The 57,671-nt window shown below is 66.3% G+C and carries 46 protein-coding genes (2 of these 46 cut by a window edge); 25 read left to right on the top strand and 21 right to left on the bottom strand.

Going from position 1 to position 57,671, the window contains the following annotated elements; translation table 11 throughout:
- The 3 genes from ACLKOZ_RS08160 to ACLKOZ_RS08150 form a co-directional block, all read left to right on the top strand.
- Positions 1-449, top strand: the 3' portion of a protein-coding gene (locus ACLKOZ_RS08160) for a Gmad2 immunoglobulin-like domain-containing protein (protein WP_436474183.1). Its footprint begins 49 nt before the window's first position; the window shows 449 of its 498 coding nt (coding positions 50-498); its start codon lies off the left edge, out of view; the stop codon is at positions 447-449.
- A gap of 210 nt (positions 450-659) precedes the next feature.
- On the top strand, positions 660-1,127 hold the full coding sequence (locus ACLKOZ_RS08155) for a DUF805 domain-containing protein (RefSeq protein WP_436474181.1): 468 nt from the start codon (positions 660-662) through the stop codon (positions 1,125-1,127).
- Positions 1,128-1,414: 287 nt separating this feature from the next.
- Positions 1,415-2,500 (top strand): acyltransferase family protein, encoded by a 1,086-nt coding sequence (locus ACLKOZ_RS08150; RefSeq protein ID WP_436474179.1) that lies wholly within the window; start codon positions 1,415-1,417, stop codon positions 2,498-2,500.
- Here ACLKOZ_RS08150 and ACLKOZ_RS08145 read toward each other — a convergent pair.
- The 6 genes from ACLKOZ_RS08145 to ACLKOZ_RS08120 all read right to left on the bottom strand — a co-directional run bounded on the left by ACLKOZ_RS08145 (position 2,497) and on the right by ACLKOZ_RS08120 (position 11,301).
- Positions 2,497-3,768, bottom strand: a complete 1,272-nt coding sequence (locus ACLKOZ_RS08145; protein WP_436474277.1) for an MFS transporter — start codon at positions 3,766-3,768, stop codon at positions 2,497-2,499. The genes ACLKOZ_RS08150 and ACLKOZ_RS08145 overlap by 4 nt on opposite strands.
- 98 nt (positions 3,769-3,866) lie before the next feature.
- Positions 3,867-5,063: a VWA domain-containing protein gene (locus ACLKOZ_RS08140; protein ID WP_436474177.1), complete on the bottom strand. Its 1,197-nt coding sequence runs from the start codon at positions 5,061-5,063 to the stop codon at positions 3,867-3,869.
- Positions 5,060-7,408: a DUF5682 family protein gene (locus tag ACLKOZ_RS08135; RefSeq protein WP_436474175.1), complete on the bottom strand. Its 2,349-nt coding sequence runs from the start codon at positions 7,406-7,408 to the stop codon at positions 5,060-5,062. The genes ACLKOZ_RS08140 and ACLKOZ_RS08135 overlap by 4 nt, the downstream gene beginning before the upstream one ends.
- Before the next feature lie 43 nt (positions 7,409-7,451).
- Positions 7,452-8,558 carry an ATP-binding protein gene (locus ACLKOZ_RS08130; protein ID WP_436474173.1) on the bottom strand — a complete coding sequence of 369 codons (1,107 nt, stop codon included), beginning with the start codon at positions 8,556-8,558 and terminating at the stop codon, positions 7,452-7,454.
- Complete coding sequence (locus ACLKOZ_RS08125; protein ID WP_436474171.1) at positions 8,555-10,006, bottom strand: DUF5691 domain-containing protein; 1,452 nt, start codon at positions 10,004-10,006, stop codon at positions 8,555-8,557. Before ACLKOZ_RS08125 ends, ACLKOZ_RS08130 begins: the two co-directional genes overlap by 4 nt.
- Positions 10,003-11,301 (bottom strand): SWIM zinc finger family protein, encoded by a 1,299-nt coding sequence (locus tag ACLKOZ_RS08120; RefSeq protein WP_436474169.1) that lies wholly within the window; start codon positions 11,299-11,301, stop codon positions 10,003-10,005. The genes ACLKOZ_RS08125 and ACLKOZ_RS08120 overlap by 4 nt, the downstream gene beginning before the upstream one ends.
- 578 nt (positions 11,302-11,879) lie before the next feature.
- Between ACLKOZ_RS08120 and ACLKOZ_RS08115 the strand changes: the two genes are divergently transcribed.
- Positions 11,880-12,128, top strand: a complete 249-nt coding sequence (locus tag ACLKOZ_RS08115; protein ID WP_376047368.1) for a hypothetical protein — start codon at positions 11,880-11,882, stop codon at positions 12,126-12,128.
- Positions 12,129-12,159: 31 nt separating this feature from the next.
- A complete protein-coding gene (locus ACLKOZ_RS08110) occupies positions 12,160-13,095 on the top strand; it encodes a 5'-3' exonuclease (protein ID WP_436474167.1) in 936 nt (311 codons plus the stop codon).
- Between the two features lie 13 nt (positions 13,096-13,108).
- Here ACLKOZ_RS08110 and ACLKOZ_RS08105 read toward each other — a convergent pair whose 3' ends face one another.
- Positions 13,109-14,563 carry a DUF222 domain-containing protein gene (locus ACLKOZ_RS08105; RefSeq protein WP_436474165.1) on the bottom strand — a complete coding sequence of 485 codons (1,455 nt, stop codon included), beginning with the start codon at positions 14,561-14,563 and terminating at the stop codon, positions 13,109-13,111.
- Between the two features lie 367 nt (positions 14,564-14,930).
- Here ACLKOZ_RS08105 and ACLKOZ_RS08100 point away from each other — a divergent pair, with 367 nt between their 5' ends.
- Positions 14,931-16,052, top strand: coding sequence for a zinc-dependent alcohol dehydrogenase (locus ACLKOZ_RS08100; protein ID WP_436474163.1), 1,122 nt, complete (start codon positions 14,931-14,933; stop codon positions 16,050-16,052).
- A gap of 39 nt (positions 16,053-16,091) precedes the next feature.
- Here ACLKOZ_RS08100 and ACLKOZ_RS08095 read toward each other — a convergent pair whose 3' ends face one another.
- The gene (locus tag ACLKOZ_RS08095; RefSeq protein ID WP_436474161.1) at positions 16,092-16,505 is read right to left on the bottom strand and encodes a hypothetical protein; all 414 of its coding nucleotides are present in this window, start codon (positions 16,503-16,505) and stop codon (positions 16,092-16,094) included.
- Positions 16,506-16,593: 88 nt separating this feature from the next.
- On the opposite strand from ACLKOZ_RS08095, the gene ACLKOZ_RS08090 reads away from it, so the two are divergent.
- Entirely contained in the window at positions 16,594-17,316 is a 723-nt protein-coding gene (locus ACLKOZ_RS08090) for a helix-turn-helix transcriptional regulator (protein ID WP_436474159.1), read from the top strand.
- On the opposite strand, the gene ACLKOZ_RS08085 is transcribed toward ACLKOZ_RS08090, so the two are convergent.
- Positions 17,282-17,863 carry a hypothetical protein gene (locus tag ACLKOZ_RS08085; RefSeq protein WP_436474157.1) on the bottom strand — a complete coding sequence of 194 codons (582 nt, stop codon included), beginning with the start codon at positions 17,861-17,863 and terminating at the stop codon, positions 17,282-17,284. The two genes, ACLKOZ_RS08090 and ACLKOZ_RS08085, sit on opposite strands and share 35 nt — an antisense overlap.
- A 159-nt stretch (positions 17,864-18,022) precedes the next feature.
- Here ACLKOZ_RS08085 and ACLKOZ_RS08080 point away from each other — a divergent pair, with 159 nt between their 5' ends.
- From ACLKOZ_RS08080 to ACLKOZ_RS08050, 7 genes are all read left to right on the top strand, one after another.
- Positions 18,023-20,194, top strand: coding sequence for an elongation factor G-like protein EF-G2 (locus tag ACLKOZ_RS08080; RefSeq protein WP_436474155.1), 2,172 nt, complete (start codon positions 18,023-18,025; stop codon positions 20,192-20,194).
- Positions 20,195-20,318: 124 nt separating this feature from the next.
- Entirely contained in the window at positions 20,319-22,184 is a 1,866-nt protein-coding gene (locus ACLKOZ_RS08075) for a gamma-glutamyltransferase family protein (RefSeq protein ID WP_436474153.1), read from the top strand.
- A 105-nt stretch (positions 22,185-22,289) separates the two neighbouring features.
- The gene (locus ACLKOZ_RS08070; RefSeq protein ID WP_436474151.1) at positions 22,290-23,342 is read left to right on the top strand and encodes a hypothetical protein; all 1,053 of its coding nucleotides are present in this window, start codon (positions 22,290-22,292) and stop codon (positions 23,340-23,342) included.
- Positions 23,343-23,370: 28 nt separating this feature from the next.
- On the top strand, positions 23,371-23,724 hold the full coding sequence (locus tag ACLKOZ_RS08065) for a hypothetical protein (RefSeq protein ID WP_436474149.1): 354 nt from the start codon (positions 23,371-23,373) through the stop codon (positions 23,722-23,724).
- Between the two features lie 60 nt (positions 23,725-23,784).
- On the top strand, positions 23,785-25,962 hold the full coding sequence (locus tag ACLKOZ_RS08060) for a hypothetical protein (protein ID WP_436474147.1): 2,178 nt from the start codon (positions 23,785-23,787) through the stop codon (positions 25,960-25,962).
- A 32-nt stretch (positions 25,963-25,994) separates the two neighbouring features.
- Entirely contained in the window at positions 25,995-27,947 is a 1,953-nt protein-coding gene (locus ACLKOZ_RS08055; RefSeq protein WP_436474145.1) for a M20/M25/M40 family metallo-hydrolase, read from the top strand.
- A 22-nt stretch (positions 27,948-27,969) separates the two neighbouring features.
- Positions 27,970-30,009, top strand: a complete 2,040-nt coding sequence (locus ACLKOZ_RS08050) for a M36 family metallopeptidase (RefSeq protein ID WP_436474143.1) — start codon at positions 27,970-27,972, stop codon at positions 30,007-30,009.
- A 13-nt stretch (positions 30,010-30,022) separates the two neighbouring features.
- Here ACLKOZ_RS08050 and ACLKOZ_RS08045 read toward each other — a convergent pair whose 3' ends face one another.
- Positions 30,023-30,850 carry a DNA/RNA non-specific endonuclease gene (locus ACLKOZ_RS08045; RefSeq protein ID WP_436474141.1) on the bottom strand — a complete coding sequence of 276 codons (828 nt, stop codon included), beginning with the start codon at positions 30,848-30,850 and terminating at the stop codon, positions 30,023-30,025.
- Between the two features lie 178 nt (positions 30,851-31,028).
- Here ACLKOZ_RS08045 and ACLKOZ_RS08040 point away from each other — a divergent pair, with 178 nt between their 5' ends.
- Positions 31,029-31,769: an AfsR/SARP family transcriptional regulator gene (locus tag ACLKOZ_RS08040; protein WP_436474139.1), complete on the top strand. Its 741-nt coding sequence runs from the start codon at positions 31,029-31,031 to the stop codon at positions 31,767-31,769.
- Here ACLKOZ_RS08040 and ACLKOZ_RS08035 read toward each other — a convergent pair.
- Positions 31,766-32,050 (bottom strand): hypothetical protein, encoded by a 285-nt coding sequence (locus ACLKOZ_RS08035; RefSeq protein ID WP_436474137.1) that lies wholly within the window; start codon positions 32,048-32,050, stop codon positions 31,766-31,768. The two genes, ACLKOZ_RS08040 and ACLKOZ_RS08035, sit on opposite strands and share 4 nt — an antisense overlap.
- 181 nt (positions 32,051-32,231) lie before the next feature.
- A complete protein-coding gene (locus ACLKOZ_RS08030) occupies positions 32,232-33,260 on the bottom strand; it encodes a M12 family metallopeptidase (RefSeq protein ID WP_337347255.1) in 1,029 nt (342 codons plus the stop codon).
- A 217-nt stretch (positions 33,261-33,477) separates the two neighbouring features.
- On the opposite strand from ACLKOZ_RS08030, the gene ACLKOZ_RS08025 reads away from it, so the two are divergent.
- Genes ACLKOZ_RS08025 through ACLKOZ_RS08015 form a run of 3 tightly spaced genes read left to right on the top strand, consistent with a single transcriptional unit; the run spans position 33,478 to position 43,224 of the window.
- Positions 33,478-35,058, top strand: coding sequence for an esterase/lipase family protein (locus ACLKOZ_RS08025; protein WP_436474134.1), 1,581 nt, complete (start codon positions 33,478-33,480; stop codon positions 35,056-35,058).
- Positions 35,058-38,315 carry a hypothetical protein gene (locus ACLKOZ_RS08020; protein ID WP_436474132.1) on the top strand — a complete coding sequence of 1,086 codons (3,258 nt, stop codon included), beginning with the start codon at positions 35,058-35,060 and terminating at the stop codon, positions 38,313-38,315. Before ACLKOZ_RS08025 ends, ACLKOZ_RS08020 begins: the two co-directional genes overlap by 1 nt.
- 13 nt (positions 38,316-38,328) lie before the next feature.
- Positions 38,329-43,224, top strand: a complete 4,896-nt coding sequence (locus ACLKOZ_RS08015; RefSeq protein WP_436474130.1) for a hypothetical protein — start codon at positions 38,329-38,331, stop codon at positions 43,222-43,224.
- A gap of 70 nt (positions 43,225-43,294) precedes the next feature.
- Here the strand turns inward: ACLKOZ_RS08015 and ACLKOZ_RS08010 are convergent, their stop codons facing one another.
- Entirely contained in the window at positions 43,295-43,771 is a 477-nt protein-coding gene (locus ACLKOZ_RS08010; RefSeq protein WP_436474128.1) for an NUDIX domain-containing protein, read from the bottom strand.
- Between the two features lie 148 nt (positions 43,772-43,919).
- Between ACLKOZ_RS08010 and ACLKOZ_RS08005 the strand changes: the two genes are divergently transcribed.
- Positions 43,920-45,395: an APC family permease gene (locus tag ACLKOZ_RS08005; protein WP_337352517.1), complete on the top strand. Its 1,476-nt coding sequence runs from the start codon at positions 43,920-43,922 to the stop codon at positions 45,393-45,395.
- 33 nt (positions 45,396-45,428) lie between these two features.
- Here ACLKOZ_RS08005 and ACLKOZ_RS08000 read toward each other — a convergent pair whose 3' ends face one another.
- Positions 45,429-45,713 (bottom strand): hypothetical protein, encoded by a 285-nt coding sequence (locus tag ACLKOZ_RS08000; protein ID WP_337352516.1) that lies wholly within the window; start codon positions 45,711-45,713, stop codon positions 45,429-45,431.
- A gap of 100 nt (positions 45,714-45,813) precedes the next feature.
- On the opposite strand from ACLKOZ_RS08000, the gene hrpB reads away from it, so the two are divergent.
- A complete protein-coding gene (gene hrpB, locus ACLKOZ_RS07995; protein ID WP_436474125.1) occupies positions 45,814-48,522 on the top strand; it encodes an ATP-dependent helicase HrpB in 2,709 nt (902 codons plus the stop codon).
- A 154-nt stretch (positions 48,523-48,676) separates the two neighbouring features.
- A complete protein-coding gene (locus ACLKOZ_RS07990; RefSeq protein WP_436474123.1) occupies positions 48,677-48,829 on the top strand; it encodes a hypothetical protein in 153 nt (50 codons plus the stop codon).
- Between the two features lie 8 nt (positions 48,830-48,837).
- Here ACLKOZ_RS07990 and ACLKOZ_RS07985 read toward each other — a convergent pair whose 3' ends face one another.
- Positions 48,838-49,515, bottom strand: a complete 678-nt coding sequence (locus tag ACLKOZ_RS07985) for an alpha/beta hydrolase family protein (RefSeq protein ID WP_436474121.1) — start codon at positions 49,513-49,515, stop codon at positions 48,838-48,840.
- Between the two features lie 90 nt (positions 49,516-49,605).
- Between ACLKOZ_RS07985 and ligD the strand changes: the two genes are divergently transcribed.
- A complete protein-coding gene (gene ligD / locus ACLKOZ_RS07980) occupies positions 49,606-50,628 on the top strand; it encodes a non-homologous end-joining DNA ligase (RefSeq protein ID WP_436474119.1) in 1,023 nt (340 codons plus the stop codon).
- Between the two features lie 107 nt (positions 50,629-50,735).
- Here the strand turns inward: ligD and ACLKOZ_RS07975 are convergent, their stop codons facing one another.
- Both ACLKOZ_RS07975 and ACLKOZ_RS07970 read right to left on the bottom strand, forming a co-directional pair.
- Entirely contained in the window at positions 50,736-51,356 is a 621-nt protein-coding gene (locus ACLKOZ_RS07975) for an L-threonylcarbamoyladenylate synthase (protein ID WP_337347266.1), read from the bottom strand.
- A 317-nt stretch (positions 51,357-51,673) separates the two neighbouring features.
- Entirely contained in the window at positions 51,674-51,844 is a 171-nt protein-coding gene (locus ACLKOZ_RS07970; RefSeq protein WP_436474117.1) for a hypothetical protein, read from the bottom strand.
- A gap of 131 nt (positions 51,845-51,975) precedes the next feature.
- On the opposite strand from ACLKOZ_RS07970, the gene ACLKOZ_RS07965 reads away from it, so the two are divergent.
- Together ACLKOZ_RS07965 and ACLKOZ_RS07960 are read left to right on the top strand one after the other, a co-directional pair.
- Entirely contained in the window at positions 51,976-52,341 is a 366-nt protein-coding gene (locus ACLKOZ_RS07965; protein ID WP_436474115.1) for a DUF1801 domain-containing protein, read from the top strand.
- A 107-nt stretch (positions 52,342-52,448) separates the two neighbouring features.
- Positions 52,449-53,102, top strand: coding sequence for a DNA alkylation repair protein (locus ACLKOZ_RS07960; protein ID WP_436474275.1), 654 nt, complete (start codon positions 52,449-52,451; stop codon positions 53,100-53,102).
- A 36-nt stretch (positions 53,103-53,138) separates the two neighbouring features.
- Here the strand turns inward: ACLKOZ_RS07960 and ACLKOZ_RS07955 are convergent, their stop codons facing one another.
- Together ACLKOZ_RS07955 and ACLKOZ_RS07950 are read right to left on the bottom strand one after the other, a co-directional pair.
- Positions 53,139-53,300, bottom strand: coding sequence for a hypothetical protein (locus ACLKOZ_RS07955; RefSeq protein WP_436474113.1), 162 nt, complete (start codon positions 53,298-53,300; stop codon positions 53,139-53,141).
- A 514-nt stretch (positions 53,301-53,814) separates the two neighbouring features.
- On the bottom strand, positions 53,815-54,087 hold the full coding sequence (locus ACLKOZ_RS07950; protein WP_337347271.1) for a helix-turn-helix domain-containing protein: 273 nt from the start codon (positions 54,085-54,087) through the stop codon (positions 53,815-53,817).
- 52 nt (positions 54,088-54,139) lie between these two features.
- Between ACLKOZ_RS07950 and map the strand changes: the two genes are divergently transcribed.
- Positions 54,140-54,910, top strand: coding sequence for a type I methionyl aminopeptidase (map, locus tag ACLKOZ_RS07945; RefSeq protein ID WP_436474273.1), 771 nt, complete (start codon positions 54,140-54,142; stop codon positions 54,908-54,910).
- Positions 54,911-54,940: 30 nt separating this feature from the next.
- Here map and ACLKOZ_RS07940 read toward each other — a convergent pair whose 3' ends face one another.
- Both ACLKOZ_RS07940 and ACLKOZ_RS07935 read right to left on the bottom strand, forming a co-directional pair.
- Positions 54,941-55,888 carry an alpha/beta fold hydrolase gene (locus ACLKOZ_RS07940; RefSeq protein WP_436474111.1) on the bottom strand — a complete coding sequence of 316 codons (948 nt, stop codon included), beginning with the start codon at positions 55,886-55,888 and terminating at the stop codon, positions 54,941-54,943.
- A gap of 377 nt (positions 55,889-56,265) precedes the next feature.
- Positions 56,266-57,671, bottom strand: the 3' portion of a protein-coding gene (locus ACLKOZ_RS07935) for an amino acid transporter (RefSeq protein WP_436474109.1). Its footprint extends 571 nt past the window's final position; only the last 1,406 of its 1,977 coding nucleotides appear in the window; the start codon falls outside the window, past its right edge — the gene reads right to left on this strand; the stop codon is at positions 56,266-56,268.

Below are 57,671 nucleotides of genomic sequence, written 5' to 3'. Positions count from 1 at the left end.
TTGGCCGGGACTTTACGATCGCCGGCTTCGGCACGGGATTTGAAGCCACTGTGCTGTGGCGGGTGCTCGACGCTGCCGGGCACATCGTCGCCACCGGCAACATCCAGGGCGCGGGGAGCATGGGGGTGATCCGTGACTTTGGGCATCAGGTTTCACTCGGCGGATTCACGGCCCGGGCCACCCACATGATGCTTCAGGTTTTCGGCGAGGACGCCTCCGGTATGAATCCGCCCGGGACCGATCTGAACGTCGTCCCGGTTACGGTATTCACGGGGCTGGAGGGCTTCAGGCTCTACGAAGTAGTTAGCGGTGACAACCTGACAAAGATCGCCCGGGATCAGGGACAAAACACCACGGCCGACGACATTTTCCAAGCCAACAGGGACCGGATCAGCAATCCGAACCTGATTTTTCCCGGCCAAGTCTTCCGCATCCCGCTCCTTGCCTGACGGTTGCCCCGTGGCGTGACGGCATAGGGGATGCAGTCCAGCCGACAGGAATTTTTGACGCAGGACATGAAGGAGAAGCCCGAACACCTTGGGGCCATTGCCACTGCCCTTCGTAAGTTCAGGTAAATTTTGTCCATTGAAATGCCAAACTTCCCCGGGCGGAGTCGTACGATGGCCTCGTCCTATCACTCAAATTTGGGGGAAATCACCATGAGCTATCCGCAATACCCGCAGCAGCAGGCACAGCCGCAGACCTTCCAGGGCGGCGAGCCGCCGCTCTGGGCACCGTACTACGGAGCGCCGTTCCCGGTTGCCGTCAAGCGGTTCTTCAAGAAGTACGCCACCTTCTCCGGCCGGGCCAGCCGGAGCGAGTTCTGGTGGTGGGCTCTTGTGTCATTTGCTGTGAGCATTGTCCTTAACATCATCAGCGGCCCGGCGACGACGGCCGACGGCACTCCAAACTTTGGCGTCGGAAGCATTCTGGCCCTCATCTGGGGGCTGGCCACGATTGTCCCGTCCCTGGCGCTGGTTGTACGTCGTCTCCACGACGGCGGCTTCAGCGGCCTGCTGGCCCTCCTCCTGCTGGTGCCTTTCATCGGCGCCCTGGCGGTGCTGGTCCTGACGATCCTGCCGTCCAAACCGGAAGGCCAGAAGTACGACAGGCCGGCGGGCGTCTAGCTCCCAACTCGGTTAGCCCACGAAGCTGACCCACCATATGCAGAAGGGCCCGTTCGGACGAACGGGCCCTTCTGCATTCCTCTTCAGTCAGCCGCCCACGCGTGCCGGAGGGGGCTCGGCAGTCAGGTTTCATCCAGAAAACTCCGGAAGAGTGGAAGGCTGCGGGCCTTGCGCCCGCGAAATTCAGTCGAGCATCGAGGGTCCAGTTCCTGCCTTGGACCAGCCAAGGCGGGCACTGGCCGGACGAAAGCCCCGGAGGTTATGTGACGTTACTCATTGGTGGACCCGTGAAGACGGCCGCCCCGCAAACTACGGTTCGCCAGAGGCTGGGCGGACTGGATGTTCTACGCGGCGCCGCTGTTGGCGCCGTCCTGCTGGGGCATTCGTGGCCCGGAGTCTTCCAGGGCGCCGGCATCGTCGGTGTCATTGTGTTCTTCGTGCTGAGCGGTTACCTGATCACGGGCGTCCTGATGAGGGATGTCGAGCGGCACCGAAAGGTCCGTTACGGACGCTTCTACGCGCACCGGGCCTTCCGGCTGCTGCCGGCATTGACCGCCTTCCTGGGCGTATACGCCATCGTGGAACTCATGGCCGACGTCCTCGGGGACCGGTCGAAGGGAATCATCGGTTACACACTCCTGGCCGGTTTCGGGTACCTCAAAGACCTGCCGCTGCCGTTCGATGTCAGCATGGCCATCGGGCCGCTTTGGACACTTGCGGTGGAGGAACAGTTCTATCTCATCTGGCCGGCCCTCCTGGTGCTTGCCCTGCGGACGAACCGGCAGGCGCGCCTGATTAGCTGGTCGGCCGCCGTCGTCTATGCATTAATGGCCGCGAGCGTTTTGGGGATGCTGATCCTGGCCCCGCACCTGCACTCCCTGGTCTACGCGCTTCCGACGACGTGGGGCCTCGGGCTGATCATCGGTGCCGCACTGCGCCTGTATCGTGTGCGGTTGTCCGGGTGGTTCTCTGGGCGCAGCACCCGGCGGGCGGCCCTTCTTGGTGCGGCCGCCGTCCTGGGTGCGCTGATGTTCTTTCCCAAGGCCAACGAGTCCCCGGCGTTCTTTTTCGCCGGCGGCCCCCTGGCCATGGTTGCCGCCGCCGTCTTGGTGGTCCTGGCCTCTTCCACTCAGCGCCAAATGCCTCAATGGTCCCGGCCATTGCAGTTGCTGGGCACGGTGTCCTATGCGGCGTACCTCTGGAACTATCCGGTTATTCTGTGGCTCAACCACGGATCAACGGCCAACCTTCCGCCGCTCGTGGCAGTGCTGGCCATCGTGCTGACCCTGCTCGTGGCGGTGATCAGCTGGCACACGGTGGAAAGGCTTGGCCGCATAGGACGCGTACGGTTCGACAAGCGCTACGGCACCTAGGGGCTGGTCTCCTCGGTCGATGGCGTCGTCGAAGCTTTGGCCACATCGGCGGGGGAGCCCTGCCGGCGGCTCGCCAGCACGAACGGGACCACAAAGAGCTGGATCACACCGGCCATGGCAAGGGATGCGGGGTAGCCGAATACGTCGGCACCCCGGCCGAGCGCCGGCTGGACCACTACGCCACCGCTCGATCCCATCAGTGAAGCAAAGCTGAGTACTGTGGCCCGCTGCTTGGACGGGATCATGTCGTTGACGTAGGCCTGCCGCACGGGCATTGCCGCGGAGTCGACCACAGCCCACAGCGTCAGCAGGGCAAGCGCAACCCAGAACACCTGGGTAAACCCGAGCACCAGGAGAAGCAGCGCGCTGATACAGGCGCTAAGGATCAACACGGACGTGCGTTTGCGGAACAGGCCCCGGATATGAGGGGCGAGCCAGCCGCCCACTACTTCCGCGCCGGCCACGATTGCCGCCGCCAAGCCGGCCACTGAGTACGCCCGCGGGTCCCCGAAGAGCTCCAACAGGTACGGCTGCAGGGCATAGAAGACGTAGAACCCGACGCCGGTACTGAAGGGGGCAGCCAGCATCACGTACCGCACGGGCGGGATTTTCAGGCCGTTGTCGATCGAAGCGGACAGCACAGCCCGCGTCGCACGCAAGGGGTGCGCTGACCGCTCAGGGGTGAATCCGACGTCGTGCATGAGCCAAAACGCCAACGCGAACATGGCCAACAGCACGCCCACCCGCACAAGGAACGGCACGCCGAGGTCCGTGGCCTGGGCAATGACGCCGCCGGCCACCGAGCCAACGAGCATCGCCACCCCGGACACCATCTGCCCGCGCCCGAAGACCGACTCGAGCCCGCCTTCGTACCCCGAGAAATGCAGGGCGTCCACCAGCCAGGCCTCAACCGCCCCCGAGAAGAACGTGAAACCCAGGCCCAGCAGTATCGACACCGCGGCCCACCAGGGGAACGGCGCAGACAGCAGCCACAGCAGGTAGTAAAGGTAGGTCGAACCGGCCAAGGTTACGGTGCCCAGCAGGAACGAAACCCGACGGCCCCAACCGTCGGCGATCACTCCCGTGGGAACCTCGAAAATTACCATTCCGGCCGTGAAGAAGGCGTTCGCGGCGAAAGCTTCGAAGTTTGTCAGCCCCGCGTCAAGCAGGAATAGCGTGTTGACGCCCCAGATGAAGGAGGCCGCAAGGGTATTGCCCAGCGTCAACGTCAGATAGATGCGCTGAATCTTTCGGGCGGCAGCGTTCATCGTTTCGCCGTCCCCGCCGCGGCGAGTTAGGAACACGAGGCTATTCTCGCCCCGTTCAACGTGGTGTGCCAGAGCACCGGCGAAACCTCAGCATCCCCCTACGCTTCGTGGGCCGTCGGAATGTCTTGGGACGCCGCCCATTCGCCCACATCGCGGCGTTCAATGGCCGCCGCCATCAAGTCAGGGAACAGGTCGGGCGTGCAGGCGAAGGCAGGGACGCCGATTCCGGCGAGGGCCGAGGCATGGCTTGAGTCGAAAGACGGGTGGCCGCTGTCGCTCAGCGCCAGCAGCGCGATCATGGTGGTCCCCGAACCCACGATCGTGGCCGCGCGCCGCAGCATTTCCTCCGCTATCCCTCCTTCGTAGAGGTCGCTGATCAGCACCAGGATCGTTTCGGTGGGCTGGGTGATCTGCTCCTGGCAGTAAGCCAGGGCTCGGTTGATGTCAGTGCCGCCGCCAAGTTGCACGCCAAAGAGCACATCAACGGGATCGTCCAGTTCGTCGGTCAGGTCCACGACTTCGGTGTCGAAGACCACGAGCCGGGTGCGCACGGACCGCAGCGAGCTGAGCACAGCTCCGAACACGCTGGAGTACACCACGGACTCGGCCATGGACCCGGACTGGTCGATGCACAGGATGATTTCACGCTGGATCTCGGTGCTGCGTCGGGCATGGCCGACCAGCCGCTCGGGCACGATCGTCCGGTATTCGGGCTGGTAGTGCTTGAGGTTGGCCGCGATCGTCCTGGCCCAATCAATGTCCCGATGGCGGGGCCGCCGGGACCGTGCCGCCCGGTTCAGTGCCCCGGAGACCGCCTGGACGGTCTTGGCGCGCAGGCGGTCCTCAAGCTCATTCGTCACGTGCCGGATGACTGTCCTGGCAGTCTCGCGGGAATGCTCGGGGATCACCCGGCCGAGGCCTACCAGCGTACTGACGAGGCCGACGTCGGGCTGTACCGTTCGCAGCATCTCCGGCTCGAGGAGCAACTGGCGCAGCCCGAGCCGGTCCATCGCATCGGCCTGCATCACCTGCACGACGCTGGACGGGAAATAGCTCCGTATGTCACCCAGCCAGCGGGCCACCCGAGGGCTGGAGGCGCCGAGGCCACCACGGCCGTTCTTTTCCGCCCCGTACAAAGCCTCCAGGGCCTGGTCCCGGCGCGCGTCAGCGGTTGAAAGCACCACGCCATCGCCGTCCGCCGTGCTGATGCCGTCCGCAGCCTGCCCGCCAAGAACCAGGCGCCAGCGGTCCAGCCGGCCGCGCGGGCCGATGACATCAGGGTTCGCGTCCGTCACGCGACCACCTCCCATCCGAGATACCTGGCCATGGTCCGGATCGCAGGGCCAGCCGACGCCAGGTCCAGGGTTGCCTGGTTGTCCGTTTTCCCGGCGTCGTCAATGCGGCTCACCTGCTCGCCGATCTCCCGCCTCTCCGGCTGGCTGAATGCCGAAAAGGTCCTGCGCAGCAGCGGGAGGACGTCGTCGAAGACGTCGTCGTCAACGCCGGCCACCCAGTCGTCCACGATCTTGAGGAGGCGCCGGTCATAAACCAGCAGCGTCGCGTCGCCGGAGAGCAGGCCCTCCAGCCAGGCAGCGGCTTCCCGCGCCGGAGTGGCCACTGAGAGCCGGCGACTGAGCCTGGCGGCCACGTCGTTTCCGTCCACAAGGCCCGCGTCCAGCAGCAGCCTGGTGGCCCGTCCCGCCACAGAACCGTGGATCCGGTCCGAGCCTGCGACGGCGGCGAGCGCCCGGTGCCAGTCGCCCAGCGGCAGGTCGGGCATCAAGGACAGACCTTGCTGGGCTGAGTCGATGGCGCGCCGCATCGCGTCCGCAGCTTCATCGTCCAGGCCTGCGCAGGCTGTGGGCAGTCCCACGCAGGCACGCACCACCGTTGTGTCCAGGATTTTCCGTACACCCGTGACGTCAACTCCGCGGACGTTTCCATACCTACAGGTCCGGGCCAGCGGGGCGATGGTTTCCAGCAGCGGCGCGACGTCCTGCTGCAGGGCCGTGCGCTCGGCAAGTACCGTGACGACGCCACCTATGCCGTCGGGCAGGTCAGCGAGCAGGCAGCTTGCGAGGAGTTCGCTAAGCTCGGCCAGGCTGCCTGCATCCTGCGCACGTTCGGACACACAGGCCGAGGCAGCCGAGGCGACCGTCGTGCCGTAGCGGCTGGCTTCAACCACTGCAACCGCGAGCTCCGGCTGCCAATGGAGCGTCCAGACCTCCTTGAAAGTGCCCGTGGTCCGGCCGGTTTCGCTCTGCGCGCCCCAATGCACTCCGAGCAGCGCCAGCCGGTGCAGCAGGACCGAGCGGGCCAGCTGGTTAGGCTTGCGCAGGTCCAGGGTCAGGACCTCTTCCATGGCGCTGGGCTTCCACCGGAGCCTGCGTTGTGTGGCTGCCAGATCGGCGGCCAGGGGGAGGGTCGGCGCGGAGTCCGGCACGCTCCCGAGTTCGAGTCCAACGGTGAGTTCGCGATGGACCAGGGCCAGCGGCAGGTGCGAACCGTCGCACAGCACGGCCTGGGCGGCGTCGTCCAGTTCCGCCAGTCCCGGGCTCGGCCGGCCCCGGACGGCGGCCAGGGCAGTCGCCATCCTGCTCGCTTCCACCACCGAGGCCGTTGATGCGTCCAGGTTTTCCCGGCGCAGGGCATGGGCTACCCGGACCAGCCAGGTGGTGGACACGTCCGGGCCGGAGCCCCGGGCCATCCAGTGCGAAAAGAGATGCTGGTACCAGCCCGGTGCGGTGACCCCGGCACCGTATCCGCTGCGCAGGCTGAGCCGGCCCGAGGTCCATGGCACCCAGGTGACGGCGACCTTTGCTTTAGGCAGGCCGGCGAGCACTTTATTGTCTGCAGACGCCGAGGGAAAGTCGGCGGGTACCAGCGCCGGGGCATGATAGGCACCGCACACGACGGCGATCCGTGCGTGCCCTTCGCGCATGGCAGCCCTGATCAGGCGCCGCATCGCGGCTTCCCGCCGGTTGTTCTCCATTACGTCGGGGTGGTCGCCCGGCCGGTCGTCGGCCGCGCGGATCTCTGCAATGGCCTCGGTCAGTGCCGCGAACCGGTCGACGGGGTCGGTGTTGCGGTGCTCGATGGCATCCTCCCACCACCGCTCGGCGTCGCTGTAGCCGGCGGCCGCGGCGAGCATCCCGATCGCGTCGGGCCGGTAAGGCTGCTGTGGAGGGGCAGGTGGTTCCGTACCGTCTGCGGAGGGACCGTCGTCGTCCTCCCGCTCACTGTCCGATGGCGGCACGGGAGGCACAGTTGGCACGTCCGACGGCGGCACGGGAGGCACAGAGGGCGCAGGGGCCATCTGCAGCGCGAAAGTGTGCGCCGCCGGCAGGTCGATCGCCCGCACCTGGGTGCCGGTGGAGAGGGCCCAGCGGATCGCCACCCATTCCGGCGAGAAACTGGCCATCGGATAGAAGGAAGCCAGCCGTGGCTCGTCTGCTACGTAGATGAGGCCGGCGACTGGCGGCACCATCTCGGGATCGGACAGTAAGGGGATGACCTGGTCCAGTTCCGGAGGTCCCTCGACCAGCACCAAATCCGGTTTGAGGCTGGCCAGTGCTTCAGCGACGGAGTGTGCTGAGCCGGGGCCATGGTGCCGGATCCCCAGGATGTGGACTTCAGTCATCGGTCAGGCTCATCGGTCAGGGCCCAGCGGTCAGAAGCCACAGTCAGTTGGTCGATTCGAGGTCGCGGCAGGCCCGGTAAAGGTCCTTCCACTCCGGCCGGTTCCGCACGACGGTTTCCAGGTATTCCTGCCAGATCACCCGGTCCTGGACAGGGTCCTTGACCACCGCGCCCACCAGGCTGGCCGCTACGTCCTGGGCCCGGACGGTTCCGTCACCGAAATGGGCGGCGAGGGAGAGCCCGTTAGTCATGACCGAGATGGCTTCTGCTGTCGACAGAGTCGCGGAGGGCGATTTAAGGGTGGTTCGCTGGTCCTGGGTTACGCCTGCGCGCAGTTCCCGCATGACGGTGACCACCCTTCGGATCTCGGAGAGCGCGGCCAGGTCAGCCGGAAGCTCAAGGGCCTCGCCCAGGCTGCGGACCCGGGTGGTGACAATCTCCACCTCCTGGTCGATGCTGTCCGGTAGCGGCAACACCACGGTGTTGAAGCGGCGGCGCAGTGCTGAGGAGAGATCGTTGACGCCTTTGTCCCGGTTGTTGGCCGTCGCGATGATGTTGAAGCCCTTGCGTGCCTGTACTTCTTCGTTCAGTTCGGGGATCGGCAGCGTCTTCTCGCTGAGAATCGTGATGAGGGAATCCTGCACGTCGGACGGGATCCGGGTGAGTTCCTCCACCCGCACCAGGCTTCCGGTCTCCATCGCGCGCATCACCGGCCCGGGGACCATGGCAGCCCGGGAGGGGCCGTCGGCGAGCAGCCGGGCATAGTTCCAGCCATACCTCAGTGCCTCCTCCGGAGTTCCGGCGGTGCCCTGGACCACGAGCTTTGAGGATCCGGAAACGGCTGCGGCGAGATGCTCTCCCAGCCAGGTCTTAGCGGTGCCCGGCACACCAAGCAAGAGCAGGGCCCGGTCCGTTGCCAGGGATGCCACGGCGATTTCCACCAGCCGTTCCGAGCCCAGGTATTTGGGCGTGACTTGCACTCCGTTTGGCAGGGTGCCGCCGAGGATGTAGGTGGTAACCGCCCAGGGTGACAGCCGCCAGCTCGGCGGACGGGGCCGGTCGTCGACGGTGGCCAGCGCGCTGAGCTCGTCGGCGTACGCGTGCTCGGCGTGGGCGCGAAGGACATCGGTGCCGTTAGGGGCATTGGTCATGGAAAAGCCTCCGTCAGGGATTGTCGGAATGATTGGTACTGCAGGGCCTCACGGAGCACGCGGCGCCGCGCGGCGTCGTCGTCTGAACGCTCTAGCAATCGCCGGGCCTGCTCGGCCGCCTGCGGCGGCAGTGCCGCGGGCAGGACGTCGGCCAGCATGCTTGCCAGCTGTCCGCCGTTCTTGGCCGAAATCTGCTCAAGCACGGCTTCAGCCAGGGCAGTTCCCCAGGGACGTGGCATGTCACGCAGCGGTGTGGCCAGTGCGAAGGGGTTTGCGGTGCTGGCGCGGATGTGCCGGATCAGTGTCTCTTCCCGCTCATCCTGAGGCAGGCAATTGAGCAGCCGCAAGTCCAAGCGGAGCTCCAGGAGCGCACGAGCCCAGTCACCGTCACCCCGCAGTGCGGCAATGTCCCGGATCGTTTCGAGGACGCGCTTTTCGCTCTTAAGCAGTGCCACAATTGCCGCGGGGCTGCGGCCAGAGGCCTTTGTCCAGACGTCGAGCGGGGCGCCGCGGACGACGGTGTCGAGCCGGCTCAGCAGGTCGGGCTCACCGCTGCGTGGGTCCGGCGCGATCCCGTCCCGCAGGGCGGCCGCGTCCGGTTCCGAAGGGAGGTCGATCTCGAATTGCTTGCGCAGCACGCCCTTGACGCGCAGCAGAGGGAGAAGCCGGGTGGCCATACGGCGGGCGCGGGCGCTGGCCGGGAGTTGGTCGAGCAGGCCGGCGGCAGCCTCGCGGACCACCTTGGCTTTGTCATCGAGCGCCCGCTCGAGCAGGTCCTCGTCGTCGTCCCCCAGGTTCGTCGCCAAGGTGCCCAGGTGGGCGGCCCGCTCCCGGGCTCCGAGCGTCTCCCAGTGGGCGGAAAGGTATTCGCGGGCGGCGGCGGGGCTACTCTTGCGGAGGCGTTCCAGTTCTTTGGTGGCGTCCGCGCTTTTCAGCTCCTCCCAATCCGTCGCACTGGCTGCCGGCAGGTCGGACCCCCGCGCTTTGAGGTCCTGAAGCCAGCGGCCCCGGGCACCGATCGCCGGCTGCAGAAGCGCTGCGACGCCGGGCTTCGTGTCCGCCAAAGCCAGCAGCACAGGCAGCAGTCTGTGCGGAACTCGTCGGCCGAAGGCTTGGGCCAGCTGAAGCCAATCGGCCACCAGCAGGTCCCGAAGCTCCTGTCCGACCGGCGGCTGGGTAAGCAGCAGTTCCAGCAGTCGGGCGGCCGTATCGGAGGCTATGGGGGCATCATCCGGTGGGGCTGGCTCGGGCAGGTCAGCTGCATCCAAAGTGGTGGATTCCCGGGAGGAACGGCTGACGGCGTCGGCCAGGGCCGCCTGGTCAAGCACCAATTCCTCGCTGGACAGGCCGTCCGGGGGGCGGACGCCCAGTTCACTGGGCGGCGGCGGTGCCGGATGCCGGGCGGTCCCGACGAGCGCCGCCGTCCTGAGCTCGGCCAACCAGGTCATGGCGTCACCACCGTTCCACCAACGACGGCGGACAGTGGCCGTAGGTGGCCCTCATCCAGTTCGCCGAACACGTCCACGGGATGACCGCCGGTCAGGGCCAGCAAGGCGTCCAATGGTGCGTCGACCAGGGGGAGGGCGTCTCCTGCTCCGTCCCGCAGCCAGCCGTGGTCACCAGGACAGACGCGCACTCCGCCCAGCAGGACGGGGTGGCGCTCACGCCAGGGGGAGAGGGCTACCGCGGCCGATTCGGCTTCCATCGCTTGGGCGATACTGCCACCGTCGCCCAGGCTGGTTGCCGTTCCCAAGGGTGCGGCGGGGCTGGTGAACATGGCCCGCCTCGGTGCGGAGCCGGGGTACCGTGCGAGCGTGGCGTCCAGGACAGCGCCGACGAGCTGGGGCGTCGCCAGGGACTCACTCTGGGCAGCGAAATCGAGGACGACGACGATCGTTCCGTCGGGTGCTCGGAGCCAGGTCCGTTGCTGCTTGAGCCTGCCGTCGTCGCTGCGGTGGGCGCCCAGGACCAGCCAGGGACCGTGCAGGGCCTCGGTGCCGTGGACGTCCGCCGTCGGAACTGCCCAGCCGACGGCCACCCGGAGATCGGCGAGCTCCTCCGGCGTCAGGATTTCTCTCATGCGCCAGGCCTTGGTCACGGCCCACCAGCGGCCTGCCCGGAACAGCAGATGGTCGGCCCAGTCGGCCCGGGCGTGTACGTCCGAACCCATGGCCCTCACCTGTTCAGCCAAACCCGGAAGCTGGGCGTCAACTAGGCGGGCTGCCACGCCGTCCCACCAGGAGTACGGCTGGGTGCGTGCGGACGCCAGCCCGGTCCTGACCAGATCCGTCAGCCACCGGGCGAAGTCCTCGATCCCCGCATCCATCAGTGCCATTCGGTCGGCCAGCCGCTTGGCCTGTGCTGCAGGATCCGTCGGCTGATCAGTAGGGCGTTTTTCCCGCGCAGCGGACCGTTCCGCCCGCTGGGCCGCCCATTCCTGGGCGAAACCGGCGGTCTCTGTGCCGGCGTCGGCCGCTTCGCCCCGGGACCACATAAGCAGCAAAGCCAGGGCGTGCTTGCAGGGGAATTTCCGGCTGGGGCAGGAGCACCGGTAGGCGGGGGCCACGGTGTCCACGCTCACCTGATAGGGCGTCTTTCCACTGCCTTGGCATTTGCCCCAGACCAGGTCGTCGTTGCTGCCCGTATCGGACCAGGGCCCCGGCCGTGCCAGCTTCTGCGCGGCCGCGAGGGACGCCGCGTCGGGAGCGGCGCTTATCACCTGCTGCTCGCTCCATCGCCCCATGAAGCACATTGTGCCCGATGTCACAGGAAGCGCCAAGGTGAGCAGCGCGGCGTGGCCCTCAAGATCTGAACAAGATGGCCAGGGGCCTTGACGTACGGCTAGGCGCGGGAGTCAGAGCCGCCGTGCAGGCCCGGTTCCTTGCCTGCGTCCTCCCATAGCGCGGCTTAAACGGGCGTTCCGTGGAGGCCCAGGACGAGGACCGCGTTGCCGTTTTCGCCGTAGTAGAGCTCGACGCCGTCGACGCTGGGTTGAGGCCTGCCGCCAGCGTAGGCCTGCCAGTTATCCTGCGGAAAGCCCGCGTGCAAGGCCCTCGGGAACGCGGAGAGCTTAACTGAACACTCTTGCGCACCCTCCCGCGGCTAAGCGAGACTCTTTAGGAACTTGATGCACAGATCAATGGGATTGCACAACAAAACCAGCGGTAAGGGACGCAGCGTCGCGTCCCTCAGCTCAGCGGCAAAGCCGTCGCGGGGTTTGATCGCGCAGACTTGAGGAGAGCCATGGCCGGCATGTTTGAACTTTACGTGGACCCCGAATCCTGTTTCAGGTTTCGTCTCACAGCACCGGATGGAACGGTGATGGCCATTTCCAAAGCCTTTGACACCAAGACCGCAGCGGTTGCCGGCATTGCCGAGGTGCGTGAGTATGCCGGCATGGGACACATTACCGATCTCTGCCCGAAAGCCATGAAGGAGGCGCGGCCGGATAATTACGACCTCCCGGTTGTCCAGCCCCATGAGGTCCGGCGTATTCCGGCCGCTGACCTTCATGGCCGTATCAGGCCGATCCGTCAGCCCGCCGGGCCACGGTGGGCGGGAGCGGTCTAACGCTGCCGGCGCATCCGTGTCAGGATCAGGTATGCCACACCGCCTGATGCTGCTCGACACCGCGTCACTGTACTTTCGCGCCTTCTACGGCCTGCCGGATAGCATCCGTCGTCCCGACGGGACACCAGTGAACGCTGTCCGCGGCCTTCTGGACATGATTGCCAGGCTCACCACCGATTATGGTGCGACGCACCTGATCGCTTGCTGGGACAACGACTGGCGCCCGCAGTGGCGGGTGGATCTCATTCCGACCTATAAGGCCCACCGGGTCGCGGAGGTCATGACGGATGCAGCCGATATCGAGGTTGTTCCGGATGCGCTGGAGGCCCAGATTCCGATGATCCGCCACGTGCTTGACCTCGCTGGCATAGCCGTCGTCGGGGCTGACGAGCACGAGGCGGACGACGTCGTGGGCACGTACGCCAGCCACGCCGAGTTTCCGGTCGACGTCGTCACGGGAGACCGCGATTTATTCCAGGTGATCGACGACGCCCGCCAAGTGCGCGTGATCTACACGGCGCGGGGGATGAGGAACCTCGAAGTGTTGACGGAGGTGGTCGTCGTCGGCAAGTACCTCGTGCTGCCCCAACAGTATGCCGACTATGCCACGCTCCGCGGCGACGCATCGGACGGGCTGCCAGGCGTCGCCGGTGTCGGTGAGAAGACCGCCGCGTCGCTGCTCGGGCAGTTCGGCACGCTGGACGATCTGCTCGCGGCGGCAGCGGACGGGGGAGGCGGCGTTTCCGCATCGGTGCGGGCAAGACTCGAAGCCGCTGCCGATTACCTCATGGTCGCGCCCACGGTAGTAAAAGTGGTACGCGACCTCAAGTTGCCCACCCTCGAGGAAGCCGGAGCACAGCTTCATCCCGTCGGCCCCGACTCGCGCGCCGAACTGGAGCGTCTTGCTGTCGACTGGAATCTCGGCAGCTCTGTTAAACGGCTGCTGGCCGCCTTGGACCAGCGGTAGCCTTGGGCCAGCGCTAAAGGTGCTGGTCGGGAACCAGTTCGCTCTGTACTTGAGCTGGCCAGTGGGGTGGTTCCCAGTCTTGGTGTTCGCTTTGGTAGTGGCGTCCGGTGGGTGAGGTCCAGCCGGGTGGTTTGTCGATGCTGGCGGCGGTGGGTGTCCAGGCGGTGGTGTGTTTCAGCCGGTGGTGTTTGGGGCAGGGCTGGCCGAGGTTGCTGATGCCGGTGGTGCCGCCGTCTGCCCAGGCCAGGAGGTGGTCGGCTTCATTGTCCAGGGACTGGTTGTTGCAGCCGGGGAACGGACACTTGCCGTCCCGCATCCTCAGCCATTGGCGCATCGCGGCGGGGATCCGGTAACTGTTACGGCCGATCTCCAGCGGCGCCCCGTTCCGGGGGTCGGTCAGGACGCGGTGGAATGAGCCGGCGCCGTCGGCGACCAGGCTCCGGGCCATCGATGCCGGGATCGGCCCGTAACCGTCGAGGGTGGCTGGTTCGTCGGTGAGGCCCATCAGGGCGAACACCGGCACGGTCACGAGGACCTGCGCCGCCGGTATCGGGACCCGCCCCGTCGACTCATCGGCGGAGACGCCGTCAGCCGTTGTTTCATCGCCCGCGGCGCCGCTGAGGAGCAGTTGGGCGGCGATGTCGGCGCGGAGCTGGGTCATGGTGCGGGTCTCGGCCGGGCCCTGGAGGGTGCGGGCGGTGGCGGTGATGCCGTTCCAGATCCCGGCTGCCCGGTCTGCGGGCAGGTAGGCCGAAAGCCAGGCCATGCCGTCCCGGTCCGGGACGTACTCCAGCCGCCGGTCCAGCACGCTCCTGGCGTGGCGCTTTTCGATACTCACCGGATGGTGGCGTTCCCGCCAGGTCCTGGCCTTTGCCCGGAACCGGGACGGGACCAGCTCACCGGCCGGGCACTCCCGGGCCCGGTCCGGCACGTCAGGGCCCAGGAAACGGGCCTCCAACGCCGCCGCGCCGGCAGCATCCAGGCCGGTCGTTTCATCGACCATGACCTTCGCGTGCTGCCACGACAGATCCCCGGACTGCAGCGCAGCCAGCGTCAGCGGCAAGGCAGTGGTCAGCTCATGGGCCTGCGCCAACAGCGCAGAAGCCGAGCGTTCACTCACCGTCAGCGCGCACGCGACCTCGGACACCACACCCATCTCCTGGGCCGTGTGTTCCCCAGGGCTCCTGACCGGGCCGTCCAGGGCCGCAGCCTTCCCGGCGTACGCGGCGGCCAGGCGAACCCTGAACGCCGCAACCATCGCGTCCACGCGGACCGAACCGGCGAGCCCGTCCAAGCAAGCATCCGCCTGCCCCCGCAAAGGATCATCACCCCCGGACCCCGTCCCGGAACCCGTCTGGAAACCCGTCTGGGAACCCCGGCCACCCAGCCCCCGGCGCATACAGGCAGCAAACTCCGCCGCAGCAGCCTCGAAAGCCTCCACCGCCTCCTCAACACCCGGGATCCCCATACCCCCATCATCCAGCGACCCGCCAACAAAAACAGCCCAGCACATGCCCTATGTGGATAACCTCCAGGACCCTCTGGAATTGCCTTGGGGCGGTTTCGTCCCCGCGTGCAGGGCAGCAAGTTGAAGCCCTCCGGCCGAGGCTGCCGGGAAAACCGGACCCGAGAGCGAAATTTTTTTCCGTCGGCGGTGTCATCCCCATCCGTGCCGGACCATCGCTGCGGCAACGAAGGACACGGCGTCAGTAAGCGCTTCCAATTGGTCTTCTCGGAAGCCGCTGCTGCCCGTATCGTGGTGGGCGTCCCCAGCATAATGAGCTGCAGGGGGAGAAGATCATCAGCACAGGGCTCCCCACAGAACGGATCCACCCATGCGTGAACTGAATTTCATCAGCACCGGCAAGCTGGAGTGGATTGAACGCATCGACCCGAGGCTGATCACAGGTGATGATGCGATCGTGCGCCCGATTGTTGTGGGCCGCTGCGACGGTGACACTTTGCCGATCCACCACCGTGTTTCGCGGGGGTTGCAGGCAGGTTTGAAGGCCGGGGTGATCGACCCCGTCGTCGGAAACATCTGTGGGCCGGTCCCCTTCCAAGGACCGTTCGCAATTGGGCACGAAGCGATCGCGGAGGTGGTCGAAGCCGGGCCGTACGTCAAGAATCTCAATGTGGGCGACAAAGTGGTTGTGCCATGGTCCGTTTCTTGCGGACGGTGTGGGATGTGCAAGCGGGGCCTGACCTCCAAATGCACCGTTGCCCGGGACGGACGCGCGATCGCCGCATACGGGTTTGGCCCGGCCTGCGGACCCTACGGCGGGATGGTGGCAGACCTGATCCGGGTGCCGTTTGCAGAGCACATGCTCGTCCCGCTGCCTCACGGGCTCGACCCACTGCGCGTCGCGGCCGCCAGCGACAACCTCGCGGATGGATGGCGGACCGTGGTGCCGCAGCTCCGGGCCAGGCCTGGCGCGAAAGTCTTGGTCCTTGGCGGCGGGGGCAAGTCCATCGGCCTATACGCCGCCGGCCTCGCCGTCGCACACGGCGCCTCGAGGGTCGATTATGTGGACACCAGTCACCGTCGCCTTGATGTTGCCCATTCGCTTGGAGCCGATGCCCACCAGCGCACCGGGAAGTCTGCCAGTCCAAGGGCCGGGTACGACATTGTGGTCGAGGCTTCCAGCACTGCTTCCGGGGTCCGCAAGGCCATCCGCGCCACGGCCCCAGGAGGGATCTGCACGGCCATTGGCTACTATCCTGGCACCAATACCGGAATCCCTTTGATGCACATGTACGCCAACGACATCACCTTGCATCTGGGGGTTTCCCACCCCCGCGCGGTCCTGCCCGAACTCCTGGACTGGGTCCATACCAACAACTTCCCCGCGGAGAAGGTCACGAGCCACCTCGCGGACTTCGACGACGCCCCCAGCGCGTACGCCGAACATGCCACCAAGCTTGTGCTCCACCGCCCAGCCCTCCTTCAGGCCTGAGTGGACACGGGCGCTACGGCCCTGGAGCCTGGGGTCCGCCTAATGCGACTCCGCCGTGGCGAGCCGGTTCAGCGCCAGGGCACCAACCAGGAGGCCGAAGTCGCGCAAGGCAATATCAAAGAAACTGCCCAGCACTAGGAGGTTGATGATGATTCCCAGCAGCCAGGCAGCCACAAGCAGGGATCCGAAGCGCGGTCGAACTGCCACCACGATGCCGGCGATGATCTCCACCACTCCAACGGCATACATGATGGTCTGCGCTGGAAGGGGCACCACACTGGTCGCCACGGGGGCCAGATAGATGGTCCAGTCGGCAAGAAGGTTCGTGAACTTGTCCAGCCCGAAAAGGATGGGGGCAACGGTAAATACGGTGCGAAGCAGGAGGAACGCCTGATGTCCCGGTTCCGTGACCAGGCTCCGGCCGTTCGTCCGCTCCGCAGCAGTGGATTTCATGATGACTCCTTCTAAAAGTAGGTATTGTCATTTTAGAAGCGAAGCTATGATTAATCAACAGTTCTTGTTTTTAGAAGGAGGCTCCCTCATGCGCAGACTTCCGTGGGCCGGCCGGCTGGCCGCCGTCGCATCGTTGGGGGATGAAAAGCGCCGCCAGCTGTTCGAGTTTGTCTCAGCGTCGGACGGTGCCGTTGGCCGCGACGAAGCGGCAGCGGCCGTGGACTTACCTCGAAGCACCGCGTCCTTCCACCTGGACCGGCTGGTGAAGGACGGCCTGTTGGCCGTGGAGTTCCACAAACCGGCGGGAAAAACCGGCCCGGGTTCGGGACGCCCAGCCAAGATGTACAGGACCGCCGAGCCTGAGATCGGGGCCTTCGTTCCGGACCGGAACTACGACCTCGCCGGCGAGCTGCTCGCGGCAGCCATTGAGCATTCGTCGTCCGGCGGGACACCCATCCGGGAAGCGCTCCTTGTCACTTCACGTGAAGCCGGCCGCACCGCGGCTGCGGGAAACGGGACACTGGAAGGCTTCCTCATGGCCGAGGGCTACCAGCCTGTACCGGACGGCGCCGGCGGCCTGACGCTGCTGAATTGCCCTTTCCATCGGCTGGCGGACAGGCATCCGGACACGGTATGTGCGATGAACGGCGCATTCCTCCGCGGTGCGGCGTCCGGATGCGGTGATTCCGAGGACAGGGTGCTCGGCAACGACACTCCGGGGCAATGCTGCGCAAGAATCGCCCCGCCAGGAGCGAACGACGCCGGATCCGGTGACCTCAGTCAACTGCCGGCAGGAACCTCCCGTTCCTGATCCGCGATTCACCGAACGCCACGGTCATGGGCGGGATCTCCACCGGTCCGCGGGACCGTGACTTCGGCCGGCCCACCGCCACGTGCGGCACCCAGTGCGGGTATCGGAACCCCAGGGCGGGCGAACTGAGGATGAAGTCGTCCACGTTGTCCACGAGCAGGCCGTCGAGCAGCACTCGCAGTCCCTCCACCAGCGACACCTGGAAATCATGCACCTGTTGCGGCACATCCACTTCCAGTCCGGCGATGCCACCTCCGCCCAGCACAATGAGCCGGTCTGACATTCCCGAGAAGGCGCCGAGCACCGGAAGGGACCGCAGCCAATGGACCGTTTCCCGGGCTGCAGCGTCGGCGCTGGTGATGCCTTTGGTCCACTCGGTGACATCTCGGGAGAACTCCTCCAGGATGCCGATGTGCAGCAGCGTCATGTGCAGTCCCCCCACCCGGCGCAGGCTATCGACGCGCTGGGCAAGGCCCTCATAGTCTGCCGGCCCCGATCCCACACCCAGCACAGGTACCTCCACCGTGATGCGCGGAAATGGCTGCATCCGGACCCCCTCACGCCAGCGCTGACTGTTCGGCTTGGTTGCAATTATCCCCCGGTCCATGAATCGCCCGGCGGTGCCCTTGCCGTTCCGCCCGCCAGGGTGTCGAATCAAGTAACACGTTCAGCCCGGGTGGTATGGCAAAGACGCCAGGAGGTTCCAATGTCGGTGAAAGGTACCAAGGACGCAGCGAGGACGGCCGGCCGCGGCGGACCGGAGGCACGCCGGTCCGATGCCTCGGCCGGCATCCCCGCCCAGGACCCTGCGCAGGTCCGGAATGTGGCGCTGGTGGGCCACTCCGGAGCGGGCAAGACCATGCTCATTGAAGCGCTGCTGGCCGCGAACGGCATGATTACCCGCAAGGGCAGTATCGCGGACGGCACAACGGTCAGCGACTCGGATCCTTCTGCCGTCCATCAGCAGCGCTCGGTCACGCTGTCAGTAGTTCCGCTGTTGCTTGGCGACACCAAAGTGAACCTCCTGGACACGCCCGGATATCCGGACTTCATCGGGGAGCTCCGGGCAGGGCTGCGGGCTGCGGACGCCGTCCTTTTTGTGGTGTCGGCCGTTGACGGCATCGACGCGACCACCACGGCCCTGTGGGGTGAGTGCGAACACTTGGGGATGCCCCGCGCCGTGGCCATCACCCGTCTGGACCATCCCCGCGCCGATTACGACGGCGTCCTAGCCGCCTGCCGTGCGGCGTTCGGGGATTCAGTGCTGCCGCTCTATGTCCCGGTCCGGACCGGCGGTGAAGTCACCGGCCTCCTCGGCCTGTTGTCGGGGACTGTCTCTGAATACGGGACGGGGGAGCTTCGACCCACAGGGCGCCCCGGCAGTGCCCGGGAACTGGAGGAAGCAGAATCTGCCCGGGCGGAACTCATTGAAGGAATCATCGCCGAAAGCGAAGACGAGACGCTGATGGACCGCTATTTGGGCGGTGAGGACATCGATACCGCTGTGCTGGTCGAGGACCTGGAAACCGCCGTCGCCCGCGGTTCCTTCTTCCCGGTTCTCTCCACATCGGCCGTGACAGGGGTGGGCGCGGCCGAACTGCTGGAGGTCCTGACACAGGCGTTTCCATCACCGCTGGAGCGCTCCCTGCCTGACGTGACCGATCTGGCCGGAACCCCGCTGGGTGCCTTGGCGTGCGACCCTGCCGGGCCGCTGGCCGCGGAGGTTGTCAGGACCAGCATTGATCCGTTCCTGGGCCGCGTTTGCCTGGTCAGGGTGTTCTCCGGGGAGCTGCGGGCGGATACCCCGGTGCATGTGGCCGGCCACGGCCTGGCGGACCGCGGCCACCAGGACCACGACACCGACGAACGCGTCACCCACCTGTATTCCCCGTTGGGAGCCAACCTGCGTCCTGTGTCCAGCTGCATTGCCGGGGACATCTGCGCTGTGGCCAAGCTCGGCAGCGCCGAGACCGGGGATACGATTTCCGGCCGCGAGCAACCCCTGCTCCTGGCCACCTGGGAGATCCCCGAGCCCCTGATGCCCGTGGCCATCGAGGCTGACTCCCACAGCGACGAAGACGTACTGGCCCGCAGCCTTGGAAAGGTGGCAGCGGGGGACCCTACCCTGAGGGTGGAACGAAACGCCGAAACCCACCAGCAGATCCTGTGGTGCATGGGAGAAGCCCATGCCGAGGTAGTGCTGGACAGGCTGCGCGACCAGGGCGTGAAACTGCACACCGTCAGCGTCGTGACGCCCCTCCGGGAAACCTTCGCCGCTCCTGCTGCCGGCCACGGCCGGCACGTCAAACAGTCCGGCGGCCACGGGCAGTACGCGATTTGCGACATTGAAGTCGAACCCCTCAGCCGGGGTGGTGGCTTCGAATTCGTAGACCGGACTGTGGGTGGAGTGATCCCGGGAACGTTCATCTCGTCCGTCGAGAAAGGTGTCCGGTCGCAGATGCAGAAAGGTGTCTCCGCTGGTTTCCCGGTGGTGGACCTGCGCGTAACCCTGGTGGGCGGAAAAGCTCACAGCGTGGACTCTTCGGACGCCGCCTTCCAGGCAGCCGGTGCCCTGGCGCTGCGGGAAGCTGCGGCAGCGGGGCGTATCCAGTTGCTGGAACCCGTTTCTTCGGTTGTCATCAGCGTCTCGGATGAGCATGTGGGGGCGGTGATGAGTGATCTTTCCGCCCGCCGCGGACGCCTGACCGGGACAACGTCCTCCGGCTCGGATCTGACCGAAATCAGTGCTGAGGTCCCCGACCAGGAACTCCTGAAGTACGCCGTGGAACTGCGGGCCCTTACGGCTGGCACAGGACGGTTCCGGCGCCGGTACCTGAGGCACGACCCTGTGCCCGGCAACACGGTTCCTGTCGCCTGAACGGCAGGGCCGCGGGCTGGCGCGTTACCAGGGCGCGGGCTTTCGAACCACCGTTGAATGTCGAACTGCCGCGGAGTAGGCTGACGCCCACCTCAACCCGCACCACCCTCACCAGGGAGCGACTATGCCAGGTTTACGACGTCGACTTGCTGCCTCTACGGCGGTTTTGGCTTTGAGCGTTATGGGCGGGGCGGTGATGAATCCAGCCTCCGCCGATCCTCGCGAGACGACGAAGGAGGCGGTTGCCACCGGGTACGGCGGGGCGGTGAGCACCGTTGACCCGGAGGCATCGGCTGCGGCCATTGAGGTCCTCCGGGACGGCGGTAATGCCGTGGACGCCGCTGTTGCCGCCGCCGCTACGTTGGGCGTCACAGAGCCTTATAGTGCCGGGATTGGCGGAGGCGGCTACTTTGTGTTCTACGACGCGAAGACCGGCAAGGTGGGCACTATCGACGGCCGTGAAACCGCCCCGGCAACCATGCCGCCAACGGCGTTCGTGAACCCGGCGACAGGGACCTTCTACACGTTTGCGGAGCTCGTCTCCAGCGGCGTCTCGGTTGGTGTACCGGGCACGCCGGCCACATGGGAACGCGCCTTGGAACGATGGGGCACGCTGGACCTCGATGAGGCCCTCGAGCCTGCCATCAAGGTGGCCAACCGCGGGTTTGTGGTGGACGAAACGTTCCGCCAGCAGACCCTTGACAACAAAGTCCGTTTCTCCGCATTCACGCCCACCAGTGAGCTTTTCCTTCCCGGTGGCGACGCCCCCGCCGTCGGCAGTGTCTTCCACAACCAGGACCTCGCAAAGACCTACCGGCTCCTCGCGAAGGAGGGGACGGATGCCTTCTACGGCGGCCCGCTCGCGGCGGAGATCGCCGCCACGGTGCAGGTTCCGCCGAAGGATCCCACCTGGGTGGCTCCTGCCCCCGTGCCACCTGCGACGACGCCCGTCTCCATTCCCGCTGTGCCCGGATACCTCACGACGGCGGATCTGGCTGCGTACCGGACGATTGACCAGGAGCCCACGCACGTCAACTACCGCGGCTACGACGTCTACGGCATGGCGCCGTCCAGCAGCGGCGGCACAACAGTCGGCGAGGCACTGAACATCCTCGAGCCGTTCGACCTCGCCGGAATGTCCGACGCCGGTGCCCTGCACCACTACCTCGAGGCGAGCGCGCTTGCCTTCGCGGACCGTGGCGCGTACGTGGGTGACCCCGCGTTCTTCGACGTCCCCACCGAGGTACTGACGGACCCGGTATTCGGCAAGGAACGGTCCTGCCAGATCGATCCGGACACTGCGGCCATCAAACCGGTACCTGCCGGGAACGTGACATCCTACGACGGCGTATGCCCGGTTCCACCCGCTGCGGCCGCTGACGAAACGGACACCGAAAACATCTCAACCACCAACCTGACCGTGGCTGACAAGTGGGGCAACGTCGTGGAATACACCCTCACCATCGAGCAGACCGGCGGCTCGGGCATTGTGGTGCCCGGCCGCGGATTCCTGCTCAACAACGAGCTGACCGACTTCTCCTATACCTCCACAAATCCGGACGACCCGAACCGGATTGAACCCGGGAAGCGTCCGCGCTCGTCAATGTCGCCCACCATCATCCTTCACGAAGGAGAACCGTTCCTGGCGCTCGGTTCGCCCGGCGGTTCGACCATCATCACCACGGTTCTGCAAACCATCCTTAACCGGGTGGATCTGGGCATGGGCATTTTCGACGCGCTCGCCGCGCCCCGTGCAGCCCAGCGCAACACGGTGAACGTCACGGCCGAGCCGGACTTCATCACGCTCTATGGATCCCAGCTGGCACCGTACGGGCACAACCTGGTACCCGCAGGGGACGCCTTCACGTCCGCTGCAGAGATCGGCGCCGCAACAGCCATTGAGTTTGGCCCGGGCGGGAGCATGACCGCAGTGGCCGAGCCCCTCAGGCGCGGGGGTGGTTCAGCGATGGTGGTCCGGCCAGCCAAATGAGCGGTGCAAAGGATGGTTCCGTAACGCCGGTGTAACGCCGCCTGTCCATACTGGGTGCTCGTGGGGGGATGACAGATTCAGCCGCACGGGCGGAAGGCGACCGGGATGAGTGATCCAACCGAGAACGGGACGGTCCAGCAAGACCGGTTACGCCACAAGAACAGGATCTGGGCGGAGCAGGTCCTGACCCGCGCAACCCGGCTCAGGGCCCTGTCCGTGTGGATGCAGTCCCGCAGCAACGACGAATTCCTTGCAGTCCTCGACGAGGGCATCAGCCGGCACCTGGATATCGCCGAGACCTCCGCCGGGGGCAGGAACCACCGCGGATTCACCGACTTCGGCGGATCAGCCATCGAATGCGCCGTCAGCAACCTGGATGCCGCAGAATCCCTGCTGCTGCTACGCGCGCCGGACGATTACATCCAGGGGCATTTCCCCGGCATCCACTCGGACGTCCGCCGGTACCTTGAAGCCGAAGACCCACGGAGGCGGCGGATCGAAGCGCTGTCCAAACAGAGCCTTGACTCGCCGGTCAGCATCGACACCCGAGAGAGCCTTGGCATAGCCCTCACGGCGGCCCGGTCGCATTCACGGCAGCAGTACATCAAGGTCCGGAACTTCCGGAACGCGGTGGTCGTGGCCACCGTGGTGCTGTTCTCGGTGGCCGTGGCATTGGGGATCTGGGGACTGAGCGCGCCGCAGTCCATCCCGCTGTGCTTCAACCCCGATGACAAGATCGTCTGCCCTGCTGCGGAGTCGCTGTACCGCCCGGACGCCGGTGACGACAAGGATCTGGTGGTCTTGAGGACAGCGATGCCGGGGGACATCTTCCTGATCCAGTTCGTTGGGCTGGTGGCCGCTGCCGTGTCCGGGGCAACGTCCCTGCACCGCATGGAGGCAACCCCGGTTCCGTTCAGCCTCCCGATTGCCCTCACGGTCCTCAAGCTCCCCACCGGGGCACTTACCGCCGTGCTGGGCCTGGTCCTCATGGGCGGCGGGTTTGTGCCCGGACTGAGCGCACTGGATTCGGCGCCCCAGATCCTGGCCTGGGCCATCCTCTTCGGGGCGTCCCAGCAGTTGTTAACCGGCCTTGTGGACCGGCAAGCGAGGGGCGTCCTGGACGGCGTCGGCGGGAAACCGCACGGAGCCCGGACCTAGCGCTCCGATGGGCACTCCGGAGGAACGCATGGCAGAGGAATTCGTGGAGGCGCTGGTAGTACTGGACGTGGAGGCCGCCGCCGGTGGGCGGCTCGCGGAGTTGCGCCAGCACGCCGTCGTGCTTCAATGGCTGCCGCCGCGGATTGCCATTGTGCGAGTGCCGGCAACCCATCCGCTGCCCGAGGCAGTCCCGGGGACGCGCTGGTTCGCTGGGAGCGTCCCGGCGGAAGTGACAGCGGATTTCACGCCGGCGGAGCGGCTGTTTGCCGAGGCGTGGCTGTCCCGCCGCGAAGCCAAGACCCGCCCGGGGGAAGGCCTGCCGTGGGACGCGCCCGGAAGGGAAGCCCCTGACTGGCCGGAGGAGCCTCCGCAGCAGCAATAACACTCCAGTAACGCCCGCCGTCGCATAGTCCTTGCTGTACGCCGGTGTAAGGAGAGGGCAATGTCTGGAGATTTGAATGTCAGGGAGCAGGCCGTCCTGGACGATTTTCCGGGGCTGCGGAGCGGGGCGGATCCGAACCCGCCGATCCACCAGTACGGGCGGATCCGGATCACCGTTGTGCCGCAAGGCGGCGGTCCGCTGCGGAACGGCCTGGCGCCTGACGCGGTGCCGGAGGATCTCACGGACACCGAGCGGCTCGGCCTGGATGCGCTCCGCCTGCGCGATTCGCAGGAGTTCCGGACCGCCAAGGAGAACCGTCCGCGGCAGGGGGAGCCCTGGGACATGACCGGCTGCACGGACGTCGCGCCCGTGGGGGAGGCGGACGTAGGCGCTGACAGCCTGGCCTTCGCTGCCGCACCCACCAGCAGTTACCTCGAGGGCACCGTTGCTGTGGGCATAGTGATAGTCCAGGGCCCGACGGCGGCCCTGCGGTTTTCGGACGCAGAGGTCCTGAAGGTGGTGGCTGAGGTCCAGAACGGGCTGGGCTACTTTGCCACGACCAACCCGATCGCCGGCATCAGCTTTGCCTATGACATCCAGAACGTCACCCTGGCTACCCCGGCGGATCCGGCAAACCCCGATCTGGAAGGGCTGTGGCGGAATCCGGCCATGGGCGCCATCGGATACAGCGCCGACTGGAGCGGCGTGGGTGCCTACGTGGAGGACCTCCGGACACGCTTTGGCACACGCTGGACCTTCTGCGGCTTCTTCACCAAGTACCCGCTCGGGCATTTTGCGTACGCGTCGATCGGCGGACCGCGGATCGTGATGGACTACAACAACGACGGCTGGGGGCCGGACAACATCGACAGGGTCTTCGCCCACGAAACCGGGCACATCTTCGGCTGCCCCGACGAGTACGCGGCCAGCGGCTGCAACTGCGGCGGAAGCTGGGGCCGGTACGGGACAACCAACGGCAACTGTGAGAACTGTGCTGCCAGCGGCGGTGTCCCGTGCCTGATGAAGGGCAATACCTTCACGCTGTGCGGCTACACCCCCGCCCATCTGGGCTGGTCGCCGCAACTCCTGGTCCGCAACTACGGGGCTTCCGCCGGCGGCTGGCAGGAGGGCCGCCACCCGCGGATCCTGGCCGACACCACGGCGGATGGCCGGGCGGACATTGTGGGCTTCGGCGACGCCGGCGCCTACCTGTCCCGTGCCCAGGGGGACGGACGGTTCGAGGTGCCCCATCTTGCCGTGAACGACTTCGGGTATGTGGCTGGCGGCTGGCGGGTGGAGAAGCACCCGCGGTTCCTGGCCGACACTACGGGTGACGGCCGGGCCGACATTGTGGGGTTCGGCGACGCGGGCGTGTACGTGTCCCGGGCCCAGGCGGACGGCACGTTTGATGCCCTGCGCCGTGTAGTGGACAACTTCGGGTATGTGGCCGGCGGCTGGCGGGTGGAGAACCATCCGCGGTTCCTGGCCGACACCACCGCGGACGGCCGGGCCGACATCGTCGGCTTCGGCAACGCCGGCGTGTACGTCTCCCGGGCCCAGGCGGACGGCAGTTACGACGCCTTGCGGCTGGTGGTGAACAACTTCGGGTATGTGGCCGGCGGCTGGCGGGTGGAGAACCATCCGCGGTTCTTGGCCGACACCACGGCGGACGGCCGTGCCGACATCGTCGGCTTCGGGGACGCCGGCGTGTATATCTCCCGTGCCCAGGCAGACGGCAGCTACGGCCCCGTGACGCTGGCTGTCGCCAACTTTGGCTACGTGGCAGGCGGCTGGCGCGTGGAGAAACACCCTCGCTTCGTGGTTGACCTGACAGGTGACGGGCGGGCGGACATCCTGGGCTTCGGGGATGCCGGGGCTTATGTTTCCCTTGCCCAGGCCGACGGCAGCTACGGCCCGGTGACCCTGGCCGTGGCCAACTTCGGGTACGTTGGCGGCGGCTGGCGCGTGGAGCGGCATCCCCGGTTCCTGGCCGACACCACCGGCGATGGCTTGCCGGACATCGTGGGGTTCGGCGACGCCGGAGTGTACGTTTCCCGGAACCTGGGCGGCGGCGCTTTCGAGGCCCCCGGCTTGGTGGACACGCATTTTGGGTATGCGAACACGGCTGGCGGCTGGCGGATCGAACGGCATCCCCGCTTTGTGGTGGATGTGACCGGGGGCGGGAAAGCTGACATCGTCGGCTTCGGCGAAGCCGGGGTCTACGTGGCCCGGGCCTAGCTACCTCGGCGCCTGGCACTGGAGGCACGAAGATGGCCACCGTCTTCTTCGACATCGGCGCGACGCTCGCGGATGCGAGCGCTGCCCCGGACGGTTCGCTGACCTTTCGGCCGCGTCCCCGCGTCCTCGAAGTCCTCGACGCGCTCGCCGACATACCTCTGGGGATCATTTCGAATCCTGGCCCCGGCGAGCGGGCACCGTCCAACGCCGCCGCGGCACTGGAGGTTGGGTTCCCCGGGCGTTTTTCCGACGATGCGCTGATCCACTGGGGACCGAAGGATTCACGCGCCATTTTTGACGACGCCGTGGCCGGGGCGGGAATCGACGCGGGAGACTGCGTTTTTGTCGGCGAGGACCCGGACGAGCGCGCTTTTGCCCGCGACGCGGGACTCCGGACAGCTCCCCATCCCGTGTTTGCCACCGCTGCCATCGACGGGCGGCCTGTCTTCTGGATCCGCATTGACCTGACGGCGGACCAAAACCTCCAGGATCTCGGGGCCGTGGCAAATGCTGCCGAAGTTGTCCCCGTTCACGTGCCGTCGGCACTGCTTGTCCTTGCCATGGCCACTGCGTCCGGCGCCGAGCAGCTGGAGCAGGCAGGCTTCTCCGTGGACCAGCAGGCGCCTGTGGACGACACCGTTGCGTTCCTGGTGCGGGACGACAGACCTGTCCAGCCTCCGTCGGGCGTTGAAGCCGCGGCAGAAGCGGCCGAGACTAACGCGGGAGGGCCGTCGATGGGCCTGGCCCGCGCCTCCGCCGCCTTTGCGTATATGACCGGTGGGCTGACCGGGCTGACGCAGACGGTGACTTCCCTGGGTCCGGCACCCGGCGGCGTCTACATCGCGGCGGCCGCCGGCACACCGGTGGAGGAACTGCACATCCCCGGCGCCCGCCATGGCCACACCGAACGGCTGCTGCCTGACCCAGGCCTCCTCGGCCGTCCGGGAGAACGCGACGCCGGCGCGCTGGTGTCCGGGTTCGCCCGTGCCGGCTTCGCGGCGGCTGTGCCGTCGCCGGAAATGCTCGACGCCGTCCGTGCTGCGGTCACGTCCTCGGCAATCCGCCGGCACATCGCGAGGATCTCTGGTAGGGCCCAGCTGGTTGACGGTGGCGAGCGGACGGTCAGGAGCCGCGAAGCCTCGCATCCCGACAACATGGTGGTGGTGGATGCTTTGGCGGCACAGTTCCGCGGCTTGGGCCTTGCCGTCACCCTGCAGCCCTTCACATGGCGGGGCCACCGGCTCGCCAACCTGGCGGCCGAACACCGGGTCGAGGGATCGGACGGGGCCGTCCTGGTTACCGCGCACCTCGATTCAACGGCGGCCTACGGCGCCTTCCTGGATCCGGACGGCAGTCCCCGTCCCTACGATCCGCGTACCGACCCGGCGCCGGGAGCAGACGACGACGGGAGCGGCACCGCGGGCGTCCTGGCGGCGGCAGAGTGCCTCAGCGACATGCTGGCCCGCGGCGCGACGCCGGCGCGGAACGTCCGCTTTGTCCTGTTCAATGCCGAGGAACAGGGCCTCATCGGCAGCAAGCTGTACGCGCGCGCAGCTGCCGCGATGGGCGACAGCATCACCGCCGTGCTGCAGATGGATATGATCGCCGGCCTGCAGGACGGCGCCCGCAGGGTGGAGATTCACGCGGGTTCGTCAGTGCCGGGGCCAGCGGTGGCTGCTTCGAACGCACTGGGTGACCGGGTTGCGGAGGCGGCGGCCGCGGTGGAGCCCGGGCTGGAAGTCCAACGGCTCACCGGGAGCGCGGATCCGGCCGCGGGGCGCAGCGACCACGCGAGCTTCCACGAACGAGGCTGGGCGGCAGTTGCCATCTCCGAGAACTTCTTCGCCGACACCTCACCCGCCACTGGCACCCGGCAGTATCACCTACCGGGAGACACGCTTGACGACGCCGACCACAACACCGAGTACGCCGCTACGATCGCGCGCGCCGTCACTGTGGCGGCGCTGACGCTTGCCGGACTCTGAACAACCGCCGAAGGGATACGCCATGAGCAGCATCATTGATCAACGGAATCTGGACTACGACCGCCTCGCTGAGCGCGGCGGCGAACGGCCCCCGCGGGAAAGTGCCGGCAGGGCTGCGCCCGGGGCCGGTCCGGAATCCGGTAGCGAAGCGGGCAACGTACGCGAGAACGTGAACCGCTTCACAGGGCACCGTTCCGAACTAAGGGCAGACCAGGTACCCGGCTTCGACGCCGGGGAGGAGCGCAGCGAGTCAGAGTTCATTGCCAAAGCGAAGTCGTATGCCGTCTCCGTGGCGGACGCCGTCGGATTCGAGGCGGGCGTTGCACCGGAATTTGAGGCCGATCCAACAGTCACCACCACATCGGAAGGAATGCGGGTGGTCAGCCTGCAACAGATGTCGAACGGCATTGAGGTTTGGTCCATGGCTCCCAAAGTGTGGCTTCACAGCGACGGGGCTGTGGACCGGCTGGTGGGCGACACAGTGAGCGTCCCACCGGATCTCCCCGCCAAACCTGTCGTCGCCGCAGAGGCGGCCCTGCTGGCTGCAGTCCGGGAAGCGGCGAAGGCACGGACCGTAAGGAGCAATTTCGGCGATGACGAGCTGCCGCAGCTCGAGATCTCGGAGGGAGACTTCAGCCGGTTGTCGTTCCAGTCGTTGCCGGCCCGGCCCATGACGTTCAGCCGCGGAGCTTTCGCGGAGGACATCCCGGCCCGGCTGGTGTACTTGGACATGGGCGGCAGCTTCAGGCTTACTTGGTTCTTTACGCTCTCCCGCGAGGACCTGATAGTCCAATACAAGGCCTTTGTGGAAGCCGATGAACAGACCAGGGACCCGGAAGCGCCGGAGATCCTGTACTTCTATGACTCCGCCAGCCACGCTGTGGGCGGCCGCGTCATCACCAGGAACCCCGGCCAGACCGACTTCCGCGACGTCCCGTTCCCCCTGCCCGTCAGTGAGTATCCGGTTGAGCCGCCGGTTGGCTTCCCTGCCTTCGGATCGTGGACGGACCCGGTAAACGGGAAGCTGGCCACGGTGGGCAACAACGTGCGGGCCCTCAACGGGACCACCCGGAAGCCCTTCGAGATTAGCGCGTCACCCAGCGGCGGGGTCTTCGCTGCCAACGCCGACAGCCCGGAACAGTTCGTCACCAACATCTTCTTCTTCTGCAACTACATGCACGATTTCTTCCTGATGCTTGGATTCAATGAGGAATCAGGAAATTTCCAGGCCATCAATCCCGGGGGACTGGGCCGGGGCGCGGACCCTGTCGATGCCCTCGCACACCCTGGCCGGGTAGTGGGCACCGCCAACATGAGCACCCGCGCCGACGGCGTGGCCGGCCTGATGAACATGGGCCTGGTGACCTCCACCGGCCGGCACACGGCCAACGACTCCGACGTCGTTTTTCACGAGTATGTTCACGGCGTGAGCAACCGGCTGGTGGGCGGGATGCTGGATGCAGAAGGCCTGAACGAAGACCAGTCGGTGGCCATGGGGGAGGGCTGGAGCGACTTCTTCGCACTGACCATCAACAACTTTCCAGGCACCCTTGAGCGTGTGGTCACGGGCAGTTGGGTGACGGCCCGGGAGTCCGGAATCCGGCAGCGGCCCTATGATTCGCGGTACCCGGGGACTTTTGGCGACATCGGCAAGGGTGCGGGAGAAGTTGGCGGCGCCGGCAATGCGGATCTTTCCTACCAGGAGGTGCACGACGTCGGAGAGATCTGGTGCGCAGCCCTGATGCAGGTGACGCGTGAGGTCGGGGCCGCGCTTGGCAGCAAGGAGCGCGGGTACCGGGTGACATGGCAGGCTGTGGTTGACGGGCTGAAACTGACGCCCAAGAACCCTTCCTTCCTGACGGCCCGTGACGCCGTCCTGCGTGCCTTCAAGTCGATGAAGGGCACCGGCCGGCTCGCGGACGGTGAGTACACTGCAGTCCGGGGCGCTGCGTGGGAGGCTTTCGCCAAATTTGGGATGGGCTTCGATGCCTCCTGCCCGAACGCCACGTTCAGCGGTTGCCGAGGTGGAACAGCACTTCCTCCTGAGGGGGTGGAAGACTAAAAGCTGTCAACGCTCACCATTGGATGTCGGATGGGCCGTTAAGCGGCTCCCGGTCGCCCGCCGGGGGCAAAGAAGCAAAGGCGTCTGCGCCCCGCAGCGCGTCGGCAAACCGAAGCTGCGTCCGATCTTCCAGTTCGGCCGTGCTGACCTGGAACGCCCGGAATTCATCCAGGTCCAGTGCCTCAAAAGGGTTCAGGTTCTGCGTCAGCAAGAAGGCGTTGCTCTTGAACACGCCCTGCTCCACGTAGGCAAGGATCTTCCAGTACTCCCGCGGCAGCCGGACTCCCCGGTACTCGCGGTCATTGTCCTGGAAGACCGGCCCGCCGAACACACTCACTTTCAAATCCTGGACGTCGACATCGGCGAAGACCGCCTCTTCCAGCCGTCCCCAAACGCCGGCCTTGCTGCTTTGGTTGAAATCGTCCATGTGGGGTGCGATGTTCGTGAAGAAAAAGGAGTCGTCGTTTGCGCTCTGCGCCTCGGGCAGCTCGCCCCATACCAAGTCTGCGCGGCGGGCCAGGTGGCCCCGGTCCAGGCGGTTACCACTGTAAAGCTCATCACCGTTCTGGAATGCAGCGGGAATCCTGGGGTCCTTGATGAAGGAGCTGCCTTTCCGGCTGACCCGTTTGAGGCGGCCGCCGTCGATATTCCAGGCCACCCACCGGGCGAACCGGCGGGACTTGCTGAGCGCGAGCGAGAAGTGGGTGTAGGGAATGATCCCGGACCCCTCGAGCTGGACGGCATCGTCCTCCAGCGTTGCATCGAGCACAGGGGGTTCGAGAGTTTCACCGAGGAAACCGGCAGAGTATCCGCCGCCCTGGAAATCCTGGATTTGAGCCATGCTGCGGACACTAGCAGGGGGCCGTTATCACGGCGTTACGGCGCCGCACGGCGGATCTGGCGTTGCGGCTCCGGGCGCGACACGGACGGAATGTCATTGACATCCCGCGTCAAACTGCGGATCGTCATTGCTACATAAGTTCCAGCTCATCAGACCCAGACTGAAATGGGGGGAACGCATGGGCGACGACGGCTATGGCCATTTTCAGTTGCGCCTGCTTCAATCCTGGCAACTCCGCCGCGATACCGACGTCGTGCATGTCGCGGCCCGGCAACAGCGGCTCATTACTGCCCTGGCGATTACCGGTCCCCGGCCCCGAAGCTACCTTGTGGGCCTCCTATGGCCGGACAAGGCTGAGGCGAGGGCGCTGGAGAGCCTGCGCGTCAGCGTGCACCTGGTATCGCGGCAGTTGCCGGGCCTGCTGGTCAACGACGGTGCCGTGCTGTCGCTGAACAGCCAGGTGGAGGTAGACCTGCACCGAGTCCGGGCAGGGATCCGGGCCCTGGGCCAGCCCGGGCTCAACGGAAACATGGCCGCCTGCCTGCCCCTGCTCCGGGACGCCGAACTCCTCCCGGGCTGGTACGAGGACTGGGTGCTGTTTGAACAGGGAAGGCTGAGCCAGGAGCGCCTCCACGCGTACAACATCATTGCCCGGGAATCCCTGGCCCACGGGGACTACGAAACCGCCTCGGAAGCGGCAGAAGCTGCGCTGGCGGTAGAGCCACTGTACGAAAGCGCTGTTGGCCTGCTGATCCAGGCCGAAAGCAGGCAGGGAAACGCCGTTGCTGCCCTGCGTGCCTTCGAGAAATACAGGGCCAAGTTGAAGGAGGAACTGGGGCTGACTCCTTCGGACACTATCTTCCGGCTCGTGAGTGAGGTCCGGGAAAGCCAGACGTCACGGCAGGGGGAAACCTACTAATTGACTGCTCCAGGCCTGGCGATCAGCCACCGACGGACAACTGCCAGGACCTCTTCGGGATCTGCGGTAGTCACTATGGTCAGTCCGGCTTCAACAGGCGGAGTCGAGGTGACCCTGGCGCGGAAACCGTGCACGTGGTCCGGCTCCCACCAGGTACGGATGACCAGGGTGCCCTGGGCCTGGGTAGGGTCCTGGGTAGGGGCTTCGGGACGGGACTGGGACGGCGCGGCGGAATCTGTGCCGTCGTCGGCGATTCCTGACTGGCCGTCCCCGTGTGCCATGGCATTCCACCTTTATCCCAGCCGGTTGCCTCTGCTGGCTTGCACCCCCGGCTGCCTTGATGGTCCAGTACGAGAATCAGGAATCAGCGTGGTTATTCATAAGGTTTGCTCAAGATTGGGCCCCGGAGCCTGTCGCTCGCTGCCTGGAGCCTGCTACCTGCTACCTGCGGCCCGGTGCCTGCTACCAGTACATCACCGCGGTCTGTCCCGATTCACCCGCCCAGTACAGCCGCACGCGCACCACGTAGTTGCGGCCTTGGAACAGCTTTGCGCTGACCCGGGAGTTCCGGTCCTCGCCGCTGTCGTCGTCGCCCGCCACGAAGCGGAACTCGCCATCGATTTCTTCGAAGAGGACCACTACGGTATCTGAGGTCCCGAACGTCGCAATTTCGTACTTCCGTGAGGCCTGCGGCTGGATGGAGAAATCCGCCTGGCCCCCCGGGGAGAGCGAGAGGGGAACCGATTGGAAGGGCTGGAGCACGGGAACCGTGGGCTCCAGGGCCGGGAAGAACTTACGCACCCACTCCTTGTCCGCGTTGGACAACCCGCCCGGGGGATTGAGGCCGGTTTTGAACCGCGCAGGCTCCTTGATCAGTCCTGCGGGGAACCAGTACTCCATGACCGAATCCGGATCCCAAGGGGACCCCTCCACTTCGGTGGTTTCGATCTTGCGCAGCACATTGTGCAGCGTTTGTTCCGGCGTCCAGTGGTTGGGTGCACCGGTGAAATAGGCGTACACCTTCGGTTCATCCCAGACGATGCCGGCAAACGGGTTCTGGTGCTCGTGCGGCATGCCCAGGGTGTGCCCGATCTCGTGCAGGGCCGTAGTCCGGCCGTAGTCATCGGTCAGGTCCCAGCCGAAGTTCATGGTGGGTTCATTACTACTGATGCTCAGGACATCCCGGCCAACGTAGGACCACGAGCCGTCCGCCTGGTCAAAGGCGATCCGGACCTCGGATTCGCTGCGGTCCGCCACCTCCGTGAACTCCAGGCCGATGCCCAGGTCCTTCCATTCCTTGAAGGCTTTGCGCACCGCTTCCTTCTGCGGCGCAGGGCCCTCAAGGAACCAGTAGTGCAGCACAGTACCGTTGACCCATTTCAGCCGCAAAAGGCGTATGAGGCGGTCCCTGGCGGGGGAAAGGTCCGGCCGGAGCAGCGGCCTGGTTTGCGGCCTGACATCACAATGCGGCTGGGGTGCGGTCTTAGCCATGACTTGCTCCTTCAATACAGCGGCTCCTGATCCAGTAGAGCGGCGGGCCCGTTACTGCCGCGTTATCAGCGGGTGCCCTGCCCCGGCCGGGGTCCAACCATCCCGAGCGCAACTGCGGTAACACCGCAGTAACGCCTTGGATGCTCTACTGCCCGCACGAATGTGCCCTTGTCCCTTGCCGGAGCGGGGCGCCTATTTTCTGAAAGAGGGCTGCGAGATGGGTAATCCCGGCGACGACGGCAGGCTCCCGGTCATCTACGTCCGAGGGTTCGCGGGCAACGGCTCAGCGATCAACAGTGCGGTGGATGATCCGTTCTATGGCTTCAGCCAGGGATCCGTCCACGTCCGTGCCGACAGCAGCGGCAGGGCAAAGTTCCACCAGTTCGAGTCTCCGATGCTTCGCCTGATTACCGACCACAAATACGAAGTTCCTGTCCACGGCGACCAGTGGGCCTACCTCCAGAGCGTCGACGCCGGTACGGTAACTCCAGCGTCCGTGTGGATCCACCGCTTCTATGACGACGCCGCTGCCACGTTTTCGGAGGACCCGGAGAACTTCTCCTTCGAACGGGCGGCGGCGGACCTGTTCGAGCTCATCAAGCTGGTCCTGGACAAGACCGGCGCGCCCAAGGTCTTCCTCGTGGCCCATTCAATGGGCGGCCTGATCTGCCGGTCACTCCTGCAGCGCGTGATCCCTGAACAGCTGGCAGGAGACGACGGCGAGATCGACCCGGCGGCCGGAGCTAAATACGTGGCCCGGGTGTTCACCTATGCCACGCCACACGGCGGGATCAGCTTCGCCGTCGGCTTTGGCCTCCTGGAGCGTATCCGCGACGCCACCGGCTTCCAGGGCGCCGACATCTTCGGGCCGGACCGGATGTATGACTACCTCACGGCCCCGGCGCTGCGGAACCGGCGCACACGGGAGGAATTCAGCGGGACCACGATGCCGGACGACGGGTTTCCGGTGGATGAGGTGTTCTGCCTGGTGGGATCCAACCCCGAGGACTATGACGTGGCCTTCGGCCTGTCCTCGAAGGCCGTGGGCGCCCGCAGCGACGGCCTGGTCCAAATCGAAAACGCAGCCGTCAGGGGCGCTCCCCTGGCGGTGGTCCATCGGAGCCACAGCGGCCGTTACGGCATCGTCAATTCGGAGGAGGGCTACCAGAACCTGCAGCGGTTCCTCTTCGGCGACCTGAAGGTCGAGGTCGAGCTGGTGGGCTTCACCGTGGGCCGCGACGCCCCAAGCGACATCGAGTTCCAGCTCGATGTGGGCCTGGCTATCCGAGGGCTTCCGGTCCTGGTACACGAGCAGAGCGCCGCCCACTTCTGCCCCGTCCAGATCGAGCACTGGAAGGAAGGAAATCCGATTGACACTCCGGTCCCGTTGCTGACCACGTTCCTGTCCTCCCACGCCCCCCGCCCGCGGGTTGCCGGCAGGGAGGTGCCCAGGCTGCGGCACGCGCTCAAGCTGCGGCTGATGTCCATCAAGGAACGGCAAGGCAGGTTCTTCTTCGATGACCATATGGAGCAGACGGAGGACTGGATGGACGCTTTGCTAGTGGACATCGAACCACCGGGCCCAGGCGACCTGCCGCGGGCCTGGGCTGCCTGGACAAGCACCGTCTCCACCGCCGTCCGGGACTGGAACCCAGAAGAGAAGGACTTCCTCGCTGATACCGTGGACACCCCCGAGTTCTGGCGCGGGCGCATCGACGTCCCCGAGTTCTCCAAGGAACTGCTCGGCGCCAACGCCGGCATCCGGCTGACCGTCACGCCGCGGAAAGTGTCCATCTGATGCCGCCACGGGATGAGGAGCCACCCGTTGATGTCCGCCTCCTGCGCCCCCACGACCTCATTGACCTGCGGCTCGAAGCCCCCGGCTGCGCGATAGAGCCCACCGACGGCGGCGCGGAACTGGTTGCCGGTCCGGACGCATCGCTGGTAGTCCACTTCCCGCCGCAGCACGTGGGAGAGGAAGTCTGGCAGGCGGGTGCGCCGCCGCCCCCTCCCGCGCAGCCCCCGCGACCGTCGATGCATCTGGCAGCAGGGCCCAGCCGCCTCGTCTATGAGGTTCCCGAAGGCATGCGCATCACGTTCACGCTCGAGAAAGTGTTGGAAGCCCTCCGGAGCCTCACTCTGCGGGTCTCACCGAACGCGACGCCCGCCGGCGAGGCCGGGTACCGCGGCATCCACAAGCCGGGCGACCTGGAGACGGCCATCGAGGCTCCTTACCGCCTGGTTGTCTCGCCCAGCAGGCTGGGCGCCTTCCGGCACTCCACAACGCCACTGGGACCGCCCGGCCGGGCCGAGCTCTGGCGCACGCACCTCACGGTCCGCACTGACACAGGAACGGACGACGGCGACACGGACCAGCGCATCGTCCGCGCGCTCTGGACCCGCGACAGTGAGTTGCCGCCGCCGGGCTTCGACCAGCCACTCATTCCGTTCGACCGCACCGCCATCGTGGACCAGACCAGCAGCGGAGACCCCGCCAACGCCGACACGCCGCTGCTGGTCAGTAACCTCTCGCTCTCCAGCCTGGGCGCCTGGTTCGACTGGAAGCAATCGTGGGAGTTCCCGTCCAATATCGTCGACTACCGGCATCAGGCCTTTATGGGCCGTGACGGCTACGTCCGGGTGGCCTATCCCGGGATCCTCTTCCCGTTCGGCCACAGGTGCTTCCTGGTGAAGATCACCGAGCGCGAGGTCAAGCACCGTGACAAGCCGGTCGCTTACCTGTGGCAGCGATGGTTCATCATCGTGCGCCAGCCAACACGCACCTATCCGCCGGCTGAGCGGGACAACCCCTTCGGCCAGGTCACGGTCAGCCCGCTGGTCACCCCGGACATCGACAAGCCGCCGGAGAACCAGCAGCCGTTTGTCCCCACCCGCAACGGAGTTCCGTTCCCGTTCACCCTGACCACCGTGGACCGCGGCGGCGGCACCCGCAGCTGGTCCGCACCGCTGGTGTTCGTCCAGGCCGGCAAGGACGGGCCACAGGCCTTCATCTTCCACGCCGAGGACGCGTCGCCGCGCTACTTCACGGTCCGGCAGATCCAGGGCCGCGGACAGGCGCTCGCGGTTGCCGCACCGGTGAAAGCCGGGGACACGTCGGTGGATGTCGTACACCTGGTCTTCGACGGGGAGATTGACCAAACAAACGTCACGTCGCGGCCGTTCCTGACCGAGGCCCGGGCCGTGGTGCCCTCTATGAGGCACCTGGCCCCGCAGGCGCCCGCCGTCGACCTTGTCTTCGCCAAGCCCTACCTCGCCGACGGCCTGCCCGCACGGGGCCCGGACGACAAGCCAGTGCCCGGTACGCCCAACGCCGGTGAACTGGTCCTGGCCTTGAAAAGCCCGCCCGCCGCCGTCGACTTCACCAGCGGTTCCGACCGGGCAGGCGGTTTCATCGCCCCCAACCTGTCAGTCAAGGGGATCTCCCGGGCTCTCGGCGCGATCGGCGAAAGCGGCAACGCGCCCTCGCCCTTCGACGCCGGCACGTTCGATCCGGCGTCGTTCCTGTCCGGGGCCATGCCCAAACTGTTCGGCCTGTTCAGCCTGGTGGATCTGCTCAAAGAGGCCGCGCTCGATGAGGCCCCGGCGTTCGTGTCCGACGCCCTGGACGCTGTCGCCAGGCTCCTGACAGAGGCCCAACGGCTCCGGAACGCGCTGGACGACGCCGGCACGCGCCTTGCCAACGAGGTCACCGATGCAGCCCACGACGGCGCGCGGGCGGTCGCGCAGCACGCGAAAGACCAGCTCGACGCGCGGACCGCAGCCTTGGAAGCCCGCCTCGACGCAGTGATTGCTGCCGTCCATGCACTGCCGGGGAGCCCTGACGCCGTCAGCTCCGCCGCCGTCGCCCTCGCTTTTGAGCTGCAGCCCCTGCTGGACGCTATCGGTGCCCCGGGCGTTCCCGCCGCCGTCCGGTCTGCGCTGGTAAAACCGGTCCAGGCGCTGAAGACCCTCACCGATCTAGCCAAGGACGCGGCCGGCCTGGCGCAACTGCTGCAGGGTGCGGCGGGCGGACAGGTCACCGCGCAGCTGCGCTGGCGTCCGGCAATCAAGCCGTGGGGCCTGCCGGGGGTTCCCAACATCTTCAAGCCCAAGGACGAGCACGCCCTGCATGTTGACGTCGAGGTGCGCGCGTCCGCCACCGCGCCGCCCGCGGTGGACATCGTTGCCGAGATCGTCGACTTCGACCTGAACCTGATCGGCGACGGCTCCGCAGCCTTGATGAGGCTGATGTTCCGGCGGATCGGGTTCCACGCCGGATCCGCCGGCAAGCCCGAGGTGGACGTGGTGTTCGGCGGCATCGGCTTCCTGGGACCGCTGTCATTCGTGGACCGGCTGCGCGAACTCATCCCGTTCGATGGATTCTCGGACCCGCCCTACGTTGACGTGGCCCCATCCGGTGTGACAGCCGGCTTCGACCTGACGCTGCCCAACGTGTCCGTCGGCGTGTTCAGCCTCGAGAACATCTCACTCGGCGCCGACGCACGCGTGCCGTTCCTCGGTGATGCGCTCACGGTGGGGTTCAACTTCTGCTCAAAGGACGCGCCGTTCCGGCTCACGGTGATGTGCATCGGCGGTGGCGGGTGGCTGGTACTGCGGGCGTCCCCCAAGGGCCTGGTACTGCTGGAGCTGGGGCTCGAGGCGTGTGCGTGCCTGTCGGTGGACCTGGGAGTGGCGTCCGGCTCGGTTTCCATCGCCGTCGGCGTCTACCTCCGCCTCGAAGCCGACAAGGGCCTGCTCGCCGCCTACTTCCGCATCCGCGGTGAGGTGGACGTCCTGGGCCTGATCAGCGCATCGATCACTCTTGAGCTGTCGCTGATCTACCACTTCGAGACCGGCAAGCTGGTCGGTCGTGCTTCGCTGGTGGTTGAGGTGGAAGTGCTGTTCTTTTCCGCCTCCGTGGAGATCTCCGTGGAACGCAAACTCGCCGGCTCCAAGGGCGACCCCACGATGTACCAGGTGATGCCGCCCGATGCGGACGGCATGAACTCGGACTGGGCAGAGTACTGCGGTGCCTTCGCCCCGGTGCCGGCCTAAGACAGGAGAGACTATGCCCACCACCGTCCTGGCCACAGCACTGCCCTACTCGCTTGCCGACGACGCACCGTTCCACCTCACGGTGTTCATCACGCACAAGCTGACCGGCGGTGGAGCCCTGCTCTCCGGCTATCCCGCGGCGGTGGACTGGGTGGGCACATTGTCTGGTTGTACGCTGACGCTCGCTACCTCGCTTGACCCGGGTACCGCGTTGCCGCTGCGTGTCGTCTCTACCGCCGACGGCGCATCCTGGGCCGCCGTCCTGCCACCCGGTACGCCGGTGGCCCCGTTTCCCACCCCCGCCCTGTCCGGTAAGACCTGGCGGACCAATCCTGCCAGCCGGATGAGCGACCACGCCGTTGACCTGCACCTTGCCGCCATCACCGCCGCGCCGGCAGTCAAGCCGGGGTTGGCAACCGACCCAGTGGCGGGCGGACTGCTTGAGACGCTGGCCAACCTCGACGAACGCGGCGCCTTGCGGCGGCTCCTTCGGGACGCCCCGGCCCGGGCCCGCCGCGCGCTGCAGGTTCCGGCGCAGCGGCTGCGGGACACCCTGGCCACCCTTGGCCCCCTCACCGACCCCGAGGACGCGGACCCCGAGCGGGGCCACGGCCGGGAACTCCCGCCACTGCCGCCATACCAGTCGGAGATCAAGGACAACCCTTCCCCTTTGCAGGTACTGCTGGACGACCCCGAGGCCGACCTGCGGGTCACGAAGCGCCTTGACCGGCTCGTCGGCCAGGACCTGTCGGCCAACCCGCAGTTGCAGCTGATGGTGGACGCCCACGCGATGCGGCGTTACTACGAGCGTCCCGAGCAGCCGCAGCAGGAGCCCCGGACAGAACCTGATCCGGACGCCCCGCCCACGCCGCGTCCGGACCGGCCTGAGCATGACTTCCATGCCAAGGCCGCGTCCTTCGGGTCCACGCCGGCGTTGCTCCGCCGGCTCGGCCTCGCCATCGATGTGGTGCTCGACGGCGTTGATGCCGCTGGTGCAAGGGCAGCACTGGCAGGTGCCACTTGGGTGAGTGTCGCGATCTCGTCCCCGGACGCGGACGTTGAGGTGCTGCCGCCGCGGCGCACTTCGGTGGTAGTGGAGGGTCCCGTGTTCGCGGCCAGGTCGGGCGAGGCGTGGGTGGGCGGAGCCCTGCCGTTGGGTGAGGACGACTGGGTGGTGCTCGACGCCGACCCGGATGCGTCGGGCCTCAAGCTCGACCAGCACGCCCGGAACCTCGCCCGCCAATACGCGAGCGAGGCCAACGGCGATCCTGCCACGTCCGCGCCCGGCACCCTGCGCGCCACAGGGTTCGCCCTCGCCCGCCGGAACAGGGCCGCCCAGGTGCGGGCACGAGTCCACCAGGCTGAGCAGCTGGCCGCCGACGACGGCAGCCGCGAGCTCTTGTTGGATGATCTGGTGCGCGGCATCAGGGTTGAGGTCTGGGACGATGTCACGAGGCAGTGGCACAGCCTGCACCGCCGCCTCGTCACGGTGACCGGGCAGCCGGGGAACGTACCTGTCCTGGAAGATGCGGCCGACGTGGGTTTCCTGCAGTTGTCGGCGCTTAACCGGGCCCCGGGCGACACCACCAACGGGTACTACCTGCACGAGGTAGTGGCTGGCTGGGACGGATGGAGCCTGTCCGCCCCGCGGCCCGGGCTGACCATTGTGCACGTCGAGCCGCCGGGGCCCGACGGCGCCACGGAGGTCGTCGTCGAAACCCCGCCGGATGAGCCGATCGACGGTGCACACATCACCTCCAGGGTGGAACCGGGGTCACTGCCGCGGCTGCGGTATGGCATGTCCTACAGTTTCCGGGTACTCGCCGTGGACCTGGCCGGCAATTCGGTGCCGCAGGTCGTACCGCGGCACCGTTCGCCCCATGCTCCTGACGAAGCAGCAGTCGAGGCTGCCCGGGCCCACCTCGACCGGCTGCGGACGTCCTACCGCGAGCGCGACCGCGCCGGAGTGGCGGCGGACCGCCGCGACGCCGTCGTCGAACATTTGCGGACCGCCGGGCGCGGGGTTGCTGGCGTCCCGCTCCCTGGGGAGCTGCTGTCCGGTGATCCAGGCATCGACGCGACGTTGGAGGCCCTGGTGGCCCAGGCGTCAGCTCCCGCGGCGGCGGCACCTGCCCAACGTGCGTTCGATGACGTGGTGGCGGCATCGAGGGTCCTGGCGCAATCCCGCGAAACATTGCGCGTGCGGCCGCAGCTGCGCATCGATCCCGGCGACTTCGCCCGGCTGGCGCGAAACGATGACCTGCACCTGCCAGAGGACGCTCGGAGGCCCGGCCGGCCCGCCGTCACCGCCCCGCGGCCCTACCTGCGGTGGGAACCGGTCCCGGCCCCGGCACTGGTCGCCCGGCAAGAGCTGGGAACAGGGGAGCAGCCAGCCCACCTGGTGGTTCGCAGCGGACTGCCGGCAGACGGTGCCCCGGGTGACGGTGTTCCGGACGAGGGTCCTGATTCGCGGTCCGCGGCCGAGCGCCACATTGCCCCGCCGAAGTCCACCCAGTTGGAGGCCGAGACCGCCGGATACTTCGACGCCGCGATCGGCACTGGCAACGCCACCGAGATCCGCAGGCTCTACGCGGTTGCCCTGGCCGAGCGCGGAACATTGCTGGACCAGTCCGTACCCAGCCACACCGACGCCAGGGCCACGGAGGAACAGACCGGAATCGCGCTCGTTGACCGGCCGGGCGCGGACACCGGTTCGAGCCACCGGGCCACTTTGCCGGACATCGCCGCCGACCGTGGCCGGCCCATCGGTGAGGGCCAGTATGTGGTGCACAACACTGACGCCCTGAGGCTGCCGTATCTGCCGGACCCGTTCGCCACCGGCGTTTCGCTGGTGTTCTACGAGGCGGGAGCGCCACATGGCTTGCGGGAGCCGCGGGCGCTGCAATCCGTGACCGTCGCCTACCCGGGCTCGTGGCCTGCGCTGCAGCCGCTGAGGCTCGTCCTGGAGCCCGGCGACAAGCTGGGCGCCCGTGTTTCCGGCCACGAAGTGTACGTGTCTGTCCCGCCGGGTGAGCAGGTGCGGGTGGCGCTCTCCAGCACTTTGGAGCAGGCATCGCTGGACAAATTCGGCCTGTGGCGGTCGCACCTGGCCAGCGTCGCAGATCCGGAGGACGGCTACACTCCGGACGAGGTGGTGGCCGCGGCCGCGCTCATGCGTGCGGCGTCCTCGGGCTGGACGTGGTGGCTGACCCCTTCGACCGATCTGCGGCTCGTGCACGCCGTGCCGGCGCCGGTGCGGCCGCCCGGGCTCAGGGCACTGGAGGTATTCCTGCGGCCGCCGGGCCGTGCGGTCGTGGCGCTCACCGGACTGGTGGACATGCACGGCCCCAGCACCGACACGCTGCTCGTGCGCGCGCGTTGGACCGAGACCGTCGATGACCCCGCGGCCCCGGGGCCGCAGACGGTGTCCAAGTCCGACGTCGTGGTCCGCTCCGCCGTCGCGGAAACAGAACGGACGGGGGTGCTTTTCCTGTACGACTTCCTGCCCACAGGCCCGCTGGCGCAGGCGCTCGGGAACATCGGCTTCCACCGGGCACTGCAGAGCTTTGAAGACACCCACTACCGGCGGGTGACGTACGTGCCCTCCGGCGCCACACGGTACTCCGAGTACTTCCCGCATGTGCCGGATCCGGAGGACCCGGCCCTGGCCGGCGAGCCGGTGGAGCTCGATATTCCCTCGTCCGCGCGGCCGGCTGCGCCCCTGGTGCTGGATGCGGTGCCACTGCTGCGCTGGGAGGCTGTGCCTGAACCAGCGGACCCGTTCGCCTGGCGGCAGGTGCGGCGTTCCGGCGTACGCATCTGGCTGGCCCGCCCGTGGTTCTCGTCCGGTGACGGGGAACTGCTGGGAGTGCTCGTCTTCGACCCCGACGAATGGGTGCAGCAGCCGGACGGTTCCTGGGCCCGCCGGCCAAAGGCGAGGCAGGCCCCGGATGGCGCCACCAGCCTGTGGGCAGCGGACCCGATCATCCACCAGGGCGGCGGCGTTTCGCCAGCCACCGTGCCGCCCCTGCTCACCCTCGACCAGTTGGTGCTTGACCTCGTGGAAACGGGCGCTGCCGAAGGAGCAGGCATTCGCCCGCCGCTCGGGGGCAGGCCGCCGGGCGGGCGGGACCGTGGGTGGCCGGATGCGCCTGGAAACCCGGTAGCGGTCGCCGCGTCCCTGCCGTTACGGGATGTTCGGGGCCGTCCGGCCGTGCGTGTCCTGGGCTACCGGCCGGAGTACGACGAGGCGTCGGGCCGCTGGTTCGTCGACGTCGCCCTCCAGGAGACCTCCGCCCTGTGGCCCTTCGTGCGGCTGGCGGTGGCCCGTTACCAGCCGCATTCCATCGCTGGCTGTGAACTCTCACCGGTGGCGTTGACCAACTGGGTCCAGCCGCTGCCTGCCCGAACCCTGACGGTGAGCCGGCCGGACCTCCAGCACGTCCAGGTGACGTTGACGGGCGTGGTCAGCTGGCTGCGCTGGGATCCCCACGGTGCGCCGGGCCTGCCGGGCGAGCAGCTCACCGCCGACAGCCCCACAGGTGACGCCGCCACCCGGGCTTCCCGCCTGCAGCAGTCCAGGACGGTGCGCGCCTCGGTGCAGAGCCGGTCCGCGGGTGCGGGAGACCTGGAATGGCAGACGGTATCCAGTTGGCTGCTGCTTGCCGTCAGCGTCGAAGAATCCGGGGGATTCCGGGCCACGTGGTCCGGGGCCATCAGCCTGCCGCCGAACGCCGGGACGCCGGCCGGGGACGCGGCCGGCGTCCCGGGACTGCGCCAGCCGGGAAACCCCGACTCACTGTGGCGGGTGTTGGTTGAGGAGCACGAACTGCTTGACGCCGACCCGGCGCCGGGCGAGCGCAGCGCCCGCGTTCCGCGCCTCGTCTACGCGGACAGCGTGCCGCTGTAGGAGGGCTCCCTTTTGCGAGGTGGCACTTAGAGGTGGCACTTAAAGGCAGTCTTCGACGCCGGGACTGCCCTTAAGTGCCACCTTGTTTGAGTTGCTCGGTCAACGCGTCGAGGATGGGCAGTTGGCCCCGCACCAGCCTGGTCCGGGCTTCGGCCTCGGTGGCCCACTCGGCACGGTCGATCTCGGGGAAGTCCGTGATGACGCCCGAGCCCTTCGGCCATTCCAGCGGAAAGGTGTTGCTGACGATCCGCTCCGGCATGAAATCCGACTCCGCCGCGAAGACTGTGATGACCTTCCCCGAGGGCTGCCGGAACGAACCCAGCAGCCGGTAGTCGCCGGCAGGTGCGGGCACGCCCATTTCCTCAGTAAACTCCCGTTGCGCAGCCGCCCATGGGTCCTCGTCCTCGGCGTACTCGCCTTTGGGAACGGACCAGGCCCCGGCGTCCTTGCGCGCCCAGAACGGTCCACCCATGTGGGCGATCCAAAACTGGAGGCCCGATGCCGGATCCCCTCGGTACAGCAGGATGCCTGCGCTCCGGACTGTCATGTTCGCTCCATCGGGCTAGGCTATACCGCTGCGTCGCTGGGGTGTTGCCAAAGTGACCTGAGAGGTTCAAAGTGAAGTAGGTCACAAAAGGGCCGGGAATCCTGCTGCGGTTCCACCGGGAGCCGTCTACCCGCTGTGGAGGTCAGCCATGAGCCAGACGTCTGAAGAAGTGTACGACGTGACCCCCGAGGGGGACGGACCCAAACTCAAGCGGGTCCTCGGCCCCAAGCTCCTGCTCCTCTTTATCGTCGGCGACATCCTTGGTGCCGGCGTCTACGCCGTGACTGGCACCATGGCCGGCACCGTGGGCGGCATCGTGTGGTTGCCGTTCCTGCTGGCCTTCGTGGTCGCCACCCTGACGGCGTTCTCGTACCTGGAGCTGGTTACCCAGTACCCGCAGGCCGCCGGTGCGGCGCTGTACACGCACAAGGCCTTCGGAATCCACTTCGTCACGTTCCTGGTGGCATTCGCCGTGGTCTGCTCCGGCATCACCAGCGCTTCCACCTCCGCGAACGTCCTCGCCCAGAACTTCTTCGGCGGCCTGGACATCAACGGCTGGATGGAAGTGCCTGGACGGGAGGTCATCACCCTGGTGGCGATGGCTTTTATGCTGCTGCTGGCGGTCATCAACCTCCGCGGTGTGGGCGAGAGCGTGAAATTCAACGTGGTGCTGACCCTCGTGGAGATGATCGCGCTGTGCATCGTGATCGGTGTCGGCTTCTTCGTCATGGCCCAGGGGACGGGGAACGCTGGAGAAATATTCGTCTTCAACGACTATCAGGACAAAGGGTTGTTCCTGGCAGTCACGGCGGCGACATCCATCGCGTTCTTCGCGATGGTTGGTTTCGAGGACTCCGTGAACATGGTGGAGGAGACCCATCACCCGGAGAAGATCTTCCCCCGGACCATGCTCACCGGTCTTGGCGTGGCGGTAATCCTCTACATGCTGGTAGCCATCTCCGTGGTCAGCGTGCTCTCGCCCACGGAGCTGGAGAACATCAGGGAAGCCGAGGGCGCGGCCCTCCTTGAAGTGGTGCATAAGGGTTCGCCGGACTTCCCGATCGACAGGATCTTCCCGTTCCTTGCCGTCTTCGCCGTCGCCAACACAGCCTTGATAAATATGCTGATGGCCAGCCGCCTGATCTACGGCATGGCCCGCCAGCACGTCTTGCCCCGGCCGCTCGGGAAGGTGCTCCCGGTACGCCGGACACCGTGGGCCGGCATCCTGTTCTCCACCGTCCTGGCGCTCGGCCTCATCTGGTACGTCACGTCCGACCCTGAGAGCAACATCGTGGCAAACCTCTCCGGGACCACCGCGTTCCTGCTGCTGTGCGTCTTCACCGTGGTCAACGTGGCCTGCCTGGTCCTGCGCCGTAAGCGGGATCCCAACCGCAAGGTGTTCTTCACCTCGCCGGGGCAACTGCCGCTGGTAGCCGCGCTCCTATGCGCCTTCCTGGCCGGCCCGTGGGTGGGCCGGAACGTCATCCAGTACCAGATCGCCGGCGGCCTGATGGCCATCGGTGTGGTGCTCTGGGTCCTCACATGGCTGATCAGCAGAAGGACCAACGCCGGCCCCGGAGGTCCGGACAGCCTGCACAATATTGGCAAGGAAGACAAGGGCTGACCCAGCTCCCTCCTTCCTAGGCCATGGGGTGGGCTACTGCTTCTGCCGCCCGTTCTCCGTCTTCCCCATGCCAGGGTGGATGGCCACGAATTCGATGCCTTCCTGGACCTTCTTCTTCGGACCCCTGGAAAATCCCTTGGCGTCGAGCTGGTTCTGTGCTCGGTATTCAGCCTTGGCTTCGTCGTAGATACGGTTCAGCCGGAGGCCGCTGAACACTTCCTGGGTGCCGTCAGCGAACGTGACAGTCACCTCGGCACTGCCGGGAAAATGGCGCTTCATCCGGATGAAGCCTTCTGCGTCCTGCTGGAGGTTGATCATGCTTGGTCCCGCTTTCGTGTGTGGCAGCCTCCAGTCTCTCCTACGCAGGCTCCTGACGGCACAGACAGCCGGGCACTCGTCGTACGGGGAGAATGGACGGGTGACTTCTCCGAACTCTGCCGCGACGTTTGACCTGGCTGCCATTGGTGCCGGCCTGGCCTTTGCCGATTCCCTCGGCGACCTCACTGCGGCGCTCAGGCGGGACGCAGAGGCCGGGACTGCGGTGGTGCAGGCGCCGCCGGGAACGGGCAAGACCACGCTGGTTCCGCCTCTGCTCGCCAACCTGCTGGCCGGTACCCCTGACGGGCAGCGACGTGTGGTGGTCACGCAGCCGCGGCGCGTGGCTGCCCGCGCAGCAGCCCGGCGCCTGGCCGCACTGGACGGCAGCCGCCTCGGCGACCGGGTGGGCTACACCGTCCGCGGCGAGCGCCAAACGGGCTCCGGCACCGTCATCGAGTTCGTCACTCCGGGGATTCTGCTCCGCCGGCTGCTTGATGACCCGGGACTGGAGACGGCAGGCGCGGTGATCCTGGACGAGGTCCACGAACGCGGCCTCGAGACGGACCTGTTGCTGGGCATGCTCACCGAAGTGCGCCAGCTCCGCGGGGACCTCACCCTGGTGGCCATGTCCGCCACCCTGGACGCGCCACGGTTTGCGGCCCTGATTGGTGCCTCCACCGCAGGAACAGAAGATCACGACGGCGGCGGGCTGGCTCCCGTGATCGACTGCCCATCGGCCCTGTACCCCCTGGCCGTTGAATGGATGCCCGCCGGGGTTGCCAGGCTGGACAGCCGCGGCGTGACCCGCGGCTTCCTGGACCATGTTGCGGACACCGCCGCAGGGGCGCACGCTAGGGCCACTCCCGATACGGACACGCTGGTGTTCGTCCCCGGCGCCCGGGAAGTCTCCCACGTTGCAGGGCGCCTGCGGGCCAGGACCGGCCCAGGAACGGAAATCCTGGAGCTGCATGGCCAGGTCAGCCCGGCCGAGCAGGACCGTGCCGTGTCCGGTCGCACCGACGAAGCGCTGTCCCGGATCATCGTCTCCACAGACCTCGCCGAATCCTCACTGACCGTCCCGGGCGTCCGCGTCGTCGTTGACTCGGGCCTGACCCGCGAGCCGCGGCGAGACGCAAGCCGGGGCATGTCCGGCCTGGTGACTGTCTCGTGCTCCCGTGCCTCTGCGGAGCAGCGCGCCGGCCGGGCCGCCCGGCAAGGTCCGGGCCTGGTGGTCCGCTGCTACGACCAGAAGGCCTTCGGCGCGGCACCTGCCCACGTCACGCCGGAGATCGCCGTCGCCGACCTCACCGCCGCTGCCCTGGTCCTGGCCTGCTGGGGTTCGCCCGCCGGAGCGGGACTGGCGCTTCCGGATGCGCCCCCGCCGGCAGCGATGCAGGAAGCCGTTGAGGTGCTCCGGGAACTCGGCGCGGTGGCGCAGGACGGCCACGCCACAGCGCTGGGCAGGACCCTGGCGAGGATCCCCGCCGATCCGAGGCTGGCCCGCGCGCTCCTGGACGGCGCCGCCTCCGTTGGCGTACGGACAGCCGCCGAGGCGGTGGCCCTGGTAGCGGGGGACCAACGCGCCCCGGGTGCCGACCTTACGCGGCTCATCGCGGCCCTCCGCACGGGCAAGGAGCCTGGATCCCGGCGCTGGGCGGAGGATGTGAGGCGGATGGAAACCATCGCTCGGAAGGAGGGCGCCGGCGTCGTGCCCCCAGTCCTGAGCGCTGCCCCGAACTCGACGTCTGCCAAGGTGGAAGCGGTGGGCGCCGTCGTCGCCCTCGCATTTCCAGACCGGGTGGCGCGGCGCGTTCCAAGCCAGGGGCCGGAGCGTTACCTGCTGTCGTCAGGCACCCGGGCCGGGTTACCGGCGGGAAGTTCCCTGGCCGGGCATGAGTGGCTGGCCGTTGCGGAGGTGTCGCGCGCAGAGGGCCGGGACGCTGCCGGCACGGGTGCCGTGATCCGTTCCGCTGCACCGATCACGGCTGACACCGCGGAAGCGGCGGCCCGCCACCTCCTCACCGACACTATCGAAGCAAACTTCAGCAGGGCCCGCGTCACAGCACGGCGGGAGCGCCGGCTCGGAGCGATCGTGCTGTCCTCCACTCCGGTCCGCCCCTCCCCGGACGAAGGGCGCGCCGCGGTGGCACGCGCCCTGGCCATAGACGGGCTGGAAACGATCGGATGGTCGACGGCGGCGGACACATTGCGCCGTCGGCTCGCCCTGCTCCGCCGCGAACTGGGCGAGCCCTGGCCCGATGTCTCCGAATCCGCCCTGCTCGCGCGCCTGGACGACTGGCTGGGCCCGGAGCTTGAGAAACTGGCCAGCGGAGCGGCCACCGGCAGCATCGACCTCACCGACCCTCTGCGGCGGCTCCTGCCCTGGCCCGAAGCTGCGAAGCTGCCGGAGCTCGCGCCGGAAACCCTGGAAGTTCCCAGTGGATCGCGGGTGCGCATCGACTACCCGGACGTTCCGGACCGCGCAACGGCGACTGGTGCCGCGGCGGCTCCTGGACGGCCTGAACCTGCGGAACCTGGCGCCGGCGGCAGGCCGGTAGTGGCGGTCAAACTGCAGGAATGCTTCGGCTGGGCGGAGACGCCGAGGCTGGTGGGAGGACGCGTGCCCGTCCTGTTTCACCTCCTGTCACCGGCCCGGCGTCCGCTGGCCGTAACGGACGATCTCGCGTCCTTCTGGTCCGGGCCGTACGCGCAGGTGAGGGCCGAGATGAGGGGCCGCTATCCGAAGCACCCTTGGCCCGAGGATCCATGGACGGCGCAGCCAACCGCACGGACCAAATCCCGGATGTGACCATATCAGCGGGCGGATTCATCGTCCCCGGAAGACAGGGTGAGAGGAACGATACATACCGGAAACGTGGCGTCGACGTGATGAAACATCACGCCGTTAGGCTCATCGGTACGTGGACAGCGTGGTCCACACCACGACATGAAAGGACACAACAATGTTGCTTTTGAGTAGCCTTAACCTCCTGCTGGACGCCCGCCGGAGTGACGAGAACCGTCCGTATGGCAGCGGAAACGGCAAGGCCGGGTTCCCCAATGGACAGTTGAGCTCCACCGCCTGGGAAGGCTGGTGGCACGAGGACGCCGCATAGCGGGAGGGTCAGCTGCGGGCGCGCATGAAGTCCGCAACCGTCGGGGCCAATGACGCTCCGATGTCTTCGGCGCTCCGCTTCCTCCCGGCGATGGCAAAGGAGTGGTCTCCACCCTCGATCCACTCCACTACGGCGGATGCGCCGATCCGGGACACCACGCCCTCCAATAGGTCCGGAGTGGCAAAGGTGTCGCGGGAACCCTGCAGGAACAACATGGGAAGCGTCAGCCCGTAAAGGTGTTCGTCGCGGATTTTCTCCGGCTTGCCCGGCGGGTGCAGCGGATAGCCGAGGTAAACCAGCCCGGCGGTGTCCATGCCTTCCGCGACGGCCATCGACGCCATCCGCCCGCCGAACGACTTGCCGGCCGCCCAGATGGGTCCGCTCTCCCCGTGCTCCGCGCCCTGCCGCGCTGCCTCGTCCATTGCCGCACGCCAGGCCGCGATCGCGACCGGGGGCCGGTCCGGGAACTTCCGTCCCGCCTCCCGGTACGGAAAGTTGAACCGCAAGGTGGCCACGCCTTCGTCGTTGAGGGCGTCGGTGAACCCGCGCATGAACGGATGCTCCATGCCCGCGCCCGCTCCGTGGGCCAATACCAGCGTTGCAAACGGCTGCTCGGGACGGGCATAGGAAGCAGAAACCCCGACGTCGCCCACGGCGATGGTCATGGGGGACTCTGAGACGGTCATGGATCCATCATGCCGGAAGTCCGCTGGTTCCGACGCCGGGCCCGATGCAATGTGGTTTGCCAGCGGAAAGGCGGGGTGTAGCTTGTCCCCATGGCGAGCGAACAGACTACCCTTACCGTCCCCGGGCCCAACGGCGAGCGTGAGATGCGGATTTCCAGCCCCAGCAGGGTCCTCTGGCCCGGGCTGGGGCTGACCAAGCTAGACCTGGCGCGCTACATGGTGGACGTTGGGGAGGCCTTCATTGCCGCTAACGGCGACCGGCCGGTGGCACTGCAAAGGTACTCAGACAACGTCGACGGCGAGCAGTTCTTCTCGAAGAACCCGCCCAAGGGTACGCCGGAATTCATCCGGTCGGTGAAGGTGGTTTTTCCGAGCGCGCGCTCGCATCCCATGCTGGTGCTCGACGAGCCCGCGGCCGCGGTCTGGGCCGTGCAGATGAACACCGTGGTGTTCCACCCCTGGCCGTCGCGGACCGGGAATACGGACAACCCCGACCAGCTCCGGATCGACTTGGATCCCCAGCCGGGAACTGACTTCGACGACGCAGTTCCGGCCGCGCTGGCGCTGAAGGAGGTGCTGGCGGAGGCAGGCCTGGACTGTTTCATCAAGACATCGGGAAACCGTGGGCTCCACGTTTACGCACCGATCAAGCCCACGCATGAGTTCCTGGATGTCCGGCACGCGGTCATCGCTGCCGCCCGCGAGCTGGAACGGCGCATGCCCGACAAGGTCACTACGTCCTGGTGGAAGGAGGAGCGCGGCGAGAAGGTCTTCCTGGACTTCAACCAGGCGAACCGCGACCGGACCATCGCCGGTGCCTATAGTCCCCGCGCCCTGGCCCACGCGTCGGTTTCCTGCCCCATCACGTGGGAGGAACTGGAAAGCATCAATCCGAAGGACTTCACCATCCTCACTGTCCCGGACCGGCTGAAAACCGTTGGCGATCCTTGGGCGGACATTAACGCTAATCCGGGGACCATCGACACCCTTTTGGACTGGTGGGACCGTGATGTGAAGGCAGGACTCGGTGAGATGCCGTTCCCGCCCGACTATCCCAAGATGCCTGGCGAGCCTCCGCGTGTGCAGCCCAGCCGGGCGCGCAAGCAGGACTAAGGCGGGATTCTCTGGGATCAGGGGCCACGTTCGTTCCCGCGAGGTGGCACTTAACGGCAGCCCCGCCGTCGAACACTGCCGTTAAACGTCATCTCGCGGAAGGGAACCTATTCGAATCGGGAGGGGTCTCCGGTGCCGCGGCGTACCACCTCGGCAACGCCGCTGGAGAAATCCACCACCGTGGTGGGCTCGGACCCGCAGTCGCCGGAATCGATGACTGCGTCCACTTCGTGGTCCAGGCGTTCCTTGATCTCCCAGCCTTGGGTCAGCGGGTCCTCTTCGTCGGGAAGGAGCAATGTGCTGGAAAGGAGCGGCTCGCCCAGCTCCGCCAGCAGTGCCTGCACCACGCGGTTATCCGGGATCCGCACGCCCACAGTCTTCTTCTTGGGGTGCAGCAGCCGGCGCGGGACTTCCTTGGTGGCCGGCAGGATAAAGGTATAGCTGCCAGGGGTAACGGACTTGATGCTGCGAAAGACGTCGTTGCCGATGTTCACGAACTGGCCCAGCTGGGCGAAGTCCTTGCAGACAAGGGTGAAGTGGTGCTTGTCGTCGAGCTTGCGGATGGTCCGGATCCGGTCCAACGCGTCCTTGTTGCCCAACTGTGCGCCTAACGCGTAGCAGGAGTCCGTGGGGTAGGCGATCAGGCCGCCGTCGAGCACTATGCGGACGGCCTGCGTGATGGCGCGCGGCTGGGGATCCTGGGGATGAACGTCGAAGTATCTGGCCATGCCCATGAGCCTACGGCCCGGGTGGGAATAGCGCACTCGCGACTTGCCCTCTCAATCAGGCAAATCCTGGCCGACTTCTGAAATACTCGGAAGCCCCGGCTGAATGAGAACAACGAACTGTGGCTGAATCAGTAATCCTGGTAAATGGCCTCCCTGGATCCGCGGCGCCACAGGATTCATCCAGTCGGGATCAGTGCGGCGCGGGAGTGGGCCGAGTGGTCGGCATACGGCGCGCCATTGAGCATCGGCACCGTTGTCAGGGTGGATACGTCCTCGCCTGTCGATGCAGCCGCTGTAGTTGGCCTGCTGCCGTTCAGCTAGCCGCGGAGTTCCGATTCATCCCCGGATGCCTTCGCCTTTTCGGCTTGGCGTGTCGCGTCGATGATTCCATCACGGGTCGCAGCGCGAACCACGCCGTACAGGACATAAAAGAAAACGGCTGCGCCCACTGCGCACAGCACCAGAAAATTCAGCGGATTGGCGTCCATGCGTTCTTCCCCCAAGAAGCTATGTTGACCTGATTCGGACACTTCAAAGCTTATCGTCAGGTATCTCGGCGGTGAGAACGTAGCGGACAGCGAAAGTGCTTGACTGTCTCATGACACTAAATCGAAACCCGGTGGTTGATTCGTTCCTGGAGTCGCTGGATCACCCCTTCAAGCCGGCAATTGAGTCGCTCCGGCTGGCAGTCCTCAACGGCGATGACGCAATAACGGAGCACATCAAGTGGAAAGCACCGAGCTTCTGCTTCAACTCCGTGGACCGGGTTACATTCAACCTGCGCCCGCTGAATCACATTCAGCTCATTTTCCACCGGGGTGCAAAGACGAACGAGGACGTCTTCCATTTTGATGCGTCGAAGTGGAGAGGGCTGTTGGAAATTATCGCGCAAGACCGCGGCCAAGTGATTTTTCCCAGCGCGGAAGTAGCGGCAGCACGGCAGGAGGATTTCGTAAGGCTCGTACGTGAATGGGTTCGTGCCTAAGTGTTCGATGCTTCCAGTTTTCGGTCGTAGGCTGAATCGCACACATGATCGACAGGGAGGCAGACGTGGCTGATACGACGGTGGCCGAAACGACAGTGGACCAGGTGATGGCCGAGCTTGCCGCACTCGAGGACCCAAGGGCACGCGAGGTGAACGAGAAACGCGGCGACGATCACGGCGTGAACCTCAGCAAGCTGCGCGCTGTGGCGAAGCGGCTGAAGACCCAGCAGGAATTGGCGCGCCAGCTCTGGGAAACGAACGACACTGCGGCGAGGCTCCTGGCGCTATTGGTCTGCCGGCCCAAGGCGTTCGAGCGCGATGAGCTGGACGCCATGTTGCGCGAGGCGGGTACGCCCAAGGTGCACGACTGGCTCGTGAACTACGTAGTAAAGAAGAGCCCCCACTCCGAAGGCCTGCGTCAGTCGTGGTTCGCGGATCCGGATCCGGTGGTCGCCAGTGCCGGCTGGGCGCTGACTACTGAACGCGTGGCGAAGAGTCCTGAAGGTCTGGACCTCCCCGGCCTCCTCGACGTCATTGAGTCCGAAATGCGAGAGGCACCTGATCGTCTGCAGTGGGCGATGAACCATTGCCTGGCTCAGATCGGGATTGAGCACGCCGAGCTCCGCGCCCGCGCCCTGGACATCGGTGAGCGGCTCGAAGTGCTCAAGGATTACCCGACGCCGCCCAACTGCACTTCTCCGTTCGCGCCCATCTGGATCAACGAAATGGTGCGCCGGGCGGGGGAGAGCCGGGCCGGATAAACCGGTGGACGTCGTTCGGCAACGACACGGCCGCCGTCAAGCGTAGGGAGTGCGGAACAGCGTGACTCCCCATTCAGGGTTGTGGAGCACGATGCCAGCTTCCCTTGGAGCGAACACCAGCGGCCCTTGGAGGTACCTTGCCATCCGCTTCTGCTCCTCATCCCACGGGAAGTTGCAGGTGCCAATGGAGCTGTCCATGGACCCAGGCTCCGGCGTGATTGTCTGGCCGACAATGCTAACCCTCAGCGCATACGAAGCACAGGGGATCCGGACGGTCATCACTGTGCTTCCCCCAACGTTGGAGAACCGTACGGCGTAGTCGCCGGAGCTTATGCCCGGGCCAGACGGGACTGAGTCCGGCATCAGGGAGCCGGAAGTGAAGTACTGGCAGTGCAGCACTCCATTAGCAAGGGCTTCTTCCGGGCTTTGTTCCAAGCAGTCGTCAGCACCCTGACTTAAAGCCGCAGGAGGCGCCGGCGGAACTCGTGCGGGAGTCATGCCCGGCGACAACTCCGCGCCCGTCGAGGGTGCTTGAGCAATAGACGGCCTGGCGGCGGTGTGGTTGTGGGATGCTGCGCCCTGCGGAGGCGCGGACCCACAGGCTGCTGCGACGACGCCGATGGTGAGGCCCGCCGTCGACAGCAATATTCTCCTGCGCACCCCACGAAAAACGGTTCCCCCACGTGCGTCCATGGTTCGAACCCTACGTGCTCTAGGAAGCTACATCGAGCTTTTCGCCGGACGACCTTCGCAGCGTTCGCTGGATAGCATCCAACGAGAGGCCCAGTTCCTCGGCCAGGGAAGCCACGATCACGAAAGAAGGCGTCGCGATTCGACCCGTCTCGATTTTCCTGAGCGTCTCGGGGGATATTCCTGCTCCCAGAGCCACCTGGACAAGGGTCCGTTCTCCGCGTGCATGACGGAGCATCTCTCCGAGCAGCCTCCCGGCGCGGACATCTTCGGGGCTAAGAGGAACTCTGACCATCCTCCCAGCATAGTACCGTTATAATAATACCGGTTCTATATTGGAGGATTCGTTGATTGAGCTACTCACACCCCGGGAAATTGACCAAGCACGTCACTCGGGCCAATTCGTGGCAAAAACCTTGTCGGACTTGCGGCAGAGAATCGAGCCGGGGACCAATCTCCTGGACATCAACGAATGGGCAGCTTCGATGATCCGGAGCGCAGGAGCCCGTTCGTGTTATGTCGATTATGCCCCGGCGTTTGGGCGCGGGCCATTCGGAAAAGTCATCTGCACGTCCGTCAACGATGCCGTCCTGCATGGACTCCCTCATGACTACGTTTTAGTGGACGGGGACCTGCTCACGCTTGATTTCGCGGCAAGTGTCGATGGTTGGGTCACTGATTCCGCCATCAGCTTCGTTGTAGGGAGTTCTACCGCGCCCGGGGACCTGAAGATGATTGAAACCACGGAAAAAGCGCTTCTGGCTGGCATCCGGGCGGCCGAGTCCGGAGCCCGTATCGGAGATATCTCCCACGCAATTGGCGCAGTGCTCGAATCAGCGCATTTTGAGGTCAATACCGAATTTGGCGGACATGGTGTTGGAAGCACCATGCACCAGGATCCGCATATTCCGAATATCGGTACGCCTGGCCGTGGATACGTGTTGCGGCCTGGTCTGCTCTTGGCAATAGAGCCTTGGGTTATGGACGGCACCAGCAAGCTGGTGACAGCTCCCGACGGGTGGACCCTGTGCAGCTCCAATGGCCGTCGAACGGCGCATTCCGAGCACACGGTTGCCGTCACGGAATCCGGACCCGTTATTCTCACTCAACTGGCCTAGAGCGCTCCGAAGCCGTCGCAGCCCGTGAACTCAGGCCAGTGCAGCGATTTCTTCGACTGCTCGTGTCAGTGCTGCCATGCATCGAGTTCCGCCATGGCCCTCGTCCTCGATGACGATAAGCCGGCTGGACTCCCAGCGCCGGTGCAACTGCCATGCCGTGACGGCGGGGCCGCTGATGTCCCGCCTGCCGTGGATGAGGTAGCCGGGGATGCCATTGAGCTCGTGGATCCGCGGGATGATTTCCCGGCCTTCGACGAGGAATCCGTCCTTGGACCAGTAGTGCGTGACCAGGAGCGCGAAGGTCATCCGTTGGCGCTCGTCTTCGAACAGCAGGCCAGGAAGCCAGTTGGGATCCAGCGAAATGTGCGTTGATTCCCACCGGTCCCAAGACAGTGCAGCGAGCCGCGCGTCTGCGCGATCCTGGCCCGCCAGCCGACGAGCGTAAGCATCCACTATCCGTTCGCCGGGGGCCGCGTTGGCCGCTTCTGCGAACTCAGCCCATGCTTCGGGGAAGACGCGTCCGACGTCTTCTGTGATCCACTGGATCTCGTCCCTGCTGCTTGTTGTCACCGCTACCAAAGCGATGCCGAGAACCCGCGCGGGGTACTCCAGGGCATAGGCGAGGGCAAGCGTGCTACCCCAGGAAACGCCGGTCACGATCCATTTCTGTACACCCAAGTGTTCTCTCACAGCCTCGATGTCTTCGATCAAGGCTTGCGTCGTGTTCTCGGGCAGGTGGTCAAGGTCGTCCTGGACGACGGGAGTGCTCTTGCCGCAACCGCGTTGGTCAAGACCGATAGTGCGGAACCCGCCGGGGTCGTGGCGTTTACGGTACCCGCCCCGACCAAGGGAACCGCCAGGGCCTCCATGAAGGTAAAGGACCGCAATCCCGTCGGGATCTCCGGTGGCTTCCCAGTAGATTTCGGCATGGGGCACGGTCACCCAGCCGCTTTTTGCCTGGAATTTCTCGTCGGTCACCTGATTCACAGTATTCGACGTCGTGCCGTTCCGGTTGTTTACCGGGTTCGGGAAGAGCGATCCCTTACCGGCGGATCGCACCAATGGCTGCATGCGGCATCCTGCAGTAGCCGGCTCATCTGGTCTAAAGAGTGCGGTAGCTCCGCCGGAACCAGGTGAATCAGCGAATACCAGGCGAGCACGCCACTCAGGCCCCCGTCCGCCACGTCCAGGGCACGAACTGAGGAGTCCCGGAACAGTACCTCGGGGAAGCGGAGGCGGGCGATCTATATGAAGTCGGGAACGAAATCTACCCCGGAGATGTCGACCCGCCGTTTGTGAATACCCGGCACAGTCCCCATGTCCGCACCAAGTGATCCGGCCGCCGTCGGACGTCTTCAGCCCACATGCACCCACGGCCGCTTGGTGACATCCGGTTCGGCCTCCCGCAGGATCTCCCGTGTCACGGGAGCGATCTCACCCTCGCCCAGCACCAGGAAGCGCAGGAGGTTCACGGCGGGGTTGCCTTCGGTCCAGCGGAAGTACACGTGCGGCATCAGGCCAGTCACGTCCCGGATATGGAGGAGCACCGAGGCGATGGTGTTGGGTACTACCGGTCCGTGCACCTCCAGCACGGCGAAACCATGCCGCACTACGCCCCGGACTTCCAGCGCCGTTTCGAAGTCGGAGGAATCATCCACGGTGACTTCCAGGAACAGGGGCCGGTAGTCCGAAGGGAAGTGGCTGGCTTCGGTGGCGGACGCGAGCTTCTGCCGGTAGGCCTCCGCGGACTGGCGGAGCGGTTCGTGGGCGATAATGCCGATGGGCCCCGACAGGTTCTCCGCCATGAACTCCAGCGCCTGCGTGTCCAACCGGACATGAGTGGCGTGCAGTTCGAAGGAACGCAACACCCTGGACAGCAGCGAAATGCTCACGATCCCCAGGATGAAAAACCCCGCAATCCTGATCCCCTCGGGCCGCTCAAAGATGTTGGTGACCGTGGTGTAGACAAAAAGCACGGCAATCACACCGAACCCGATGGCCCGCTTTCGCTGCTGCAGGCGGCGCGCCGAGAGCGTTACGGCCACCGCCGCCGAAGTCATCAGCACCAGGACGCCGGTGGCGTACGCACCGCCCTGGGCATCGACGTCGGCCTCAAACAGCCAGGTGATGAGGAACCCGGTGAGAGTGAAGACGAGCACCAGTGGGCGGACGGCCTTGGCCCATTCGGGGGCCATGCCGTACCGCGGCAAGTATCGGGGAACTAGGTTCAGCAGCCCCGCCATTGCGGATGCCCCTGCGAACCAGAGAATGGCGATGGTGCTGAGGTCATACACGGTTCCGAACCCGTCTCCCAGGTATTCGTGCGCCAGGAACGCCAACGCCCTTCCGTTCGCTTCCCCGCCAGGCTGGAACTCATGCCCCGGGATCAGGACCACCGTCGTAAAACTGCTCGCCACCAGGAAGGTACTCATGATTATTGCGGCGGCGGTCAGCATCTTCCGTGTCCCCTGGATCCGTCCGGCCGGGTTCCCGTCGGTATCACCGGCGCCACCGCGCACCTGCGGCATCACCGCCACACCTGTTTCGAAGCCGGACAGTCCCAGGGCCAGTTTGGGGAAGACCAGCAAGGCCATGGCCACAGCCATGAGCGGATTGCCGTGCGAAGTGTTGAGGGTCTGCCACCAGTCACCGACAGCAACCGGATGGGCCGCCGCCTCGCGGAGGGACGTGGCGATGACCACCACATTGAGCCCCAGGTACAGGACCACCAGTACGACGGCGACGCCGATGGCCTCCTTGA

It is taken from the genome of Arthrobacter sp. R4 (genome assembly GCF_051365025.1).
GTDB lineage: Bacteria > Actinomycetota > Actinomycetes > Actinomycetales > Micrococcaceae > Arthrobacter.
This window is presented reverse-complemented; position numbering and strand designations above follow the sequence as displayed.

Bases quoted from the DNA above. Each gene is read 5' to 3' on its own strand.
- ACLKOZ_RS08155 (WP_436474181.1), top strand. From the start codon at position 660: ATGAGCTATCCGCAATACCCGCAGCAGCAGGCACAGCCGCAGACCTTC.
- ACLKOZ_RS08145 (WP_436474277.1), bottom strand. From the start codon at position 3,768: ATGAACGCTGCCGCCCGAAAGATTCAGCGCATCTATCTGACGTTGACG.
- ACLKOZ_RS08135 (WP_436474175.1), bottom strand. From the start codon at position 7,408: ATGACTGAAGTCCACATCCTGGGGATCCGGCACCATGGCCCCGGCTCA.
- ACLKOZ_RS08130 (WP_436474173.1), bottom strand. From the start codon at position 8,558: ATGACCAATGCCCCTAACGGCACCGATGTCCTTCGCGCCCACGCCGAG.
- ACLKOZ_RS08125 (WP_436474171.1), bottom strand. From the start codon at position 10,006: ATGACCTGGTTGGCCGAGCTCAGGACGGCGGCGCTCGTCGGGACCGCC.
- ACLKOZ_RS08120 (WP_436474169.1), bottom strand. From the start codon at position 11,301: ATGGGGCGATGGAGCGAGCAGCAGGTGATAAGCGCCGCTCCCGACGCG.
- ACLKOZ_RS08115 (WP_376047368.1), top strand. From the start codon at position 11,880: ATGGCCATTTCCAAAGCCTTTGACACCAAGACCGCAGCGGTTGCCGGC.
- ACLKOZ_RS08110 (WP_436474167.1), top strand. From the start codon at position 12,160: ATGCCACACCGCCTGATGCTGCTCGACACCGCGTCACTGTACTTTCGC.
- ACLKOZ_RS08105 (WP_436474165.1), bottom strand. From the start codon at position 14,563: ATGGGGATCCCGGGTGTTGAGGAGGCGGTGGAGGCTTTCGAGGCTGCT.
- ACLKOZ_RS08100 (WP_436474163.1), top strand. From the start codon at position 14,931: ATGCGTGAACTGAATTTCATCAGCACCGGCAAGCTGGAGTGGATTGAA.
- ACLKOZ_RS08095 (WP_436474161.1), bottom strand. From the start codon at position 16,505: ATGAAATCCACTGCTGCGGAGCGGACGAACGGCCGGAGCCTGGTCACG.
- ACLKOZ_RS08090 (WP_436474159.1), top strand. From the start codon at position 16,594: ATGCGCAGACTTCCGTGGGCCGGCCGGCTGGCCGCCGTCGCATCGTTG.
- ACLKOZ_RS08085 (WP_436474157.1), bottom strand. From the start codon at position 17,863: ATGCAGCCATTTCCGCGCATCACGGTGGAGGTACCTGTGCTGGGTGTG.
- ACLKOZ_RS08080 (WP_436474155.1), top strand. From the start codon at position 18,023: ATGTCGGTGAAAGGTACCAAGGACGCAGCGAGGACGGCCGGCCGCGGC.
- ACLKOZ_RS08075 (WP_436474153.1), top strand. From the start codon at position 20,319: ATGCCAGGTTTACGACGTCGACTTGCTGCCTCTACGGCGGTTTTGGCT.
- ACLKOZ_RS08070 (WP_436474151.1), top strand. From the start codon at position 22,290: ATGAGTGATCCAACCGAGAACGGGACGGTCCAGCAAGACCGGTTACGC.
- ACLKOZ_RS08065 (WP_436474149.1), top strand. From the start codon at position 23,371: ATGGCAGAGGAATTCGTGGAGGCGCTGGTAGTACTGGACGTGGAGGCC.
- ACLKOZ_RS08060 (WP_436474147.1), top strand. From the start codon at position 23,785: ATGTCTGGAGATTTGAATGTCAGGGAGCAGGCCGTCCTGGACGATTTT.
- ACLKOZ_RS08055 (WP_436474145.1), top strand. From the start codon at position 25,995: ATGGCCACCGTCTTCTTCGACATCGGCGCGACGCTCGCGGATGCGAGC.
- ACLKOZ_RS08050 (WP_436474143.1), top strand. From the start codon at position 27,970: ATGAGCAGCATCATTGATCAACGGAATCTGGACTACGACCGCCTCGCT.
- ACLKOZ_RS08045 (WP_436474141.1), bottom strand. From the start codon at position 30,850: ATGGCTCAAATCCAGGATTTCCAGGGCGGCGGATACTCTGCCGGTTTC.
- ACLKOZ_RS08040 (WP_436474139.1), top strand. From the start codon at position 31,029: ATGGGCGACGACGGCTATGGCCATTTTCAGTTGCGCCTGCTTCAATCC.
- ACLKOZ_RS08035 (WP_436474137.1), bottom strand. From the start codon at position 32,050: ATGGCACACGGGGACGGCCAGTCAGGAATCGCCGACGACGGCACAGAT.
- ACLKOZ_RS08030 (WP_337347255.1), bottom strand. From the start codon at position 33,260: ATGGCTAAGACCGCACCCCAGCCGCATTGTGATGTCAGGCCGCAAACC.
- ACLKOZ_RS08025 (WP_436474134.1), top strand. From the start codon at position 33,478: ATGGGTAATCCCGGCGACGACGGCAGGCTCCCGGTCATCTACGTCCGA.
- ACLKOZ_RS08020 (WP_436474132.1), top strand. From the start codon at position 35,058: ATGCCGCCACGGGATGAGGAGCCACCCGTTGATGTCCGCCTCCTGCGC.
- ACLKOZ_RS08015 (WP_436474130.1), top strand. From the start codon at position 38,329: ATGCCCACCACCGTCCTGGCCACAGCACTGCCCTACTCGCTTGCCGAC.
- ACLKOZ_RS08010 (WP_436474128.1), bottom strand. From the start codon at position 43,771: ATGACAGTCCGGAGCGCAGGCATCCTGCTGTACCGAGGGGATCCGGCA.
- ACLKOZ_RS08005 (WP_337352517.1), top strand. From the start codon at position 43,920: ATGAGCCAGACGTCTGAAGAAGTGTACGACGTGACCCCCGAGGGGGAC.
- ACLKOZ_RS08000 (WP_337352516.1), bottom strand. From the start codon at position 45,713: ATGATCAACCTCCAGCAGGACGCAGAAGGCTTCATCCGGATGAAGCGC.
- ACLKOZ_RS07990 (WP_436474123.1), top strand. From the start codon at position 48,677: ATGTTGCTTTTGAGTAGCCTTAACCTCCTGCTGGACGCCCGCCGGAGT.
- ACLKOZ_RS07985 (WP_436474121.1), bottom strand. From the start codon at position 49,515: ATGACCGTCTCAGAGTCCCCCATGACCATCGCCGTGGGCGACGTCGGG.
- ligD (WP_436474119.1), top strand. From the start codon at position 49,606: ATGGCGAGCGAACAGACTACCCTTACCGTCCCCGGGCCCAACGGCGAG.
- ACLKOZ_RS07975 (WP_337347266.1), bottom strand. From the start codon at position 51,356: ATGGCCAGATACTTCGACGTTCATCCCCAGGATCCCCAGCCGCGCGCC.
- ACLKOZ_RS07970 (WP_436474117.1), bottom strand. From the start codon at position 51,844: ATGGACGCCAATCCGCTGAATTTTCTGGTGCTGTGCGCAGTGGGCGCA.
- ACLKOZ_RS07960 (WP_436474275.1), top strand. From the start codon at position 52,449: ATGGCCGAGCTTGCCGCACTCGAGGACCCAAGGGCACGCGAGGTGAAC.
- ACLKOZ_RS07955 (WP_436474113.1), bottom strand. From the start codon at position 53,300: ATGGACAGCTCCATTGGCACCTGCAACTTCCCGTGGGATGAGGAGCAG.
- ACLKOZ_RS07950 (WP_337347271.1), bottom strand. From the start codon at position 54,087: ATGGTCAGAGTTCCTCTTAGCCCCGAAGATGTCCGCGCCGGGAGGCTG.